The organism is Azonexus hydrophilus, from assembly GCF_038368255.1.
In the GTDB taxonomy this organism is placed as follows: Bacteria; Pseudomonadota; Gammaproteobacteria; order Burkholderiales; family Rhodocyclaceae; genus Azonexus; species Azonexus hydrophilus.
The window spans coordinates 227,834-283,985 of record NZ_CP151406.1; the positions used below are offsets into that span (position 1 = coordinate 227,834).

Annotated in this window: 55 protein-coding genes, 2 tRNA genes and 1 riboswitch (2 of these 58 cut by a window edge); of the genes, 32 read left to right on the forward strand and 25 right to left on the reverse strand. The window is 65.4% G+C overall.

Annotation, left to right across the window (positions count from 1 at the left end; translation table 11 throughout):
- The 9 genes in view from AADV58_RS01070 to AADV58_RS01110 are tightly spaced (at most 56 nt apart) and all read left to right on the forward strand, a layout consistent with a single transcriptional unit that may run on beyond the window.
- Positions 1-268: the final stretch of an enoyl-CoA hydratase/isomerase family protein gene (locus AADV58_RS01070; protein ID WP_341743830.1), read on the forward strand. 518 nt of this gene lie to the left of the window's left edge; 268 of the gene's 786 nt are visible here — the last part of the coding sequence; the start codon falls outside the window, past its left edge; the stop codon is at positions 266-268.
- 3 nt (positions 269-271) lie between these two features.
- The gene (locus AADV58_RS01075) at positions 272-397 is read left to right on the forward strand and encodes a hypothetical protein (protein WP_341743831.1); all 126 of its coding nucleotides are present in this window, start codon (positions 272-274) and stop codon (positions 395-397) included.
- A complete protein-coding gene (locus AADV58_RS01080; RefSeq protein ID WP_341743832.1) occupies positions 390-2,390 on the forward strand; it encodes an acetyl/propionyl/methylcrotonyl-CoA carboxylase subunit alpha in 2,001 nt (666 codons plus the stop codon). Before AADV58_RS01075 ends, AADV58_RS01080 begins: the two co-directional genes overlap by 8 nt.
- Positions 2,387-3,292: a hydroxymethylglutaryl-CoA lyase gene (locus AADV58_RS01085; RefSeq protein WP_424243836.1), complete on the forward strand. Its 906-nt coding sequence runs from the start codon at positions 2,387-2,389 to the stop codon at positions 3,290-3,292. The genes AADV58_RS01080 and AADV58_RS01085 overlap by 4 nt, the downstream gene beginning before the upstream one ends.
- Positions 3,289-4,275 (forward strand): hypothetical protein, encoded by a 987-nt coding sequence (locus AADV58_RS01090; protein WP_341743833.1) that lies wholly within the window; start codon positions 3,289-3,291, stop codon positions 4,273-4,275. The genes AADV58_RS01085 and AADV58_RS01090 overlap by 4 nt, the downstream gene beginning before the upstream one ends.
- Entirely contained in the window at positions 4,275-4,466 is a 192-nt protein-coding gene (locus AADV58_RS01095) for a DUF1289 domain-containing protein (RefSeq protein WP_424243824.1), read from the forward strand. Before AADV58_RS01090 ends, AADV58_RS01095 begins: the two co-directional genes overlap by 1 nt.
- On the forward strand, positions 4,463-4,645 hold the full coding sequence (locus tag AADV58_RS01100; protein ID WP_341743835.1) for a DUF1289 domain-containing protein: 183 nt from the start codon (positions 4,463-4,465) through the stop codon (positions 4,643-4,645). Before AADV58_RS01095 ends, AADV58_RS01100 begins: the two co-directional genes overlap by 4 nt.
- Complete coding sequence (locus tag AADV58_RS01105) at positions 4,642-5,556, forward strand: MBL fold metallo-hydrolase (protein ID WP_341743836.1); 915 nt, start codon at positions 4,642-4,644, stop codon at positions 5,554-5,556. The genes AADV58_RS01100 and AADV58_RS01105 overlap by 4 nt, the downstream gene beginning before the upstream one ends.
- Before the next feature lie 56 nt (positions 5,557-5,612).
- Positions 5,613-7,226, forward strand: coding sequence for a methyl-accepting chemotaxis protein (locus AADV58_RS01110; RefSeq protein ID WP_341743837.1), 1,614 nt, complete (start codon positions 5,613-5,615; stop codon positions 7,224-7,226).
- Positions 7,227-7,229: 3 nt separating this feature from the next.
- Here the strand turns inward: AADV58_RS01110 and AADV58_RS01115 are convergent, their stop codons facing one another.
- Complete coding sequence (locus tag AADV58_RS01115; RefSeq protein WP_341743838.1) at positions 7,230-8,405, reverse strand: M20 aminoacylase family protein; 1,176 nt, start codon at positions 8,403-8,405, stop codon at positions 7,230-7,232.
- A gap of 70 nt (positions 8,406-8,475) precedes the next feature.
- Between AADV58_RS01115 and rapZ the strand changes: the two genes are divergently transcribed.
- Genes rapZ through AADV58_RS01140 form a run of 5 tightly spaced genes read left to right on the forward strand, consistent with a single transcriptional unit; the run spans position 8,476 to position 11,445 of the window.
- Positions 8,476-9,318, forward strand: a complete 843-nt coding sequence (gene rapZ / locus AADV58_RS01120; protein WP_341743839.1) for an RNase adapter RapZ — start codon at positions 8,476-8,478, stop codon at positions 9,316-9,318.
- A complete protein-coding gene (locus AADV58_RS01125) occupies positions 9,318-9,692 on the forward strand; it encodes a NusG domain II-containing protein (RefSeq protein ID WP_341743840.1) in 375 nt (124 codons plus the stop codon). The genes rapZ and AADV58_RS01125 overlap by 1 nt, the downstream gene beginning before the upstream one ends.
- The gene (locus AADV58_RS01130) at positions 9,673-10,206 is read left to right on the forward strand and encodes a Gx transporter family protein (protein WP_341743841.1); all 534 of its coding nucleotides are present in this window, start codon (positions 9,673-9,675) and stop codon (positions 10,204-10,206) included. The genes AADV58_RS01125 and AADV58_RS01130 overlap by 20 nt, the downstream gene beginning before the upstream one ends.
- Positions 10,203-10,814, forward strand: coding sequence for a flavin prenyltransferase UbiX (locus AADV58_RS01135; protein ID WP_028994000.1), 612 nt, complete (start codon positions 10,203-10,205; stop codon positions 10,812-10,814). The genes AADV58_RS01130 and AADV58_RS01135 overlap by 4 nt, the downstream gene beginning before the upstream one ends.
- A gap of 19 nt (positions 10,815-10,833) precedes the next feature.
- Positions 10,834-11,445, forward strand: coding sequence for an LON peptidase substrate-binding domain-containing protein (locus AADV58_RS01140; RefSeq protein WP_341743842.1), 612 nt, complete (start codon positions 10,834-10,836; stop codon positions 11,443-11,445).
- A 10-nt stretch (positions 11,446-11,455) separates the two neighbouring features.
- Here the strand turns inward: AADV58_RS01140 and AADV58_RS01145 are convergent, their stop codons facing one another.
- Positions 11,456-11,764 (reverse strand): P-II family nitrogen regulator, encoded by a 309-nt coding sequence (locus tag AADV58_RS01145; RefSeq protein ID WP_028993998.1) that lies wholly within the window; start codon positions 11,762-11,764, stop codon positions 11,456-11,458.
- Positions 11,761-12,705, reverse strand: coding sequence for a sodium-dependent bicarbonate transport family permease (locus AADV58_RS01150; RefSeq protein WP_028993997.1), 945 nt, complete (start codon positions 12,703-12,705; stop codon positions 11,761-11,763). The genes AADV58_RS01145 and AADV58_RS01150 overlap by 4 nt, the downstream gene beginning before the upstream one ends.
- A 104-nt stretch (positions 12,706-12,809) precedes the next feature.
- On the opposite strand from AADV58_RS01150, the gene AADV58_RS01155 reads away from it, so the two are divergent.
- Positions 12,810-13,760: a LysR family transcriptional regulator gene (locus tag AADV58_RS01155; protein WP_028993996.1), complete on the forward strand. Its 951-nt coding sequence runs from the start codon at positions 12,810-12,812 to the stop codon at positions 13,758-13,760.
- Positions 13,761-13,773: 13 nt separating this feature from the next.
- On the opposite strand, the gene AADV58_RS01160 is transcribed toward AADV58_RS01155, so the two are convergent.
- Positions 13,774-13,847 (reverse strand) — tRNA-Gly (locus tag AADV58_RS01160).
- 243 nt (positions 13,848-14,090) lie between these two features.
- Between AADV58_RS01160 and AADV58_RS01165 the strand changes: the two genes are divergently transcribed.
- On the forward strand, positions 14,091-14,552 hold the full coding sequence (locus AADV58_RS01165; RefSeq protein ID WP_341743843.1) for a hypothetical protein: 462 nt from the start codon (positions 14,091-14,093) through the stop codon (positions 14,550-14,552).
- Positions 14,553-14,561: 9 nt separating this feature from the next.
- Here AADV58_RS01165 and AADV58_RS01170 read toward each other — a convergent pair whose 3' ends face one another.
- Complete coding sequence (locus AADV58_RS01170; protein WP_341743844.1) at positions 14,562-15,053, reverse strand: flavin reductase family protein; 492 nt, start codon at positions 15,051-15,053, stop codon at positions 14,562-14,564.
- A 63-nt stretch (positions 15,054-15,116) separates the two neighbouring features.
- Between AADV58_RS01170 and mutY the strand changes: the two genes are divergently transcribed.
- Entirely contained in the window at positions 15,117-16,154 is a 1,038-nt protein-coding gene (mutY, locus tag AADV58_RS01175) for an A/G-specific adenine glycosylase (protein WP_341743845.1), read from the forward strand.
- Here mutY and AADV58_RS01180 read toward each other — a convergent pair.
- Both AADV58_RS01180 and AADV58_RS01185 read right to left on the reverse strand, forming a co-directional pair.
- Positions 16,126-17,319 (reverse strand): HD-GYP domain-containing protein, encoded by a 1,194-nt coding sequence (locus AADV58_RS01180; protein WP_341743846.1) that lies wholly within the window; start codon positions 17,317-17,319, stop codon positions 16,126-16,128. The genes mutY and AADV58_RS01180 overlap by 29 nt on opposite strands.
- Positions 17,320-17,361: 42 nt before the next feature.
- Positions 17,362-18,570, reverse strand: coding sequence for an HD-GYP domain-containing protein (locus tag AADV58_RS01185; protein WP_341743847.1), 1,209 nt, complete (start codon positions 18,568-18,570; stop codon positions 17,362-17,364).
- A gap of 40 nt (positions 18,571-18,610) precedes the next feature.
- Here AADV58_RS01185 and AADV58_RS01190 point away from each other — a divergent pair, with 40 nt between their 5' ends.
- The 6 genes from AADV58_RS01190 to AADV58_RS01215 are packed head-to-tail and all read left to right on the forward strand — an operon-like array spanning position 18,611 to position 25,533.
- The gene (locus AADV58_RS01190; protein WP_341743848.1) at positions 18,611-20,536 is read left to right on the forward strand and encodes an ATP-binding cassette domain-containing protein; all 1,926 of its coding nucleotides are present in this window, start codon (positions 18,611-18,613) and stop codon (positions 20,534-20,536) included.
- A 55-nt stretch (positions 20,537-20,591) separates the two neighbouring features.
- A complete protein-coding gene (locus AADV58_RS01195; RefSeq protein ID WP_341743849.1) occupies positions 20,592-21,455 on the forward strand; it encodes a phosphate/phosphite/phosphonate ABC transporter substrate-binding protein in 864 nt (287 codons plus the stop codon).
- On the forward strand, positions 21,452-23,467 hold the full coding sequence (locus AADV58_RS01200) for a putative bifunctional diguanylate cyclase/phosphodiesterase (protein ID WP_341743850.1): 2,016 nt from the start codon (positions 21,452-21,454) through the stop codon (positions 23,465-23,467). Before AADV58_RS01195 ends, AADV58_RS01200 begins: the two co-directional genes overlap by 4 nt.
- A 43-nt stretch (positions 23,468-23,510) precedes the next feature.
- Positions 23,511-24,122 (forward strand): bifunctional phosphoserine phosphatase/homoserine phosphotransferase ThrH, encoded by a 612-nt coding sequence (gene thrH / locus AADV58_RS01205; protein WP_028993987.1) that lies wholly within the window; start codon positions 23,511-23,513, stop codon positions 24,120-24,122.
- A gap of 5 nt (positions 24,123-24,127) precedes the next feature.
- Positions 24,128-24,991 (forward strand): formyltetrahydrofolate deformylase, encoded by an 864-nt coding sequence (purU, locus tag AADV58_RS01210; protein WP_028993986.1) that lies wholly within the window; start codon positions 24,128-24,130, stop codon positions 24,989-24,991.
- Complete coding sequence (locus tag AADV58_RS01215; RefSeq protein ID WP_028993985.1) at positions 24,991-25,533, forward strand: hydrolase; 543 nt, start codon at positions 24,991-24,993, stop codon at positions 25,531-25,533. Before purU ends, AADV58_RS01215 begins: the two co-directional genes overlap by 1 nt.
- Positions 25,534-25,639: 106 nt before the next feature.
- On the opposite strand, the gene AADV58_RS01220 is transcribed toward AADV58_RS01215, so the two are convergent.
- The 3 genes from AADV58_RS01220 to AADV58_RS01230 all read right to left on the reverse strand — a co-directional run bounded on the left by AADV58_RS01220 (position 25,640) and on the right by AADV58_RS01230 (position 28,245).
- Positions 25,640-27,031 (reverse strand): ammonium transporter, encoded by a 1,392-nt coding sequence (locus AADV58_RS01220; protein ID WP_028993984.1) that lies wholly within the window; start codon positions 27,029-27,031, stop codon positions 25,640-25,642.
- Positions 27,032-27,042: 11 nt separating this feature from the next.
- Positions 27,043-27,381: a P-II family nitrogen regulator gene (gene glnK, locus AADV58_RS01225; protein ID WP_028993983.1), complete on the reverse strand. Its 339-nt coding sequence runs from the start codon at positions 27,379-27,381 to the stop codon at positions 27,043-27,045.
- Positions 27,382-27,453: 72 nt separating this feature from the next.
- A complete protein-coding gene (locus AADV58_RS01230; protein WP_028993982.1) occupies positions 27,454-28,245 on the reverse strand; it encodes a TorF family putative porin in 792 nt (263 codons plus the stop codon).
- 247 nt (positions 28,246-28,492) lie between these two features.
- Between AADV58_RS01230 and AADV58_RS01235 the strand changes: the two genes are divergently transcribed.
- From AADV58_RS01235 to AADV58_RS01245, 3 genes are read left to right on the forward strand one after another with little or no spacing between them, the layout of a single operon-like run.
- Positions 28,493-28,738 carry an accessory factor UbiK family protein gene (locus tag AADV58_RS01235; protein WP_028993981.1) on the forward strand — a complete coding sequence of 82 codons (246 nt, stop codon included), beginning with the start codon at positions 28,493-28,495 and terminating at the stop codon, positions 28,736-28,738.
- A gap of 6 nt (positions 28,739-28,744) precedes the next feature.
- Positions 28,745-30,232 carry a YifB family Mg chelatase-like AAA ATPase gene (locus tag AADV58_RS01240; protein WP_028993980.1) on the forward strand — a complete coding sequence of 496 codons (1,488 nt, stop codon included), beginning with the start codon at positions 28,745-28,747 and terminating at the stop codon, positions 30,230-30,232.
- 4 nt (positions 30,233-30,236) lie between these two features.
- Positions 30,237-31,436 carry a multidrug effflux MFS transporter gene (locus AADV58_RS01245; RefSeq protein ID WP_341743851.1) on the forward strand — a complete coding sequence of 400 codons (1,200 nt, stop codon included), beginning with the start codon at positions 30,237-30,239 and terminating at the stop codon, positions 31,434-31,436.
- On the opposite strand, the gene AADV58_RS01250 is transcribed toward AADV58_RS01245, so the two are convergent.
- Positions 31,416-31,808: a rhodanese-like domain-containing protein gene (locus AADV58_RS01250; protein ID WP_341743852.1), complete on the reverse strand. Its 393-nt coding sequence runs from the start codon at positions 31,806-31,808 to the stop codon at positions 31,416-31,418. The genes AADV58_RS01245 and AADV58_RS01250 overlap by 21 nt on opposite strands.
- A gap of 83 nt (positions 31,809-31,891) precedes the next feature.
- Between AADV58_RS01250 and AADV58_RS01255 the strand changes: the two genes are divergently transcribed.
- On the forward strand, positions 31,892-32,374 hold the full coding sequence (locus tag AADV58_RS01255) for a hypothetical protein (protein WP_341743853.1): 483 nt from the start codon (positions 31,892-31,894) through the stop codon (positions 32,372-32,374).
- Here AADV58_RS01255 and mobA read toward each other — a convergent pair.
- From mobA to mnmH, 13 genes are all read right to left on the reverse strand, one after another.
- Entirely contained in the window at positions 32,371-32,958 is a 588-nt protein-coding gene (mobA, locus tag AADV58_RS01260) for a molybdenum cofactor guanylyltransferase MobA (RefSeq protein ID WP_341744522.1), read from the reverse strand. The two genes, AADV58_RS01255 and mobA, sit on opposite strands and share 4 nt — an antisense overlap.
- Positions 32,958-33,323: a DsrE family protein gene (locus tag AADV58_RS01265; RefSeq protein WP_341743854.1), complete on the reverse strand. Its 366-nt coding sequence runs from the start codon at positions 33,321-33,323 to the stop codon at positions 32,958-32,960. The genes mobA and AADV58_RS01265 overlap by 1 nt, the downstream gene beginning before the upstream one ends.
- Positions 33,316-33,750 (reverse strand): glycine cleavage system protein H, encoded by a 435-nt coding sequence (locus tag AADV58_RS01270; protein ID WP_341743855.1) that lies wholly within the window; start codon positions 33,748-33,750, stop codon positions 33,316-33,318. The genes AADV58_RS01265 and AADV58_RS01270 overlap by 8 nt, the downstream gene beginning before the upstream one ends.
- Positions 33,751-33,888: 138 nt before the next feature.
- Positions 33,889-33,984 (reverse strand) — tRNA-Sec (locus AADV58_RS01275).
- A 5-nt stretch (positions 33,985-33,989) separates the two neighbouring features.
- A complete protein-coding gene (gene selB / locus AADV58_RS01280; RefSeq protein WP_341743856.1) occupies positions 33,990-35,867 on the reverse strand; it encodes a selenocysteine-specific translation elongation factor in 1,878 nt (625 codons plus the stop codon).
- The gene (locus AADV58_RS01285) at positions 35,864-36,361 is read right to left on the reverse strand and encodes an MOSC domain-containing protein (protein ID WP_341743857.1); all 498 of its coding nucleotides are present in this window, start codon (positions 36,359-36,361) and stop codon (positions 35,864-35,866) included. Before AADV58_RS01285 ends, selB begins: the two co-directional genes overlap by 4 nt.
- Before the next feature lie 52 nt (positions 36,362-36,413).
- Positions 36,414-37,748 carry an FAD-dependent oxidoreductase gene (locus tag AADV58_RS01290; protein ID WP_341743858.1) on the reverse strand — a complete coding sequence of 445 codons (1,335 nt, stop codon included), beginning with the start codon at positions 37,746-37,748 and terminating at the stop codon, positions 36,414-36,416.
- 132 nt (positions 37,749-37,880) lie between these two features.
- Positions 37,881-39,278, reverse strand: a complete 1,398-nt coding sequence (gene selA / locus AADV58_RS01295; protein ID WP_341743859.1) for an L-seryl-tRNA(Sec) selenium transferase — start codon at positions 39,276-39,278, stop codon at positions 37,881-37,883.
- A gap of 44 nt (positions 39,279-39,322) precedes the next feature.
- On the reverse strand, positions 39,323-40,228 hold the full coding sequence (gene fdhE / locus AADV58_RS01300) for a formate dehydrogenase accessory protein FdhE (RefSeq protein ID WP_341743860.1): 906 nt from the start codon (positions 40,226-40,228) through the stop codon (positions 39,323-39,325).
- 92 nt (positions 40,229-40,320) lie between these two features.
- The gene (locus AADV58_RS01305; RefSeq protein WP_028993968.1) at positions 40,321-40,941 is read right to left on the reverse strand and encodes a formate dehydrogenase subunit gamma; all 621 of its coding nucleotides are present in this window, start codon (positions 40,939-40,941) and stop codon (positions 40,321-40,323) included.
- Positions 40,938-41,846 carry a formate dehydrogenase subunit beta gene (gene fdxH, locus AADV58_RS01310; RefSeq protein WP_298396343.1) on the reverse strand — a complete coding sequence of 303 codons (909 nt, stop codon included), beginning with the start codon at positions 41,844-41,846 and terminating at the stop codon, positions 40,938-40,940. The genes AADV58_RS01305 and fdxH overlap by 4 nt, the downstream gene beginning before the upstream one ends.
- Positions 41,847-41,858: 12 nt before the next feature.
- Positions 41,859-44,924, reverse strand: coding sequence for a formate dehydrogenase-N subunit alpha (gene fdnG / locus AADV58_RS01315; protein WP_341743861.1), 3,066 nt, complete (start codon positions 44,922-44,924; stop codon positions 41,859-41,861).
- A 175-nt stretch (positions 44,925-45,099) separates the two neighbouring features.
- The gene (mnmH, locus tag AADV58_RS01320) at positions 45,100-46,179 is read right to left on the reverse strand and encodes a tRNA 2-selenouridine(34) synthase MnmH (RefSeq protein ID WP_341743862.1); all 1,080 of its coding nucleotides are present in this window, start codon (positions 46,177-46,179) and stop codon (positions 45,100-45,102) included.
- 63 nt (positions 46,180-46,242) lie between these two features.
- Here mnmH and selD point away from each other — a divergent pair, with 63 nt between their 5' ends.
- Positions 46,243-47,301 carry a selenide, water dikinase SelD gene (selD, locus tag AADV58_RS01325; RefSeq protein ID WP_341743863.1) on the forward strand — a complete coding sequence of 353 codons (1,059 nt, stop codon included), beginning with the start codon at positions 46,243-46,245 and terminating at the stop codon, positions 47,299-47,301.
- 9 nt (positions 47,302-47,310) lie between these two features.
- Here selD and AADV58_RS01330 read toward each other — a convergent pair whose 3' ends face one another.
- Positions 47,311-48,657, reverse strand: coding sequence for a DEAD/DEAH box helicase (locus AADV58_RS01330; protein WP_028993963.1), 1,347 nt, complete (start codon positions 48,655-48,657; stop codon positions 47,311-47,313).
- A gap of 130 nt (positions 48,658-48,787) precedes the next feature.
- Between AADV58_RS01330 and AADV58_RS01335 the strand changes: the two genes are divergently transcribed.
- The 4 genes from AADV58_RS01335 to AADV58_RS01350 form a co-directional block, all read left to right on the forward strand.
- Positions 48,788-50,170, forward strand: a complete 1,383-nt coding sequence (locus AADV58_RS01335) for a sigma-54 dependent transcriptional regulator (RefSeq protein WP_341743864.1) — start codon at positions 48,788-48,790, stop codon at positions 50,168-50,170.
- Positions 50,167-52,176 carry a cache domain-containing protein gene (locus AADV58_RS01340; protein WP_341743865.1) on the forward strand — a complete coding sequence of 670 codons (2,010 nt, stop codon included), beginning with the start codon at positions 50,167-50,169 and terminating at the stop codon, positions 52,174-52,176. The genes AADV58_RS01335 and AADV58_RS01340 overlap by 4 nt, the downstream gene beginning before the upstream one ends.
- Before the next feature lie 58 nt (positions 52,177-52,234).
- A riboswitch (S-adenosyl-L-homocysteine riboswitch) is annotated at positions 52,235-52,308 on the forward strand.
- Positions 52,309-52,380: 72 nt separating this feature from the next.
- Positions 52,381-56,040, forward strand: a complete 3,660-nt coding sequence (gene metH, locus AADV58_RS01345; RefSeq protein WP_341744523.1) for a methionine synthase — start codon at positions 52,381-52,383, stop codon at positions 56,038-56,040.
- Positions 56,041-56,053: 13 nt separating this feature from the next.
- On the forward strand, positions 56,054-56,152 hold the 5' end (the start) of the coding sequence (locus tag AADV58_RS01350; protein ID WP_341743866.1) for a DUF3079 domain-containing protein. Its footprint extends 117 nt past the window's final position; 99 of the gene's 216 nt are visible here — the first part of the coding sequence; its start codon is at positions 56,054-56,056; its stop codon lies off the right edge, out of view.

Consider the following 56,152-nt stretch of genomic DNA (forward strand, 5'->3'; position numbering starts at 1 on the left):
CCGCGAGATCGGGCTGGTGCATGAAGTCGCCGAGCCGGAAACGCTCGACGCCAAGGTCGCCGAGATCGTCGCCGCACTGCTCGCCGGCGGCCCCAACGCGCAGGCCGCCGCCAAGGACCTGATCCGCGCCGTCGATCACCAACCGGTCAACCACACCCTGGTCGAGGAAACCGCCCACCGCATCGCCCATCTGCGGGCGACGCCGGAGGCGCGCGAGGGTATTTCCGCCTTTTTGGATAAACGTCAGCCCAACTGGATGGGGGAATAAGCGATGTTCACCAAGATTTTGATCGCCAACCGCGGTGACCAGCCGCGCAGCGGCGCAGCGACGAAGTCAAACTGCCTGCGTGCGCAGCACGCTCAGGCGATTTCTCCGCGGGAGACCACGCATGTTTAACAAGATACTCATCGCCAACCGCGGAGAAATCGCCTGCCGCGTCATCAAAACCGCCCGCCGCATGGGCATCCGTACCGTCGCCGTCTATTCCGAGGCTGACGCCAACGCCCGCCACGTGCGCCTGGCCGACGAGGCCGTGCTGCTCGGGCCGGCGGCGGCGCGCGAGTCCTATCTGGTCGCCGACAAGATCATCGAGGCCTGCCAGCGCACCGGCGCCCAGGCGGTGCATCCGGGCTACGGCTTCCTGTCCGAGAATGAGGACTTCGCCGAGGCGCTGACCGCCGCCGGCCTGGTCTTCATCGGCCCGCCGGCGTCGGCGATCCGCGCCATGGGCTCGAAATCGGAAGCCAAGAAGCTGATGGGCACGGCCAAGGTGCCGCTGACGCCGGGCTACCACGGCGACGACCAGCGGCCGACGCTACTGCACGCCGAGGCCGAGAAGATCGGCTACCCGGTGCTGATCAAGGCGGCGGCCGGCGGCGGCGGCAAGGGCATGCGCCTGGTCGAGAAATCCGAGGACTTCCCCGACGCGCTGGCGTCGTGCAAGCGCGAGGCGCTGTCGAGCTTCGGCGACGACCATGTGCTGATCGAGAAATACATCACCAAGCCGCGCCACGTCGAAATCCAGGTCTTCGCCGACACGCTGGGCAACTGCGTCTATCTGTTCGAACGCGACTGCTCGGTGCAGCGCCGCCACCAGAAGGTGCTCGAAGAAGCCCCGGCGCCAGGCATGACCGAGGCGCGCCGCCGCGAGATGGGCGAGGCGGCGGTCGCCGCGGCCAAGGCCGTCGGCTACGTCGGCGCCGGCACGGTTGAATTCATCGCCAACCAGGACGGCAGCTTCTTCTTCATGGAGATGAACACCCGTCTGCAGGTCGAGCACCCGGTCACCGAAATGATCACCGGCCAGGACCTGGTCGAATGGCAATTGCGCGTCGCCGCCGGCCAGCCGCTGCCGCTCCGTCAGGAACAGCTGGAAATCCGCGGCCACGCGCTGGAAGCGCGCATCTATGCCGAGGACGCGAACAAGGGCTTCCTGCCTGCCACCGGCAAGCTGGTGCGCCTGGTGCCGCCGGCCGAGTCGATCAATGTACGCGTCGATACCGGCGTCGAGGAAGGCGACGAAATCACGCCCTTCTACGATCCGATGATCGCCAAGCTGATCGTCTGGGACGAAACCCGCGACGGCGCCCTGGCGCGCATGCGGAAGGCGCTGGCCGACTACCGCGTCGCCGGCCTGACCACCAACATCGACTTCCTCTCCCGCCTGGTCGCCTGCCCGGCCTTCGCCAAGGCCGATCTGGACACCGGCCTGATCGAACGGCAGAAGGACTTCCTCTTCCCCGCCGTCCAACCGGTGCCGCGCGACGCGCTGCTGGTCGCCACGGTCGGCGAACTGCTCTGGGAACAGCACGCCGCCAAGCAGGCCGCGCAGCACAGCGGCGACCCGTTCTCGCCCTGGCACGCGCGCGACGGCTGGCGCATGAACCTGTCGGCCGCACGCACGATCAGCTTCATGGACGGCGAGACGCTGGTCGAAGCCCGCGTCCGTTACCTCGGCGAGCGGTGGGAAATCTCGCTCGGCGGCGAAACGACCGTGGCCAGCGGCAGGAAGCTGGAAGGCGACCGCTTTGCCGTCGAACTCGACGACCGCCGGCTGATCGCCAGCGTCGTCGCCGTCGACGACAAGCGCACGGTGTTTTTGCAAGGGAGCACGTACTCACTCCTGCGCGACGACCCGCTGCACCGCGTCGATGCCGGCGACAGCCACGGCGGCGGCCTGACCGCGCCGATGCCCGGCAAGGTCGTCGCCCTGCTCGCCCAGCCCGGCCAGAAAGTGGAAAAGGGCACGCCGCTGCTGATCCTCGAAGCGATGAAGATGGAACACACCATCACCGCCCCCGCCGCCGGCACCCTCAAGGCCTTCTGCTACGCCGCCGGCGAACAGGTGGCCGACGGCGCGGCGCTGGTCGAGTTCGAAGGAGACGCCTGATGCTGCCTGGCAAGGTCAAGATCGTCGAAGTCGGCCCGCGCGACGGACTGCAGAACGAAAAACAGCTTGTCCCGAGCGAGATCAAGATCGAACTGATCGAACGCCTGGCCGAGGCCGGGCTACCGGTGATCGAGGCCACCTCGTTCGTGTCGCCCAAATGGGTACCGCAGATGGGCGACAACGCCGTCGTGCTGGCCGGCATCAAGCGCCGGCCGGGTGTGACCTACGCCGCGCTGACGCCGAACCTGCAGGGTTTCGACGGCGCCGTCGCGGCGCGCGCCGATGAAGTGGCGATTTTCGGCGCCGCCTCGGAAGCCTTCTCGCAGAAGAACATCAACTGTTCGATTGCGGAGAGCCTGAAGCGCTTCGAGCCAGTGGTTTCCGCCGCCTCGGCGCTGGAAATCCCGGTGCGCGGCTATGTGTCGTGCGTCGTCGGCTGCCCGTATTCAGGCGAGGTGGCGCCAGAGAAGGCGGCCGAGATTGCCGGCATCCTCTACGGCATGGGCTGCTACGAGGTCTCGCTCGGCGACACGATCGGCGTCGGCAATCCCCGCTCGATTGCCCGGATGATCGAAGCCTGCGCCCGCGTCGTCCCGATCGAAAAGCTCGCCGGGCATTATCACGACACCTACGGCATGGCGATTGCCAACATTTACGCGTCCCTGATGCAGGGCATGGCGGTTTTCGACGCCTCGGTCGCCGGCCTCGGCGGCTGTCCCTACGCGAAAGGCGCCTCCGGCAACGTCGCCACCGAGGATGTGGTCTACCTCCTCAATGGATTAGGCATTGAAACCGGCATCGATCTGGCTAAACTGGCGGCTACCGGCGACTGGATTTCCCGCGCCCTCAACCGACCGAACGGCGCCCGCGCCGGCCGGGCCTTGTGTACTGCCGACGAGTGAGCTTTCTCAGCGCCATCACCGATCTCCTGAAACCGGCCGCACCACCCGACCCCGCGGTGGCGGCCGCGCTCGACCGGGTGATCGGGATGGTGGACCCGCTGGTCCGCGCAGCGCCCCGGTTGGACAAACATCTGCTGGGCGCCGTCGAACACGCGCTGGGCTACTGCCAGGGACTGGTCGCCGCACTGCCCGGTCCGATCCAGATCAACCGCCAGGCTTTCGGCAGCGATGCGCTGGTCCATGCGCTGTTCGCCACCGCCAACGACATCGACGACATGCTCGGGCGCAGCCAGGCGGTCCGCGATTTTCTCGAAAAGCCGGAATGCTGGCGCAGCGACTGCTTCTGCGCGATGCTGGCGGCCCGGCGCCAGCAGAAGAAGCATTTCGGCATGGCCCAGCAGGGCAACATCATCCGCGCCGACGTGCCACAGGAAGTCCTCTTCTTCTCTGGCCAGACCCTGATCGAACCCTGCTGCGACCTGGACATGACGCGTTCACGGTTGCAGGCGCGGGCACTGGAAAGCCTGCTGCAAACCTTCAACGCCCACGTCGAAACCCTGCGCCGCGAGCGCCAGGGCCTGCGCGCCGATCTGTCGGCAGAACACGCCCAACTGGCGGCCTGGCAGCACAGCCATCCGATGGCCGAACACGAGCAGCACACCCGGCACCTGGTCGAACTGGACATGCAGTTGCGCCGGGACGACGAGGCACTGATGCCGGAAAACCTGGTCGAATTGCTCGCCGATTTCCTGCGCCACCCGGAAAGCGCGCTCAGCCTGACCCCGGTCAGCATCCGCATTGACCGCCTGGGCGTCGTGCACGACGCCAACGCCGACGACGATGCGCAAACCATCAGTTTCCCGGAACTTTCCAGCCGCGACCGGCGTCAGCATCTGGCGACCCTGGTCCGCGTCTCGCGCGACGAAGCCAGGGCAGCCGTCGAGAAATCCCGCAATAACCAGCAGCGCTACATCATCATCTAATGAGCACGCCCCCCGCCTCCCCCTGCATCAACGTCTGCCGAATGGATCCGCTCAGCGGACAGTGCATCGGCTGCCAGCGCACGCTGGAGGAAATCGCCGGCTGGTCCGCTTTCGACAACACGACCCGTCTGACGGTCCTCGAACGGGTCGCCGAACGCCGGCAGGCGTCCGCCGCTGCGGGAAAGCCATGAACGAGGCAAACGAAACCCGTTACCAGTGCGTCGGCATCTGCATGACCGACCCGGATTCCGGCTACTGCCTCGGCTGTGGCCGTCCGCCCGAAAGTGTTCCGGACGTCGTGGTCGAACTCCAGCCGCTCGTTATCGATACCCAGCCGAGCAGCTCGACCGATCCGGATACACCAGCGTGACGGTCCGGCTTCCCGATAGCCTGCGCGTTCTCGAACGCGGCTGGCTGTCGGCCAACAACGTCCTGTGCATCGATCACGACCAGGCCACGCTGATCGACAGCGGCTACGTCACCCATGCCGAACAAACCCTGGCCCTGGTCCGGCAGGCGCTGGACGGACGGCAACTGACGCGGCTGGTGAACACCCACTCGCATTCCGACCATATCGGCGGCAACGCCGCGCTGAAAACGGCATTCGATTGCGAAATCGTGGTTCCGGCCGGCATGCAGGCGACCATCGCCGAATGGGACGAAGCCGCCCTGCTGCTGTCGCCGCTCGGCCAGCAGGCTGCTGTCTTTCGCCACGACGCGCTGATCCATGCCGGCGACGAACTCGAACTCGGCGGCCTCAACTGGCGGGCCATCGCCGTTCCCGGGCACGACATGGATGCGCTGGCCTATTACAACCCCGAACGGCGCATCCTGATTTCCGGCGATGCGCTCTGGGAAAACGGCTTCGGCGTGGTCTTCCCGGAATTGCTCGGCACCGCCGACGGACTGGCGGCCACGCGGGCAACCCTGGAAGAACTGTCGCGGCTGGCGGTCGACATCGTCATCCCCGGCCACGGCGCCCCGTTTGCCGATGCAGCCGGCGCCCTGCAACGCGCTTTCGGCCGACTCGACCATTTCAGCGCCAATATCGACAAGCTCGCCTGGCATGCCATCAAGGTGATCACCACCTTCGCCCTGATGGAACGGCAGCCCATGCCGGCCAGGGACTTTGCCGCCTTCGTCGCCAGCCTGCCCATCGTCATCGATCTGAACCAGCGTTACCTGGCCATTGCCGATGACGAACTGTCGGCGAGGCTGCAGCATGAACTGCTGCACGCCGGCGCCATCCGCCGCGTCGACAACATGCTGGCCAGCCGCTGACAAAAAGCAACGGCAGCCGATTACAATGAAACCCTTATAGAACAGGGGGGATTTCAATGAGCTTTCGTAACCGATTGATGCTGGGCATGGCCCTGATCATCGCCGCCTTCGTCGCTGCCATCGTCGTCGCCTACAGTGGCCTGCGTGCCACCTCGAGCAGCTTTGGCGAGTTTCTCGACGGCACCGGGGCACTGCGCCAGGACTACAGTGAAATGTACGCCCAGGGGCTGCAGATGGGGCAGGCGCTGCGCAACATAACGCTCGACCCGGAAAACCCTCGGGCCTACAAGAACCTCGAAAAGGCACGCGAGGATTTCGCCGCTGCCCGCCAATCGGCGCTGGCCAGCGCCAAAGCGGTAGACGGCTTCAGCGCCTCGCTGGCCACGCTGGAAACCCTGGCCGCCGAACAGTCAGAAGCCCAGAAGCTGGTCATGGCCGCGCTCAAGGCCGGCAATGTCGAGGAAGCCAAGAAATTGATCAACGCCAAGGAGACCCCGGCCTGGCGCAAGCTCAAGCAGGCATTGCTCGACGATCTTGAAGTGCTCAAGCAGAAAACCCAGGAAGAACGCAGCCGGGTCACCGCCGCCGCCGACAATCGCCAGCTCATCACTCTGGTACTGACTGGCCTCGCCATCCTGATCGGCGGCATCAGCGTTTTTTCCACGCTCGCCTACGTCCGTCGCGAGCTCGGCGGCGAGCCGGCCTATGCCCGCGAAGTCGCCAGCACTGTGGCCACCGGCGACCTCAGCCAGACCATCCATGTCGATGCCGCGCAGCAGAACAGCCTGCTCGCCGCGCTGGCCCGCATGCAATCGCAACTGCGGCAACTGGTCGGCACCCTGGCCGACCATGCGCGCGACGTCGAACGCAGTGCCGACCAGGTCGGCAAGGCCACCCAGCAGGTTGCCGACGGCAGCCGGCAGCAACTGAACTACGCGCAGGACATGGTCGACAACGTGCACCAGCTCGCCGCCGGGCTGGGCAGCGTCATGCAGGCCGTCGGCGAAGCCGAGCGCATCGTCGGCGAGTCCAGCGAGACTTCCGGCAGCGGTGCCGAGCTGGCCAGCCGTGCGGCGGCCGAAACCGAGGCCATGGCCGGCTCGGTCAAGGCGACGGCGGCCCATATCCAGGATCTGGGTGCGCAGTCGGCGAAGATCAGTTCCATCCTCGGCGTCATTTCCGACATTGCCAGCCAGACCAACCTGCTCGCCCTCAACGCCGCCATCGAAGCGGCTCGCGCTGGCGAACAGGGCCGCGGTTTTGCCGTGGTTGCCGACGAAGTGCGCAAGCTGGCGGAACGGACCGCGCAATCGACGGCCGAGATCTCGGCCATGGTCGAGAGCATTCAGTCCGGTACCCAGCGCGCAGTCCAGGGCATGGAATCCGGCCTGCTGCAGGTCGGCGAGAGCGTCGAGCTGTCGAACCAGTCACGCCAAGCCTTCGACCGGATGAATGCCAGCTCGCAGGAAGTCAATGCGGTGGTTCGCCGGATCGCCCAGGCAGTCACTATTGAGGACGAAAACGAAAGACTGATCGAATCGCACGTCGAGCAGGTACGCAACCTGATCGCACAAAACGATCAGGCACTGAACGATGTCGTCGACAACGCCGCCCGCCTGAACGCCGTATCGCGGGCACTCAACCAATCGATATCCCGCTTCCGACTGTAAGCTTCAGCTTTTCGGCAGGGCGCGCCGGACCAGGTGCGCCCAGTAGGCGACGCCCAGTTTCAACAGTTCATCGTTGAAGTCGTAGTGCGGGTTGTGCAGGGTGCAACCGCCCGTCCCCGGGCCGTTGCCCAGCCACACGTAGCAGCCCGGTTTTTCCTTGAGCATGTAGGCGAAGTCCTCGGCGCCCATCGACGGCAGGGTGTCGCGCAAGACCTTGTCCTCGCCGAACACCTCGGCCGCCACCTGCTGACAGAAGCGGGCCTCGGCCGGACTGTTGACCGTCGGCGGATAGCGATGGTCGAAACGTACACTGATCTGCGCCCCGTTGGCCGAGGCGATGCCGCTGCACAGGCGTTCGATGGCGCGCTCGACAGCCTCCTGGACGTCGGGCTTGAAGGTGCGGATGGTGCCGCGCATCACGACTTCTTCCGGGATGATGTTCCAGGCCTCACCGGCATGGAACTGGGTGACGCTGACCACGGCGGCGTCGCAGGGATGCAGCGTGCGGCTGACCACGGTCTGAAGCGCCTGCACCAGTTGCGAACCGGTGACGATGGCGTCGATGCCCTGGTGCGGCATCGCCGCGTGGCAGCCGTGACCGCGCACATGAATCTCGAATCCGCAGGTTCCGGCCATCACCGGCCCCGGCATCGCCATCATCTCGCCGACCGGGATTCCCGGCCAGTTGTGCAGGCCGAACACCGCCTCGACCGGAAACTGCTCGAACAGACCGTCCTCGATCATGACCGCCGCGCCGCCCTCGGATTCCTCGGCCGGCTGGAAGATGAAAACGACCGTGCCGTCGAAATCGGGATGGCTCGCCAGGTAACGGGCCGCCCCGAGCAGCATCGCGGTATGGCCGTCGTGGCCGCAGGCGTGCATCTTTCCCGGGTGCTTCGAGTGATGCGGGAATTCGTTCATCTCGGCCAGCGGCAAGGCGTCCATGTCGGCGCGCAGGCCGATCATCCGCGACGAATTGCCGGCCTTGAGCACGCCGACCACGCCGGTACGGGCCAGGCCACGATGCACCGCCAGGCCGTAGCGTTCGAGTTCGCGGGCGACGATGTCGGCGGTGCGGTATTCGTCGAAAGCCAGTTCCGGGTGCGCGTGGATGTCGCGGCGCAGGGCCGTCAGTTCGGCGAGAAAGGGCAAATTGGGAAGGGGGATGGTGGGGGTCATGCCGGTCTCCTTTTTTTCCTATTATGCCGCGGCTTGCCGGCTGCCGCCCCGTTGATTATGCTCTGCCTCCATGGAACTCATTCTCATCAGCGGCCTGTCCGGTTCAGGCAAGTCCGTCGCCCTGCACCTGCTTGAGGACGCCGGTTATTACTGCGTGGACAACCTGCCGGTGGTGATGCTCACGGTACTCGTCGGCATGTTGCGCGAGGAGAAGGTCCGCAAGCTCGCGGTGGCCATCGATGCCCGTTCCGGCGGCGGCATTGGCTTGCTCCCGGAGAAGCTGAAGAAACTCACCGAGGACGGCGTTCGCCACAATTTCCTGTTCCTTCACGCCAGCGAGGAAACGCTGCTCAAGCGCTATTCGGAGACCCGCCGCCGCCACCCGCTGGGCGGCGACAACCGTACGCTGGCCGAATCGATCCACCTGGAAAGCGAGATGCTGGCCCCGATTTCTGACCTCGGCCACCGTATTGACACCAGCAACCTCAAGGCCAATGCGCTGCGCGAGTGGGTGCGCCAGTTCATCGAGACCGAACCTGGCCAGGGCCTGACGCTGATGTTCCAGTCCTTCGGCTTCAAGCACGGACTGCCGCTCGACGCCGACCTGGTCTATGACGTGCGCTGCCTGCCCAACCCGCACTACGATCCCGAGTTGCGCCCGCTGACCGGGCGCGACCGTCCGGTCATCGAATTCCTCGAGGCCCAGCCCGAAGTGGCCCGCATGCGCGACGACATCGCCCGCTTCGTCGGCGACTGGCTGCCCAGCTACGTGCGCGACAACCGCAATTACCTGACCGTCGCCATCGGCTGCACCGGCGGTCAGCACCGCTCGGTCTACCTGGCCGAGACCCTGGCCCGGCAATTCGCCAGTCAGGCCCGCGTCCTGGTCCGCCACCGCACTCTGGCCGGCTGATGCGCTGGCTGGCGCTGCTGCTGCCCGGCGACTGGCTGATCATCGGACTGGCCGCCGCGCTGGTCGGACTGAGCATCCCGATGTTCTGGCAAGGCGGCATGGCTGACCGGGCGATCATCCGCCAGGAAGGCCAGGTCTTCGCCGACATCGACCTCAAAGCCAGGAAGCAGATCGAAGTTCCCGGTCCGCTCGGCACCACCTTGATCGCCGTCGAGCCCGGCCGCGCCCGTGTCGTTTCCGACCCCGGCCCGCGCCAGTACTGCGTCAGGCAAGGCTGGCTGATGCGCCCCGGCGAAATCGCCATCTGCGCCCCCAATCGCGTCAGCCTGCAGATCACCGGCCGGACCCGTGTCTATGACTCGATCAGCTATTGAACTGACCGTCACTGCCGAGGACCGGCGCGTCGCCTGGCTGGCCACCGCCGCCGTCGGCCTGTCGCTGGTCGATGCGGCCATTCCCTCGCCGCTGCCCGGCGTCAAGCCGGGGCTGGCCAATATCGTCACCCTGGTCGTGCTGTTGCGCTACGGCTGGGGCACGGCGGTCTGGGTCAGCGTCCTGCGCGTGCTGGCCGGCAGCCTGCTGCTCGGTTACTTCCTCGCCCCCGGCTTCTTCCTGTCGCTGACCGGAACCACGCTCAGCCTGCTCACGCTCGGTCTGGCCCGCCATTTACCGGCCCGCTGGTTCGGCCCGGTCAGCCTGTCGATCCTCGCCGCCTTTGCCCACATCGGTGGCCAGCTACTGCTCGCCCGCGCCTGGCTGATCCCGCACGACGGCGTCTTCCTGCTCACCCCGGTGTTTGCCGGGGCGGCGCTGGTATTCGGCACCATCAACGGCCTGATCGCGGCTAAACTGCTGGCTGATACGCCTGCCATGGATTCCCCACGATGAGCCAAACCGTCTGCCTCGCCCTGACCGGCGCCTCGGGCATGCCCTACGGCCTGCGCCTGCTCGAATGCCTGCTCGCCGCCGGCTGTCGCGTGCAGTTGCTGTATTCGCAGGCGGCGCAGATCGTGGCCCGTCAGGAAATGGATTTCGAGCTGCCGTCGCGGCCGGCCGAGGCGCGCACCGCCCTGCTCGCCCGCTTCAACGTTGCCCACCCGGAAAACCTGCAGGTTTACGGCCGCGAGGAATGGTTTGCGCCGGTCGCCTCCGGATCCAACCCGCCCGACGCGATGATCGTCTGTCCGTGCACCATGGGCACGCTAGCCTCGATTGCCCAGGGCCTTTCCGACAACCTGATCGAACGCGCCGCCGACGTCGTCCTCAAGGAAGGCCGCAAGCTGGTGCTGGTTCCACGTGAAACCCCGTTCTCGGCGATCCATCTGGAAAACATGCTGCGCCTGTCGCGCGCCGGTGCCGTCATCCTGCCGCCCAGCCCCGGCTTCTACCAGCACCCGCAGAGCGTGCAGGACATCGTCGATTTCGTCGTCGCCCGCGTCCTCGACCAGATAGGCGTCGGTCACACGCTGATGCGGCGCTGGGGCGAGGCCGACTGAGATGGGCTGGTTCGATTTCATGCGTTCGCCCGACGGCGCCGCCATCGAAACCCTGCGCATCCCGCTGTTCCCGCTCAACACCGTGCTCTTCCCCGGCGGCGTGCAGCCGCTGAAGATCTTCGAGCAACGCTATCTGGACATGGCCGCCGCCTGCCTCAAGGAAAACACGCCCTTCGGCATCTGCCTGATCGACGCCGGCGCCGAAGTCGGCGAAGCTGCCGTGCCGCACACCGTCGGTACCCTGGCCCGCATTGCCAACTGGGAAATGGAGCAGCTCGGCATCCTGATGATCGATGCCCTCGGCGGCCGGCGTTTCCGCATCCTCGACCACGAGGTCGGCGCCGACAAGCTGCTGATCGCCAGCGTCGAATTGATCGCCGAGCCGGAAGTGCCGCTGCCACAGCATCGCGAGCGCCTGCTGCCTTTACTCCAGCGCGTGATCGGCGACCTCGGCCCGGCGCGCATGCCGGAACCGCACCGTTACGACGACGCGGCCTGGGTCGGCTACCGTCTGACCGAAGTCCTGCCGGTGCAGAACCTGGCCAAGCAGAAGCTGCTGGAACTCGAAGACCCGCTGAGCCGGCTGGAAATCCTCGAAAAATTCCTCGATCAGCGCAAGCTGCTAGGCTAAACCTGCTGGGTTAAAACTTCTCCGCCCGCAACACCTGTACGTCCGACAGGAAGACGACCAGCTGGTAGCTGGTGAAATACTGCGCTTCCAGGTGGCGGATGACGGTTTCCGCCACCGCCTCGTCGCACAGCACCTCGACCCGGATGTTGGCGCTGGCCGGCCAGGCCGCGTCGCGCCGACCGTGGGCGCCGCTGCCGCGGGCGTCGGAAATCGTGTAGCCGTGCGCGCCGAACTGCGGCAGCTCCTTTTCCAGGCGCTTTTCCAGGGCGGCCTCGCAGACGATGGTCAGCAGCTTGCGGGTTTGCAACGGGCGGTTCATGCGAAAACTCCATGCAGGGTGGTGGCCAGCCAATGATAGGCCGGAATGCCCACCAGCAGGTTGAACGGGAAGGTGATGCCGAGCGCGGCGCCAATCGACAGGCCGGGATTGGCTTCCGGCACGGCAATGCGCATCGCTGCCGGCGCCGCGATGTAGGAGGCGCTGGCGTAAAGCGTCGCCAGCAAGGTCGTGCCACCGACCGACAGGCCGAGCAGCAGGCCGGTGGCAATGCCGATGCCGGCCGACACCAGCGGCATGACGATGGCGAAGCCGGCCAGGAACCAGCCGGCCCGGCGCAGATCGCCGATCCGGCTGGCAGCCACCAGGCCCATTTCGAGCAGGAAGATCGCCAGCATGCCCTTGAACAGGTCGAAGAACAGCTTGTCGAGCGGCTTCAAGCCCTCGCTACCGGCAACCCAGCCGATCACCAGGCCACCCAGCAGGAGGACGATGCTCTTGCCGGCAAAGACCTCGTGCAGCACCTTGCCCCAATCACCGCCACCCTCGCCCCGGCGGGCCAGCCAGATACCGATCATCAGCGCCGGGAATTCGAGCAGGACCAGGAAAACCGTCAGGTAGCCCTCGGCCTCGACGCCCTGCCCGGCCAGGAAGGTACTGCCGACGGCGAAGGTGACGACGCTCACCGAACCGTAGTGGGCAGCAATCGACGCCGCGTCGGCACGCGCCATCTTGCCGGCACGCAGCAGCACCGGAAAGGCGATCAGCGGAATCAGCGCCCCGGCCAGCACCACGCAGGCGGCGGCGAAAACCAGGTCGCCCAGCGGATAGCGCGCCAGTTCGACGCCCCCTTTCAGGCCGATCGCCAGCAGCAGGAAGATGCTCAGCGATTCGTAGAGGACGGCGGGAATGCGCAGGTCTGAGCGGATCAGGCCGGCCAGTGCACCGAGCAGGAAGAAAAGGATGACGGGTTCGAAGGGCATGGAAACATTCCGGCAGGCGGCTGGGCCGCGACGGCGCGACTATCCCTTTTTCGATCGATTAAATCCAATTAAACTTTATCGTCAAATCATTTGCTTTTACTTATATGAACCGCCGCCACATTACCCAGCGTCAGCTCGAAACCTTTGCCAGCGTCGCCCGTCTCGGCAGCTTTTCGCGAGCGGCCGAGACGCTACACCTGACCCAGCCGGCGGTCTCGATCCAGATCAAGCAATTGAGCGAGACGATCGGCCTGCCGCTGTTCGAGCAGATCGGCCGCGACATCCGCCTGACCGCTGCCGGCGAGGAACTGCAGGCGACGGTGCGAGCGCTCGACGACGAATGGGCGCGCTTCGATTCGGCCATCGGTGCCCTGCAGGGCATGCACAGCGGTCGTCTGCGCGTCGCCCTGGTGACCACCGCCAAGTACTTCCTGCCGCGCATGCTCGGCGCCTTCTGCCGCCGCTACCCGGAAATCGACGTCCAGCTGGAAATCACCAACCGCGCCGGCGTCGTCGCCCGCATGCGCGGCAACGAGGACGACCTCTACATCATGTCCCTGCCGCCGGCTGACATGGACATCGTCGTCCGCCCCTTCCTCGACAATCCGCTGGTCGTCATCGCCCCGCTCGACCACCCCGCCGCCGGCCGGCGCTGCACGGCGGCCGAACTGGCCGGCGCATCCTTCCTGCTGCGCGAACCCGGCTCCGGCTCGCGCGCCGCCGTCGACCGTCACCTGCAGCAACTCGGCCTGACACCGACCGTCCGCCTCACCGTCGCCAGCAACGAAGCCATCCGCGACCTCGTCGCCAGCGGCCTCGGCCTGGCCATCCTGTCGCGGCATTCGCTGGCCGCCGACCCCGCCGAACAAGGGCTGGCCATCCTCGACGTCGAACATTTCCCGATCCGCCAGCCGTGGTCCATCGTCCATCTGAAAGGAAAAGTGCTGTCACTGCCTGCACAGGCCTTCATCCGGGAATTGCTGGAAGCCGCCGGCGAATCCCGCGCCCCCGGGCTTCCGGACACAAAAAAGCCCTCCGCAAGACAGGAGGGCTGATTGGACCGGCGACTGGAGCGGGCGAAGGGAATCGAACCCTCCTCATGAGCTTGGGAAGCTCAGGTAATGCCACTATACGACGCCCGCTCGGGCGGTGAAGGCGAGATTCTAGTCCTGGATCACCGGCAATTCAATGCGGGTCCGAGGATTTCCGTCTGTCGCTCGCGCTGCACCAGCCGATTCGGTTTTGTTCTAAATGGTTGCGATATGTAACGATCTGATCACGAATGGTAGCCGATCGTGCCGGGTAAGACATTTTCCCCGGCAGGCACCGCATAATCAGCCGGACCGGAACCCCCGGCAGGATCCAACCATTCCCAGGAGACAAAAATGCGCCACTACCCACACAACAGCCCCAAGGCCATTGCCCGCATCCTCGCCCTCGGCATGCTGATCGACGGCGTGGCCGAACCGGAAGAGTACAAGCTGATCGAACAGGACGACATCCTACGCGCGCTGGGTATCGACAGCCCGCTGCTCGACACGGTGATCCGCGAGTTCTACGAAGACCTCGAACTCGGTCAGTCGATGACCCGCACGCTCGACCAGCGCCTGACGGCCGGCGACCTGTCCCGGGTGCTGGAAGAGGTCAGCCATCCCTTCCTGCAACAGACCCTGCTGCGCGGAATGATGCGGATCGCCCTGGCCAACGACGAATTGAGCGCCGGCGAGGCACGGCTGATCAGGGAAGCACTGATCCAATGGACCAGCGACAAAGGGGTGGGCGGCCTGCCCATCTCCGGCAATCACCCCCGCCGACGCCAGTCGGACCGGGCAGGACTGCCTAACTGAACTGCCGGATCAGGCCTCGGCCAGTTTGCGGTACCGGCCGGCGTGGAACAACAATGGCGCCAGTTGCGGGGCTTCGCTGAATTTCTCGACGCGGCCGACGAAGATCGTGTGATCGCCGCCCGGCAGCGCGCTCTCGTTGGCGACTTCGAAACTGGCGCAGCAACCGGGAAACACCGGTGCGCCACCGACGCCGGCGTGCCAGGGCAGTCCGACAAAGCGGTCGGCCGGCCAGGTGGCAAAGCGGTTGGAGAGATCCTGCTGTTCGGCTGAGAGGATGTTGATTGCGTGGTGGCTGGCCTTGCGGAAGGCTTCCAGATTGTGCGAGCCGTTGTCGAGACACCACAGCACCAGCGCCGGCTGCAGGGAAACCGCCGAGAAGGAATTGACCGTCAGCCCGATCGGATGGCCGTCCGGATCGATCGCCGTGACAATGGCGATGCCGGTGGCAAAGCGGCCAAGGGCATTGCGCAGGGCGCGGGTATCGGTTTGCGGCTGGGTCATGGCATTCACTACGGAAAAAACGCCGTATTATCCCGGCTCCCGCTTCCCGCGTCGAGACGAAATTTGCCGAAAGAACAAAGCTTTGCCCAACGACTGATCGCCTGGCAACAGGCTGCCGGCCGCCACGACCTGCCCTGGCAGGGTAGCCGCGACCCCTACCGGGTCTGGCTGTCGGAAATCATGCTGCAGCAGACCCAGGTCGCCACGGTGATCCCCTATTACCAGCGTTTCCTGAGCAGCTTTCCCGATGTCGTGGCGCTGGCGGCGGCGCCGATCGAGCGCGTCGTCGAACACTGGGCCGGACTCGGTTACTACGCCCGGGCGCGCAACCTGCACCGTTGCGCCCAGCAGATCGTCGCGCAGCATGGCGGGGCTTTCCCGAGAACTGCGGCCGAACTCGCCGAGCTTCCCGGCATCGGCCGGTCGACCGCTGCCGCCATCGCCGCCTTCAGTTTCGGCGAGCGGGCGGCAATCCTCGACGGCAACGTCAAGCGGGTGCTGTGCCGGGTCTTCGGCATTGCCGGATTTCCGGGCTCGGCTCCGGTTGAACGCAAACTCTGGCAACTCGCCGAAAGCCTGCTCCCGGAAACCGGCATCGAGGCCTACACGCAGGGCCTGATGGACCTCGGCGCGACCTTGTGCACGCGCGGCACACCGCACTGTCCGGCCTGTCCCTTTGCCGATGCCTGCGTCGCCCGCCGCGAAGGGCGCCAGAAAACCTTGCCGGAAGCCCGGCCGCGAGCGCCGATGCCGGAACGCAACGCGACCTTCGTGCTGATCACCGACGGCCAGCGCCTGCTACTCGAACGGCGACCGCCGAGCGGCCTGTGGGGTGGCCTGCTGGTGCCACCGGAAGGCGAACCGGAGCAGGTGCTGGCGGCGCGCGGTCTGTGCGCCCTGGCGCAGCGGAAGCTGCCTGACCTGAAACACGCGTTCACGCATTTCCGGCTGACCCTGCAACCGGTGCTCTGCCGTGTCCAGGCGCCTCCGGCAACCGGCGAGACCGGCAGCGCATGGTTGCCGCTGAGCAAAGCCGCTGCGGCTGGCGTACCGACGCCGATTGCCCGCTTGATCAGGCTGGTTGCCAGCGCTCCGGACTGAGCCCCCAACGCTGGAAGCTTTCGGCGCGGACGATCTGCCCGTAGTGGTTACCGACTTTCCTGGCCAGGTCGACCTGCACCGGCGCGCAATACTGGCGCCGCCCGGCGTGGTAGATGACATTGACCACCGGGTTCAACGGTTGCTCGGCATGCACCTGCTCGACCACCGCCAGATGCCCGCTTTCGAGCAGCACCAGGGTACCGACCGGGTAAATGCCAAGGGTGCGGACCAGGCCGGCGACCAGCGCCGGATCGAACTGGCTGCCGCCCTGCTCGTAAAGCTGGCGCAATGCCACCGTCGGCGATAGCGCGGCACGATACGGGCGGTCGGAGGTCATCGCGTCATAGCTATCGACAATCGCCGCCAGCCGGCCGGCCAGTGAAATCCCTTCGCCGGCCATGCGGTAGGGATAGCCGCTGCCGTTGAAACGCTCGTGGTGCTCAAGAACCACCGCCACCGTCGTTTCCGGCAGGCTGGCGGTCGCTTCGAGCACCGCCAGGCCCTCCTCGACATGGCGTTGTACCTGCACATACTCGGCATGCGATAGCTGCCCCGACTTGTCGACCAAACGCGTATCAATGGCCGCCAGCCCGATGTCCTTGAGCAAGGCCCCGAGCGCCATTTTCTCGATTTCGGGCGCGGCCAGCCCCTGCTGACGACCAAGCGCAATGATCAGCGCCGCCGTTGCCACGGCATGGGCACTGTCGTACTCGCCCATCTGCTTGAGCCGGGACAGGGGAACCAGCGCATCGGGATTGCGCGCCACCGATTCGATCATTCGGGCCACCAGCGGCTCCAGACGCAATGCGTCGACCCGCTGCCCGGCCCGGGCCGCATCGGTCAGCTCGTCGAGCAGAACTGCCCCCTCGTTCAACAGGCGGGCCGAACGCCGTCTTTCCTCGCCCAGGGACACCCGTGGCGCAGGCCTGGGCGGCAACATCGGCACCGGCCGACGGGCTTCCTTCGGCGCAGGAACCGGGACATCCTTGCCGCGCCGGGTATCGATGCTGACTTCGACGATACCGTCCTCGCGCAGGCGGTCGATCTGCGCCTGGTCGCGGATCATCAGGCGGTTGCGCCAGAGGCGGTGTTCCAGCCAGGATTTGTGCAGATCAACGACATACATGCCGGGCTGCAAATCGCCGATGGCTATCTTGCGGATCACCGTGAACCGCGCCTGCTCAATCGCCGGCCATCCAGGCCGGAATCAGCCCGGCAACCAGAGCTGAGGATCGATGTTCCATTTTTCGTAGCTTTCGAAACTGGCGACCCGGTCTACCTGGAACTTGGACAGGTCGATGATTTCCGGCGGAATGTAGTGCTTCTGCCCGGTGTGATAGAAGACCCTGATCACGGGTTCAAGCAGATTGCCTTCGTTCTGCTCCAGAACCACGCCGAGGCGCTTGCTTTCGAGCATGACCAGCGAGCCGCTGGGATAGATGCCGATCGAGCGGATGAAGGCCTGGACCAGCTTGGGATCAAAATGATGGCTGCTCCATTCGAGAAGCTTCTTCAGCGCCTGGGTCGGCGCCATACCCTTGTGGTAGACGCGCTCGGAAGTGATCGCATCATAGACATCGACAATTGACGCCATCTGCCCGTACAGCGACACGCCGGCGCCGACCAGGCCACCGGGATAACCCGACCCGTCGAAGCGCTCGTGGTGCTGGGCGGTCACCTGCAAAGCGATGTCGCTGACGCCGCCCGACTCGCGCAACAGGGCAACACCCTCGTCGACATGGTGTTGCATGTGGTCGAATTCGTCGTCGCTCAGCTTGCCCGGCTTGTTCAGGATGCGATCAGGAATACGCGCCTTGCCAACATCGTGCAGCAAGCCACCGAGCGCCAGTTCGCGGATCACCGCCTTGTCGAGTTTCATGCCCCGGCCGAAGGCGACCAGCAGGGCACAGACGCTGACCGAATGCTGGAAGGTATAGTCGTCGTGATTCTTCAGACGATTCAGCGGCAGCAGCGCATCCTGGTTGCGGAAGATCGAATCGACAATGCCCTCGACCAGCGGCTCGACGCGCTCGACCTGAATCTGCTGGCCAAGGCGCACATCGTCCATCATGTTGCGCACGATCTTGTTGGCTTCGCCCTGCAGACGGCGCGCCCGCGCCGCTTCGTCCTTGACGTCGACCTCGATCGGCCGGTCGGATTTCTTCTCGGCAATTTCCTGCAGCCGCCGGTCGAGTTCGGCACTGACCTCGCTGGCACTGCGCGCCTGCCAGACATCGGCACCCTTGACGGTGTCGATGTACACCTCCCTGATACCGAGCTTGACGATCTTGTCCACGGTCGCCATGTCGCGCACGTGGAAAGCGTTGGTCAGGAAGGGATGATCGAGCCAGCCGCAATTGAGGTCATGGATATGCATGCCCGGCTTGAGCTGGTCGGTGGTAATCAGCTTGATCATGCGAGGATTCTAGCAGCCCGCCGCTATAATTCGCCCCCTGATGATCGCCCTCCGTCAACTCACCTTCGCCCGTGCCGCCCGCCCCCTGGTGGTCGACGCCAACCTGCAGATCCACCCCGGCTGGAAAGTCGGCGTGGTTGGCGCCAATGGCTGCGGCAAATCCAGCCTGTTCGCGCTGCTCGCCGGCGAACTGCACGCCGAAGCTGGCGACTGCGAGATCCCGGCCAGTTGGCAGATCGCCCGCGTCACCCAGGAAACCCCGGCCCTGCCCGACGCCGCGCTCGATTTCGTGCTCGACGGCGACCTCGAACTGCGCCGCGTCGAACGCGAACTGGCCGACGCCGAGGCTCGCGGCGACGGCGAGGCGATCGGCCACCTGCACACCCGCTACGCCGACATCGACGGCTATTCGGCCAAGGCGCGCGCCGCCGAGGTGCTGCACGGACTCGGTTTCACCGACGCCGACTTCGCCCGGCCGGTCGCCGACTTCTCCGGCGGCTGGCGAGTCCGCCTCAATCTCGCCCGCGCCCTGTCCTGCCGCGCCGACCTCCTGCTGCTCGACGAGCCGACCAACCATCTCGACCTCGACGCCGTGCTCTGGCTGGAACAATGGCTGAAGACGACGCCGGCGACGCTGCTGCTGATCTCGCACGACCGCGACTTCCTCGACGCCGTGGTCGGCCAGATCATCGCCATCGACCAGCAGAAGCTGACGCTGACCACGGGCGGCTACTCCGACTACGAACGTGCCAAGGCCGCCCGCCTGGCCGCCCAGCAATCGGCTTTCGCCGCGCAGCAGCGCGAGATCGCCAAGCTGACCCGCTTCGTCGAGCGCTTCAAGGCCAAGGCGACCAAGGCACGCCAGGCGCAGAGCCGGGTCAAGATGCTCGAACGCATGGAAATCGTCGCCGCCGCGCACGTCGACTCGCCCTTCCATTTCAGCTTCCGCGCGCCGGAAAGCCTGCCCGATCCGCTGCTGGTCATCGAGAATGCCAGTGCCGGTTACGTCGACCGCAAGATTCTCGACAACATCACGCTGACGCTGCGCCCGGGCTGCCGCATCGGCCTGCTCGGCCGCAACGGCGCCGGCAAGTCGACGCTGATCAAGCTGCTCGCCGGCGCCTTCGCCCAGCAGGGCGGCGAGGAAAAAGGAAACCGCAGGGAAGCCAAGGCGCTCAACATCGGCTACTTCGCCCAGCACCAGCTCGAACAACTGCGCCCCGACGAATCGCCGCTGCAGCACCTGCAACGCCTTGAACCGCTGACGCCGGAACAGGAACTTCGCGATTACCTGGGCGGTTTCGACTTCCGCGGCGACATGGCGACACGCGCCGTCGAACCCTTCTCCGGCGGCGAGAAATCGCGCCTGGCGCTGGCCCTGCTGATCCGCACCAAGCCCAACCTGCTGCTGCTCGACGAACCGACCAACCACCTCGACCTGGAAATGCGCGAGGCGCTGACCTTCGCCATGCAGGAATTCGAGGGCGGCATGGTCGTCGTCTCGCACGACCGCCACCTGCTGCGCACCTGCGCCGACGAACTGCTGCTCGTCGACAACGGCCGGGCAACGCCTTTCGACGGCGACCTCGACGACTACGCCGCCTGGCTGGCAGCGCAGCGCAACGCCGAGAAGGCAGCGGCACCCGACGTCGCTGCCGAGAAAAGCGAACGCCTGCAGCAACGCGCCGACGCCAAGGCCAACCGGCAGGCCCTGCTCGCCCAGCGGCGCACGCTGAGCAAGGAAATCGAGCAGATCGACCGCAAGCTGGCCAAGTGGCAGGCAGAGAAGGCGGCGCTCGACGCGCAATTCGCCGAGCCCGATTTTTACACCAAGGTAGACCGCGCCAGAAGCGAAGAAATGCATCGCCAGGCCAATACCCTTGGCGAGCAGATCGACGAAGCCGAGCTGCGCTGGCTGGAATTGCACGAAGCACTCGAAGCACTGCCGTCCGCCGATTCCGCATAAACCCTGACGGCCTTACGGTCTATAATCCTGTGCTTATGTGTCTCCGGATTGTCGTATGCGCCACCTGAGCTTGTTCGTCTGCGCCCTGTCGCTGGCCCTTGGCCTTATCCTGCCGCATCCGGCCACAGCCGCCGAAAAGCCGGCCGGCACCCCGCTGACCCTCGGCATCGTTCCCTACATGAGCACCGGCATGCTGCTGCGCACTCATGCGGCGCTGGCCCAGAGCCTGGAAAGCAGCCTGCAGCGCCCGGTCAATCTGCGTACCGCTCCAGATTACAAAAGCTTTTTCCAGCGCCTGCGCGCTGGCGACTACGATATTGCGATCACCCCGCCGCATTACGGCTGGCTGGCGATTCGCGACCATGGTTTCCAGCCGCTGCTGGTTCACCGCGACCCGATTCGCGGCATTCTGGTCAGTGCCGCCGACCAACCAGTCAAGAACATCGCCGACTTGCGCGGCGCCAGCATTGCCGTCACCGACCGCAGCGCACTGATGGCCATCCTGGGCGCGCAGACCCTGGCCGACGAGGGGTTGGTCGAGAACCAGGACTACCAGTTCGTCAGCGCCGTCTCGCACTCCAGCGCAATCCACAATGCGATTACCGGCAAGACCCGCGCCGCCCTGGTCAATGCCACCAGCCTGGTCCTGTCGCCGCCGGAAATTCGCCAACGCACCCAGGTCTGGCGCGACCTGGCCGTTTTCCCGGGTCAGTTCTACATCGCCCACGCCCGCCTGGGCGAGGACTACAAAGCGGTAATCGCCGCGCTGCAAGCTTTCGAACGCTCGCCGGCGGGCCAGGAATTCTTCACCAATACGGCTCAGGGCGGTTTCCGCGCGCTCACCGCCGACGACCGCAAGACGCTGGAACGCGCACTGCCCGAAACCCGCCGGCAGCTGCGCGAAGCGGATCAAAAATGACGCTGCTGCCCCGCTCGTTGCGCGGGCGCCTGATCGTCCTGACGGTGATCGTCGAGGTCGTGATGATTTCGGCCATACTGTGGAACAGCCAGCGCCTTGCCGAAACCCACCTGCTCCAGCAATTCGAGCTGCGCCGGGCTGAAACCAGCCGCCTGATGCGGGCCGCGCTGGCGCCGGCCATGGCCCAGCACGACTACGCCGCCATCAGCGAAATCCTGAACGACGCACGCCAGTTGCAGGGGATGAGCTATCTGGTCATGTTCGACGACGAAGACCGGCGCATCGCCTCGGCGTCGGCCAGCGAACTGCCCGGGCAAAGCGCCGTGGAATTCCTCTCGGGACTACCCGAGGACAGCAGCCGCATGGACTTCCACATCGCCATGGAAATCGAAGGCCGGCACTACGGCGAACTGCTGATCGGACTCGACCTGCACTTCCTGAATACCGCCCGGCGCGACATCCTGACCCAGAACATCCTGCTCGCCCTATTCGGCATCCTGCTGACCACCGGCGTGCTGACCGCCATCGCACTGTGGCTGACCCGCCACCTGAGCGCGCTGTCGAACGCCAGCCGCGCCCTGGCGCAAGGCGAGCGCTTTTCGCCGCTGCCCAGTGGTGACAACGACGATATCGGCCGCGTCGTCACCGCCTTCAACGCCATGGCCACCGCCCTGAATGCCCGCATGGTGGAACTCGAGGCAGCCGAGCTGACCCAGCGCGAACTGGCTGAACGCCTGCTCTACATGGCCGAAAGCGACCCGCTGACCGGGCTGGCCAACCGGGCCCGCTTCTCGGCCGAACTCGAACGTGCACTGGAACACGTGCATCGCGGACCGGAATACCATGGCGCGCTGCTTTACTTCGACATCGACGAATTCAAGACGATCAACGACACCTTTGGCCATCGCGCTGGCGACAACGTCCTGCTGCGCGCCGCCAACACCATCGGCAAGATCGTCCGCGCCGACGAAATGCTCGCCCGCCTGGGTGGCGACGAGTTCGTCATCCTCGCCCCCGGGGCCGACCGGGCCGGCGCCCAGGCGCTGGCCGAACGCATCGTCAATGCCGTACGCAGCATCGCCTTCGATTTCTCCGGCCATCAGCTCGGCCTGACCATCAGCCTCGGCATCGCGCTTTTCCCGGAACACGGTGACAGCAGCGAGAACATCGTTTCCCACGCCGACGCCGCGATGTACCAGGCCAAGTCCAGCGGCAAGAACTGCTGGCGCATCTACCGGCCCGATCTCGACGACTCCGAGCAGATGCTCCACCAACTGGGCTGGAACGACCGCATCCAGCGCGCGCTCGACGAGCGGCGCCTGGTCCTGCATTTCCAGGGCATCCACTCGGTGCGCACCGGCACCGTCGCCCATTACGAAGCCCTGGTCCGGATGATCGATCCAGACAGCCCCGATTCGCTGCTGATGCCGTGCAAGTTCATCCCCGCCGCCGAAAAGAGCGGGCGCATTCTCGACATCGACCGCTGGGTGATCAGCGACGCCATCCGCGTGCTCGCCGAAGAACCCGATCTGCCGGCCCTGGCCATCAACATTTCCGCCCGCTCCTTCGGCGAACCGGGACTGGCCGAATTGATCCGCAGCAAGCTGGCGGCGTTCGAGGTCGAGCCGCAGCGACTCATCGTCGAATTGACCGAGACCGCTGCCCTGGCCAACATCCATGACGCCGAGACCTTCATGGACGACCTGCACCGTCTCGGCTGCACCGTCTGCCTCGACGATTTCGGCGTCGGCTTCTCGTCCTTCGCCTATCTGAAGCAGTTGCCCGCCGATGTGCTCAAGATCGACGGCATGTTCATCCGCAACCTGGCCGACGATCCCAGCGACCAGGTCTTCGTCCGCGCCATCGTCGAAGTCGCGCGCGGTCTGGGCAAGAAAACGGTGGCCGAGTTCGTCGGCAGCGCGCGGACGCTGGAAATCCTGCGCGGCCTCGGTGTCGATTACGCACAGGGCTACTACCTTTCCCACCCGGAAGCCGTAATCCAGACGGGTTAATCGGGTAAAATCGCGTTTTTTCGCCGTCTCAGGGAGTTTCGCCGTGCAAATCGTCTGTCTTGACCTCGAAGGGGTACTCGTCCCCGAAATCTGGATCGAATTCGCCGAGCGCACCGGCATTCCCGAACTCAAGCGCACGACGCGCGACGAACCCGATTACGACAAGCTGATGACCTATCGCCTGAACATCCTGCGCGAGAAGAAGCTCGGTCTGCCGGACATCCAGAAGGTGATCGCCGAAATGGGCCCGATGCAGGGCGCCCGCGCCTTCCTCGACCAACTGCGCGAAGATTACCAGGTCATCATCCTGTCCGACACCTTCTACGAATTCGCCCACCCGCTGATGCGCCAGCTCGGCTGGCCGACGCTGTTCTGCCATTCGCTCGAAGCCGACGCCGACGGCATGCTGGTCAATTACCACCTGCGCATGCCGAACCAGAAGCAGGAGGCGGTCAAGCGTTTCAAGGAACTGAACTTCACCATCGTCGCCGCCGGCGATTCGTACAACGACACGGCGATGCTCGGCGAAGCCCACGGCGGCATCCTCTTCCACCCGCCGGAAAACGTCATCCGCGAATTCCCGCAGTTCCCGGTGGTACGCGACTACGACGCGCTGCGCGCCGAAATCGACAAAGCATTCGCCAAGGCCGCCTGACCATCATGCATCGCGACCGGTTCTACACCCTCTCCGCCTCCTGCCCCGACCGGGTCGGGATCATCGCCCGCGTTTCCGGCTTCATCGCCGAGCACGGCGGCTGGATTCTCGAATCGAGTTTCCACGCGGACGATGTCACCGGTCGCTATTTCATGCGCATCGAGATCAAGGCCGATTCGCTGCCCTTCCTGCTCGCCGAATTCCGCGACCGCTTCCGCCGCGAAATCGGCGAACCGCTGGCGATGGACTGGCGGATCAGCGACAGCGCAGTCAAGAAGCGCGTCGTGGTCATGGTCTCCAAGCAGGAACATTGCTTGTACGACCTGCTGGCGCGCTGGCAGTCGAAAGAGCTGGACATCGAGATTCCCTGCGTCATCTCCAACCACGACACATTCAAGGGTTTCGTCGAGTGGCACGGCATTCCCTTCATCCAGGTGCCGGTGAATCCGGACAACAAGGCCGCCGCCTACGCCGAAATCCAGCGCATCTTCGACGATGTGCGCGGCGACACCATGGTCCTGGCGCGCTACATGCAGATCCTGTCGCCGGAACTGTGCGACGCGCTGACCGGCAAGATCATCAACATCCACCACAGCTTCCTGCCCAGCTTCGTCGGCGCCAAGCCCTACCACCAGGCCTTCCAGCGCGGCGTCAAGCTGATCGGGGCGACCTGCCATTACGTGACCAGCGAGCTCGACGCCGGTCCGATCATCGAGCAGGACGTGATCCGCATCGACCATTCGGACGCGCCGGAAGACATGGTCCGCTACGGAAAAGACATCGAGAAGACAGTTCTCGCCCGCGGCCTGCGCTACCATCTTGAGGACCGTGTACTGGTACACGGCAACAAGACGGTGGTGTTCCGCTAATGCTGATTTCCCGCAAAGACTCGCTCCTCCTCGTCGTCGACATCCAGGAAAAGCTCGCCCCGGCGATCTTCGAAGCCGACGAAATCACCCGCAACAGCGTCAAGCTGCTTGAAGGCGCCCGCCACCTCGGCATCCCGGCCTTCGTTTCCGAGCACTACGTCAAGGGACTCGGCCACAGCGTCGCCGCCATTCGCGACGCAACCAGCGCCGCTACCATTTTCGAGAAAATCCATTTCTCCTGCGCCAGCGAGCCCGGCGTACTCGACATGCTGCGCGCAACCGGCTGCCGCCAAGTCATCCTGACCGGCGCCGAAACCCACGTTTGCGTCCTGCAGACTGCCCTCGGCCTGCTCGCCGCAGGCTTCCAGGTGTTCATGGTTGCCGACGCCGCCTCTTCGCGCACGCCAGCCAACCGCCAGCTCGCTCTGGAACGTCTGCGCGATGCCGGCGGCCATGTGGTCAGCACCGAAATGGTCCTGTTCGAGTGGCTGGAGAAGGGCGGCACCGACGATTTCCGAGCCTTGCTGCCGCTGATCAAGTAAGCCTGATCAATCGCCCAAATAAAAAACCGCCGGTTCGGCGGTTTTTTATTTCCCGTAAAAAATGGGCACCCGAAGGTGCCCAAAGGGAGAGAGACTACGAAACTGCTTAGTGGTGGTAGGCGCTTTCGCCGTGAGCGGTGAGGTCGAGACCTTCGCGCTCTTCTTCTTCCGGCACCCGCAGACCGACCACGATATCGGCGATCTTGTAGGCGATGAAGGCAACCACGGCAGACCAGACGATGGTGATGATCACGCTGTAGGTCTGGATCCAGACCTGGCTGGCGATGCTGAACTCGGCGTCGCCCGTGCCACCCAGCGAGGGGGCGGTGAACACACCGGTCAGGATGGCACCGATGATGCCGCCGACGCCATGCACGCCGAACACGTCGAGCGAATCATCAGCACCAAGCATGCGCTTCAGGCCACTGACACCCCACAGACAGACGAAGCCGGACAGACCACCGATGATGATGGCGCCCATCGGGCCGACCGAACCGCAAGCCGGGGTGATGGCAACCAGACCGGCAACCGCACCGGAAGCAGCACCCAGCATCGAGGCCTTGCCCTTGAACATGGCTTCACCGGCACTCCAGGCCAGCACGGCGGCCGCCGTGGCGATCAGGGTGTTGATGAAGGCCAGCGTCGCACCCGAAGTGGCTTCCAGGTTGGAACCGGCGTTGAAGCCGAACCAGCCCACCCACAGCATCGAGGCACCGACCATGGTCAGCGTCAGCGAGTGCGGAGCCATCGATTCACGACCGTAGCCGATACGCTTGCCAACCATGTAGGCACCGACCAGACCGGCAACACCGGCGTTGATGTGCACCACGGTACCGCCAGCGAAGTCCAGCGCGCCGTCGCCCAGCAGCAGACCACCCGGACCCCAGACCATGTGAGCGATCGGCAGATAGCACAGCGTGAACCAGATGACCGAGAAGATCAGCACGGCGGAGAAGCGCATGCGCTCGGCGAAGGAACCGACGATCAGCGCGCAGGTGATACCGGCGAAGGTGCACTGGAAGGCGATGAAGGCATATTCCGGCAGCTTGACGTTGTCAGTGAAGGTATCGGCCAGCGTATCCGGCGTCACCCCCGACAGGAAGAGCTTGGACAGCGAGCCGATGTACGGCGAGCCTTCAGTGAAAGCCAGGCTGTAACCGTAGAAAACCCACAGGATGGAAATCAGCGAGAAGACGACCATGACCTGCATCAGCACCGACAGCATGTTCTTCGAGCGGACCAGACCGCCGTAGAACAGTGCCAGGCCGGGCAGGGCCATGAACAGGACGAGCAGCGTGGCGGTCATGATCCAGGCAACGTCACCCTTTTCAACAACCGGCGCCGGTGCGGCAGCTTCGGCAACCGCAGCAGCGGCTTCGGCAGCCACTTCAACAACTGCCTCGACGGCAGCCGCAGCAGCGGCCGGCTCTTCGGCCCAGGCCGGTGCCCCGAAGGTCACCGCGCCCAGCAGGGCCAGCATGGAGAGTACGTGTTTCATGTCAGGACTCCTTACAGGGCATCGTCACCGGTTTCACCGGTGCGGATACGGACGACTTGTTCGAGATCGAAGACGAAGATCTTGCCGTCACCGATCTTGCCGGTGCTGGCAGACTTCTCGATGGCTTCGATAACCTGATCGATCTGCTCGGCCTTGACGGCAGCTTCGAGCTTGACCTTGGGCAGGAAATCGACCACATACTCGGCGCCGCGATACAGCTCGGTATGGCCTTTCTGACGACCGAAACCCTTGACCTCGGTCACCGTGATGCCCTGAACGCCAATGGCGGACAGCGCCTCACGCACTTCGTCAAGCTTGAACGGCTTGATGATGGCAGTAACGAATTTCATGAGTGTTCCCCTAAGTGGTAGCGACTTGCGTCTTCCCGGTGTCCGCAGACACCGGGCGAACATCTGAAGTGATTAGAAGGACTTGCTGAAGGACAGGACGACACGAGACTCGCTGACGTCCTTGTCACGAGGCGCGGTACCCCAGCAGTAAGGCTGCGTGTTGACGAACGGGCAACTTCCCTTGGCATTAGAATCGGTGTAGGTCAGGCCGGCAACGCCAAAGCCGAGATCCTTGGTAACGCCGATCTTCCAGTCGGTATAGGAAGCATCACTGTAGTTCTTGATCGTCTGGCGACCCACGTGCGCCACGCCACCCCAGCCATTGCCAAAATCGTGCGTTGCCGTCAGGTCAAGATAGTTGCTACCCCGGCTCTTCTCATTGCTCGTCGGGTTGACCCAGCCGAACAGGTGCGAGGACACTGCGTGCGAATACTTCAGGCTCAGGAACTTCCAGCTGACACCGACATAGACCTCGGTCGAATCCGGGTTCGGGAAGTTGTTAGTGGTGTTGGTATCGCCCGGGTAGTAGTAGTGCAAGGCACCAACGTCATAGCCGAAATCACCGATCGCACCACGATAGCCGCCGTAGACATCCACTTCCAGGCTGCTGTTGTCCTTGAAGCCACCTTCCTTGACCCAGGCAACATTGGATGACCAGATGCCGGCGTAGAAACCGCTGGCATGGCTGTAGTCGAAACCACCCTGGATGGCCGGCTTGTGCTGGGTCTGGCTGATGCCACGGAAGACGTAATCCGAGGCAATGGTGACATTACCGGTAAAGGTATGCGGGCTTGCGGCTTCCTGAGCGATGGCCGGAACGGAAATGGCACCGGCGACAGCCAGGGCGATCAGGGACTTCTTCATGGTTTCTCTCCTGTAAGGAAAAGTTGAAAAGCAAAAACAGTATTTTGTGCAGCACAGCAATGCAGGAGCTGTGCCAGCGAGCTTTTATCCATTAAATTCATATAGATAAACAAATAACCCAAGACTACGCACCGATACAGGGCACCAATCCGGTGCAGTTACACTTCGTCACGCACCAGCGACGAGCGAGACGGCAAATCGCGACAAATTCCACTGTGCTAAACTCGCCGGCCTACGGAGGAAAATCATGCTCGACCCCAAGATCCTGGAAGAATTCGGCAACAAGATGAGTGCGCTGCTGGCCAATTCGCCGGCAAAAGACATCGAAAAGAACGCCAAGGCCGTCATGAGCGGCGTGTTCGGCAAGCTCGACCTGGTCACCCGCGAGGAATTCGACATCCAGGCGCAACTACTGGCCCGCACCCGCGAAAAATTGCAGGCACTGGAAGCACGCGTCGAGGCGCTGGAAAAAGCCCGCGACGGGAAACAGTAAGCAGCGATGGCACTGGCCGTTGCGCTGAGCCGGGGACTGGACGGACTCAACGCGCCGCCGGTCACCGTCGAGGTGCACCTGGCCAACGGCCTGCCCGGACTGACCCTGGTCGGTCTGCCCGATACCGAAGTGCGCGAGGCGCGCGACCGGGTACGCGCCGCCATCGTCAATTCCGGCTTCGAATACCCGGCCCGGCGGATTACCGTGAATCTCGCACCGGCCGACCTGCCCAAGGAGTCCGGACGTTTCGACCTGCCGATCGCACTCGGAATCCTCGCTGCCAGCGGCCAGATTCCGGGTAAAAAACTGGCTGCCCATGAATTTGCCGGCGAGTTGTCACTGTCCGGCGAACTGCGCCCGGTACGCGGCGCCCTGGCCATGGCACTGAACGCTGCCGGCGACGGCAAGACCTTCATCCTGCCCCACGATAGCGCCTGCGAAGCGGTGCTCACCGGCCAGGACAACATTCTGGCCGCCGGCTCGCTGCTCGCCGTCTGCGCCCATCTGGCCGGCGAAAGCCCATTGCAGCCCCCGCCGCTGCCGGAACGCAGCAACCCCATCCACTATCCCGATCTGGCCGAGGTGCGGGGTCAGGTACAGGCGCGGCGGGCGCTGGAAATCGCCGCCGCCGGCAAGCATTCACTGCTGATGCTGGGACCGCCAGGGGCCGGCAAGTCGATGCTCGCCGCCCGCTTGCCGGGCCTGATGCCGCCGCTCGACGACGCCGCCGCGCGCGCTTCGGCGGCCGTCCTGTCGCTGGTCGGCCAGTTCGATCCGACCCGCTACGGCCAGCGCGTCTTCCGCAGCCCGCACCACACCGCCTCGGCGGCAGCGCTGGTCGGCGGCGGCAATCCGCCGCGCCCGGGCGAGATCAGCCTGGCCCACGAGGGCATCCTGTTTCTCGACGAATTGCCCGAATTCGACCGCAAGGTGCTGGAAACCCTGCGCGAACCGCTGGAAACCGGGCGCGTGCACATTTCCCGCGCCGCCCGCCATGCCGATTACCCGGCCGAGTTTCAGTTGATCGCGGCGATGAACCCTTGTCCCTGTGGCTACCACGGCGAAAAACGCTGCTTGTGTACAGCGGAGCAAGTTGCCCGCTACCGCGGCAAACTCTCCGGCCCCTTCGTCGACCGCATCGACCTGGTCATCGAAGTCCCGGCTTTGCCGCCCGAATCGCTGGCCGGACGCCCGGACGGCGAATCCTCGGCCAGTGTGCGTGAGCGCGTCGCACTGGCCTGGGCGCGCCAGCGCGAGCGCCAGGGTAAGGCCAACGCCCGTCTCAACACCCGCGAAATCGATGCCCTGTGCCAGGCCGACACCGCCGGCAGCGCCCTGCTGCAACAGGCCGCCCAGCGCCTCGGCCTGTCGGCGCGCGCCTGGCACCGCGTACTCAAGGTCGCACGCACCATCGCCGACCTCGGCGATTGCGCTATCATCGGCGCACCCCACATTGCCGAAGCCATCCAGTACCGCCGCTTCGCCCGCGACTGATCCCATGCCCCACACCGCCCGCAGCACCCGCGGCATCGCCCTGCTGCTTGCCTGCCTTTCCGCCCTCGGTCCGTTCTCGATCGATACCTATCTGCCGTCGTTCCCGGACATCGCCGCGCAACTCGGGGCAACGCCGCTCGAGGTCCAGCAGACGCTGTCCGCCTACCTGCTCTCCTTCGCCGCGATGACCCTGTGGCATGGCGCAATCGCCGACCGTTTCGGCCGCCGCCGGGTGATCCTCGGCGCGCTGGCGCTGTTCGGCGTTGCCTCGCTCGGCTGCATGCTCGCCACCAGCATCGGGCAATTGTGGTTCTGGCGGGCGATGCAGGGGATCACCGCCGGCGCCGGCATCGTCATCAGCCGGGCCATCGTCCGCGATCTCTACGACGGTGCCGCCGCCCAGCGGCTGATGGCGCAGATCACCATGATGTTTGCGCTCGCCCCGGCGATTGCTCCGGTGATCGGCGGCTGGCTGCAGATTGCCTTCGGCTGGCGGGCGATCTTTGCCTTCCTGGTGCTGGCAACGGCCGCGCTGTGGCTGGCCTGCCTGAAACTGCTGCCGGAAACCCTGCCACCGGAGAAACGCCAGTCGCTGCGTCCGACCTACCTGGCCGGCGCCTATCGCGAAGTCATGAGTTCGCCGCGCTTCCTGTTCGCCTGTTCGGCGCTGGCGCTGAATTTTGGCGGCTTCTTCGTCTATGTGCTGTCGGCGCCGGCCTTCCTGATGCGGCACCTGGGCCTGCCGGAAACCGCTTTCCTCTGGCTGTTCGGCCCGGCGATGGCTGGCCTGATGTGCGGTTCGTGGATTTCCGGGCGCCTGGCCGGCAAGCTGCCGCCGGGCAAGACCATCGCCGTCGCCTACGCGATCATGGCCACCGCCGCGCTGCTCAATCTCGGCCTCAACCTCAGCCTGCCGCCCGGCCTGCCGTGGAGCGTCGCCCCCCTGTTCGTGTACACCATCGGCATGTCGCTGGCGATGCCCAACCTGACGTTGTTCGCACTCGATCCTTTCCCCGACAAACGCGGGCTGGCGGCGTCCTGCCAGACGTTCTTCCAGTCCGGCTTCAATGGTTTGTCGGCAGCACTGATCGCGCCGCTATTGTGGGGATCGACCCTGCACCTGGCGCTGGGCATGGCCGGCCTGCTCATCGCCGGCGGCCTGGCCGCGCTGGCGCACCGTCGCCTACGACTGCTGCCAGGGTAGGCCGCGCAGGCGCCAGCCGCCGAGCGTGCCGCGATGGAAATTGTCGTCGAGCGGCCCTTCGAAACCTTCGGTGACGTTGATCACCTGCTGGAAACCCGCTGCTTCCAGCGCCTCGCCGGCAAAGATCGAGCGCGTGCCGCTGCGGCAGATGAGCAGCACCGGCCGGCTCAGGTCGCCCTTGATCAGGCGGCCGACCTTGCGCGCGAACTCGGGATCGATTTCCCAGTCCGGCGCCTCCTGCCAGGCCACGTGCTCGGCACCGACCGGATGGCCGACATACATGTGCTCGATTTCCGTCCGGCAATCGACGAGTACGGCCTCCGGCGTCTGCTGGAGGAAATCATGGGCGGCTTGGGGGTCGAGATGCTGCATGGCATGAGAAATAGCTGGATGAGCCGCTATTATGCGAGCAAGGCAGCAAAACGCCCAAACCCATCCCCGCCACAGGAGCCCCCATGAAACTGCCCGCCTGGATCGCCGCACTGCTGACGGCCTTGCTGCCCGCCTGCGACATGGTCAATCTGCCGGAAATCAAGCCGGGCATCACCACCCAGGCCGAAGTGCGCAGCCGCATGGGCGAACCCGGCTTCATCCACCGCAACGACGACGGCACGGTGACTTGGGAATACAGCCGGCAACCGGCCGGGGTGCATTGCTACATGATCCGCTTCGACCGCCAGGAAATCGTTGCCGCGCTCGACCAGGTGCTGACGCCGGCGACCTACGCCCGCGTCACGCCGGGTCTGACGCAGGACGAAGTCCGGCGCCTGCTCGGCCAGCCGGCCAGTCGCCAGACTTTCTCCAATCTGGGCGAATCGGTTTGGGAATGGCGAATCGAAGGCGATTTCCCCACCGAGGAAAGCTACTTTTCGGTGCACTTCGACCTCGCCGACGGCACCGTCAGGAAAGCCGGCCAGCGCATCCAGCCCAGGCCTTAAGCCGGCCGGGAAAAACTCGCCAGTTCGGCCACCGTGTTGATGTTCTCGAAAGCCGCCGGCTGATCGTCGAAAGCCACTTCCACCGTCGCCAGCGAAGCGTACCAGCCGGTGAACTTGCGCTCGCCACGCGCCAGGTAATCGCCGAGATGATCACGCAACTCGCGCCGGCACAGGCAGAACACCGGATGCACCTGGTCGCCGGTGCGCGCCACCGCCACCCCGGCCGATGCCTGCTCCGCCGCCCCGGCCAGGCGCGACACCAGATCCGCCGGCAGGAAGGGCGAATCGCAGGGCACGGTCACCACCCACGGGGTCGATGCGGCTGCCAGCGCCGCATGCAGGCCGGCCAGCGGCCCGGCAAAATCGGGCACGGCATCGGCGACCACCGGACAGCCGAAACGGGCATAGACCTCGGCATTGCGGTTGGCGTTGATCAGCAAGGGGCCGACCTGCGGCTGCAGGCGCTCGATGATGTGCGCCACCAGCGGCCGCCCGTCGAGTTCCTGCAGGCCTTTGTCGACGCCGCCCATGCGCCGGCCGAGACCGCCGGCCAGGACGACGCCGGTGATCTCCCCGCGCTCCATCAGTACACCAGCGTCCGCCACGCCGGATCGAGCGTGCGGGCGACAAAGGCAGTGGCGCCGGCGGCGCCGGCATCGGCGCGCAGCGTTTCTTCGGCGCCGACCCAGGCAGCGCGGGCCATGCCGCAGGCGTAGAAGCGGACGCCGGCGACGGCGGCTTCGTCGAGGAAGGCGGCGATGGACTTTTCCCGCGCCGGCGTCGGCCAGGCCGCCTCGGCGACCCCGGCGACCAGCCAGCGCACCGCCGGCCCGGCGAAGTGGATTTCGACCTCGGCATCCAGCGCGCGCGCGGCCAGCGCATGGACCAGCGGCGTCACCGCCTGTTCCGGCTGCGCCGAGCCGATCAGCAGGGCCAGGCGCTCAGTCAAGGCGGGCCTCCGGATCGAGCTTCAGCACCTGCGCCCGGTAGGCGGCGGCATCGACCAGCAGCCCGCGTTCGCCGGCCCAGTCGGTCGGCCGCACCCGGGCCATCCAGCCGTCGCCGTAGGGATCGCGGTTGATCCGCCCAGGCCGCTCCTCGGCCGCCTCGTTGCCTTCAAGCAGGACGAAGGAAAGCGGCGCATGCAGCGCAAGCAGCGTCTTGCGGCACTCGACCGTCCCCATCCCCCGCCCGCGCGCCACCTCGGCACCGTTCGGCTTGCTGGTGAAGGCGATGATCTCGCCGGCCAGGTGAATGCCGAAAGCGGTCGCGCCGACCAACAACTCGCCGCCCGGCAGCTCGCGCACCCACATGTCGTGCTCGGGGTCGTAGAGGAGATCGTCGGGAATGGTGCCGGTGAAAGGAGAGTGAGCCATTTAGCGGATTTCGCGTGAAACTTATAGCGGCGTATTCGGCGCGCGTGGTGCATTCAGGACGCGAAGACAAGCCGAAGACAGTGCTGCTGCACGGCGAGGCGCAGTCGACAAAGTCATGGATGCGCCACGCGCGATCGATGGCGGAAGGAAGCAGGAGTCGAACCTACCCAAGCCTGTCTGACAGGCCCTGCCGGTTTTGAAGACCGGCCGCCCCACCGGGGAACGATTCCTTCCGTTGTTCATGATCCGAATTGCTCCGGTACACCGCGTAGTACGTGCGTATCGCGCACCCGGCGAGTGTATCCGATGCGGTCGAAGAATTCGAGGATGTGGATGGCCACCTTGCGGCCACCACCGATCACGTCGCGCAGCGGCGCGGCGCGGGCGCAGCCGTCGCGCTCGTTGAGCATGGCGACGTGGTGGGCCAGGTCGGCCACCGCGGCGGCGGTGAAATAATGGTCGTGCGCCACCGGCCAGGCTTCGCCGTGCCGGGCGATGCGCTTGAACAGCGCACGCACGGTGTCCTCGGCGATACCGGTGGCTTTGGCGACATCGCGCACGCGCGGCGGGTTGTACGGCTCGGCGGCGAGCAGCGGCAGCAAGGTCTGCCACAGGTCGCGGTCGGCGGCAGCAAGTTCGACGCGATGGCCGGGCAGGTGCAGCCAGGCATTGCTCTGGGCGACCTCGCCGCTGGCCAGCCGTTCGCCGAGCAGCGCGTCGAAGGCGGGCCGGGCCAGCGTCGGCAGCGTCAGCCGGCGCAGGCGGTCGCGCTCGACGCCGGTGAGGTCGGGCGCCCGCTCGTGTTCCGCGGCAAGCGCCGCGAGCAAGCGCTCACCCAGGCCCTGCCAGCCGGCGGCGGCGAAGGCGATGTCGCCGACCGTGCGCAGGCCAAGCCGCTGGCAGATTTCAGCCAGCGTCGGTGCGTCGAGGTTGCGGTTGAGCGCGTACGCCGCCAGGTCGACACCAGCCGGCTGCTGTTGGGCGGCCAGCGCCAGCGCCACCGCCGGATCGGGATCGGCCAGCGCTGCCAGCATCGCCAGGCGCTCCGGGCTGGATTTGCGCCGTGTCGGCGGCGCGCTGTCGAGCACGCAGCCGCCGGCAATGGTGTGGCGGGCAGCGGCGTCGCGCAGGATGAAGCGGTCGCCAGCGAGCGTGCCGATGTCGCGGTCGACGTGGAGTTGCGCCCAGTGTTCGCCACCGGGCGGGATTTCCTCGGCGCCGAGCAGGGCCACCCGCGCCGGCACGTCGATGGCGCCGAGGTGCAGGTGCACCTGCGTCCAGTGCTTCAAGGCCGGCTGCCCGGCGAGCACCCGCAGCTTCGCGTCGAAACGGCGCAACGGCCGGTGCAGCGGCGGCGCCAGCAGCCACTGGCCGCGCTCGACTTCGCCCTTTTCGACGCCGGCCAGCGCCAGCGCGATGCGCTGTCCGGCCTGGCCGGATTCTGCCGGCGCATCCTGAGCGCGCAGGCTGCGCACGCGCACCGGCTTGCCGCTCGGCGACAGCAGTAGCTGATCGCCAACCCGGACGCAGCCGGCAAAGGCCGTACCGGTGACGACAGTACCGGCACCAGTGAGCGTGAAGCAGCGATCGACCGCCAGCCGGAATCCCCCGCCCGCCTCGCGCCGGGCATGCCCGGCGGCGACGGCCTCAAGATGCTCGCGCAATTCGCCAATGCCGGCACCGCTGACGGCGGCAACCGGAAACACCAGCGCCCCGGCAAACGCGGTATCCGCGAGCAGCGCTTCGATTTCACTTTTTGCCGCTTCGACGCGGTCGGCGGCAACCGTATCGATCTTGGTCAGCGCCACCGCCCCCCGGCGGATGCCGAGCAGTTCGACAATTTCCAGGTGCTCGCGGGTCTGCGGCATCGGCCCGTCGTCGGCGGCGATCACCAGCAGCGCGAAGTCGATGCCGGTGGCACCGGCGAGCATGTTGTGCACCAGCTTCTCGTGCCCCGGCACGTCGATGAAGCCGAGCGTGGGCGTGTAGGCGTAGCCGAGATCGACGGTGATGCCTCGTGCCTTCTCTTCCTTCAGGCGGTCGCAGTCGACGCCGGTCAGCGCCTTGACCAGCGTCGTCTTGCCGTGGTCGATGTGACCGGCGGTGCCAACGATCATGCCAGGCCTCCGGACGTGTCGACGATCTCCAGCTTATCGCCGGCGCGGATTGCACCATCGCTCAAGACATCGGCACGCAAGCCGCCACGACCCGTCCAGTAATGAATGACGGCTGGCACATCAAAGGTTTCGTCAGCCAGGCGCTGACCAAGGTTACGGCAGGGCTCACAGCGTTCGATACCGTACAGCAAGCAATCGCCAATGCGAAAACGACGACCCACCAGGGAATTGAGACGAACGCCACGAGTGACGATGTTACGGCGTGTCAGCGCCAGATCAATCGGTCGACTGCGGCTCAAACAGTAATTTTCGATCTCTTCGGCCTCGACCAGGGTCAAATTCTGCCCCGGCCAATCTCGCCGACCGGCATGTCGGTCGCCAACAATCCCCTGCCCCGCACACAAGGAAAGACGCAGCCGCGCCTGCAGGGGTGCGCCCATCGCATCAGCAAGATACAAGCGCTCAACGACGGCAAGAGAAGGCTTGGTACTCATCTTTCCAATCTAGCAGACAAAGCTGGTTCCACGTGGAACCAGCTGATAGCCATCAACCAAACATGTCCTCGACCTTGCCGGCGAACCACTGGAAGTCCTCGGTCACCAGTTCGGGGCGGCGCAGGTTGTCGTCGTCCTGGTCCTGGACAATCAGGCCCTTGTCGTTGACCCAGTACTTGAAGCGCACGGCAATCGCTTCCTGCGGCTGGGTCTTGACCATCATGAAGCAGAGGTTGTCGGGCAGCGCCGGCTTCAGTTCGCGGCCCTTGACGCGGTCGGTAATGTATTTGGCGACGATCTTGGCGTGGGCGTTGGCGACGTGGCCGGCCTTCGGGTAGTACTTGAACAGCGGCGAGACGACGCCGACGGCGTCGCCGATCACGTAGGTGTCCGGGTCGTCCTTGAGGTTGAGGAAGAAGGGATCGACGCCGGCCCAGCCGGTCAGCTTGCCATCCGCGTCGCGGCCGATGACGCCGGCCTTCCAGGCCATGTCGCCGGCCTGGTGCGGGGCCATCAGGATGGAATGGTCGAACTTGAAGTCGCCGGCCGTGGTCTTGATCCGCTTGTTGAACGGATCGACTTCCTGAATCTGCGCCTTGGGCACGTAGACGATCTGGTCCTTGTACAACTCCTCGAAGGCGTCCTTGTAGCCGCCGCCGATCGGCATGATGCTCGGCTTGGGATCGAGGATGATGATCTTGCCCTTGGTCTTGCGCTGCTTGAACAGGTCGGCGATCAGGCAGGCGCGCTCGTAGGGCGACGGCGGGCAGCGATGCGGCGGCGGCGGCAGCGTCATCACCAGGTCGCCGCCCTTGAAGTTCTGGATGTTCTGCTTCAGCTTGAAGTGCTCGGCGGTCGGGATGTAGGCAGCAGGAAACATCGCCTTGGTGTATTCGGCGGCCTTGCGGTCGTTGCCGAACCAGGCTTCATAGTTGTAGCGGATGCCGGCGCCGACGATCAGGTAGTCGTAATCGATCCAGCCCTGGGCGGTGACGACACGCTTCCGGTCGCGCTCGAAGGCGGTGACTTCGGTCTGGATGAAGTGGTAGCCGTACTTCTGGGCAACGTCGAGGTAGCTGAAGGTGAGGAACTGCGCATCGACGACATCGACCAGCCATTTGTTGCTCATCGGGCAGGCGAAGAAGATGGGGTTACGTTCGAGCAGCACGACATCGAGTGTCGGATCGAGCACTTTCAGGTGCTTGGCCGCGGACACCCCGCCCCAGCCGCCACCGCAGATGACCACGCGTTTGCCGGTGGCCTTGGGCAGCAGCGGGTCGGACTGCATCTGGATCAGGAAAGGTAGCGGGCTGGTCGGCGCGGCGATGGCACCGGTCGTCCCGAGCGCCGCCCCAGCGGCGAGGAATTGTCTTCGATTGAAGCTCATGTTGTCGTCTCCATTGCGTTGAACCACCCGGACACGGAGATGCCCGGATTTACAGGGTGGCGCCGCCAGGCGCCGGGGGTCGGGAATGGCGGGCGGTACGCGGACCGCCGCTCGTGGCCATTTCCGGAAAAACTACAGTTTCACTGCCGCCAACTGCGCGACGAAGCGCGCTTCATCCTTGGCTTCCAGGCAGCGCAGGTCGAGCCGGAAGGCATCGTCGCGGATGTAGCCGATCACCGGTTGCGGCAGCCCGCGGAAAGCGGCTTCGACCGCGGCCAGCGCCTTGCCCGGCTTCTTCGCGGTCGAGCGCAGGACCAACGAGGTCGACGCCAGTCGCTCGACCGGCAAGGCACCGCTACCGATCTGGCTGGCACAGTCCTCAAGCGCAACCACGAAGCCGGCACCGACGGCAGCCTGCACCGACGGCAGCAAGCGCTCGCCAAGGGCGGCGATCTCGCTCGTCGGCCGGGTCAGCAGGCGCAGCGTCGGCAAACGCTGGCACAGACGATCCGGGTCGCGGTACAGGCGCAACGTCGCCTCCAGCGCCGCCAGCGTTGTCTTGCCGACGCGCAGCGCACGCTTCAACGGGTTCTTCTTGATCTTCGCGATCAGGTCCTTCCTGCCGACGATCAGCCCGGCCTGCGGCCCGCCGAGCAGCTTGTCGCCGGAGAAGGTGACAATGTCGGCGCCGGCGGCCAGCGCCTGCTGCGGCGTCGGCTCGGCCGGTAGACCCAGCGCCGCGAAATCGGTCAGCGTACCGCTACCCAGGTCGACGACGAAAGGCAGGCCGGCGGCGTGGGCGATATCGGCCACCGCCTGCTCGTCGACCGTCTTGGTGAAGCCGGTGACCACGTAGTTGCTGGTATGCACCTTCATCAGCAGCGCCGTCTTCGGGCCGATGGCATCAAAGTAATCCTTCTCGTGCGTGCGGTTGGTGGTGCCGATCTCGACCAGCTTCACCTGCGCCCGGCGCATCACGTCGGGAACACGGAAGGCACCGCCGATCTCGACCAGCTCGCCGCGCGAGACCACCGCCTCCTTGCCCTGGGCCAGCGCATTCAGCGTCAGTAGCACGGCAGCGGCGTTGTTGTTGACGATGGTTGCGGCGATGTCGGGCGAGCCACCGGCGACCAGTTCGGCGAGCAGGCCGGACACCAGATCGTCGCGGTCGCCACGGCCGCCTGAAGCGAGGTCGTATTCCAGCGCACAGGGCGAACGCGCGGCTTCGACCATCAGCGCGATGGCTTCTTCGGACAATAGCGCGCGGCCGAGGTTGGTATGCAGCACGGTGCCGGTCAGGTTGAACACCGGCCGCAGATTGGCGCGGGCGGCATCGGCGGCACGACGGCGAATAGCGGCAAGCAGCGTCGCCTCGTCGGGCAACGGCAGGCCGTGCTTCGCGCCCTCGCGGGCGGCGGCCAGCTCGGCACGGACGCAGGCGGTCACCGGCTGGCGGCCGTGCGTTTCGATCAGCTCGGGAAGTTGTTTGAGGACGCGGTCAACCGCGGGCAGACGTGGATTTTCGTTCATGGCTTTCACCCGGACCGGGCAGAAAGGTTGAGGGAAAGGCTGGATCAGCCGCTATAGGCACCAATCAACAGCAGATTCGGGCCGCTGCGCTCGTAGCCGGCTTCGTCGACCAGCATGTCGAGGGCGAGCGTGGCCAGGTCGTCGGCGACCGGGTCCACATTCGGGTCTTTATCCTGATAGACGATCTTCAGGTAGCTCTTGCAAGCGTCGCAGGTTTCGGCACGAACGGCCCCCTTGCTGCCTTCGAGTTCCTGCAGGGCGATTTCCTTGTCGTCCTCGCAGGTGGTGCAGGTGGCGCGCGGCACGTTCCATTCGGTATTGCACAGGCTGCAGTGCAGGTAGCGCAGGTTGTTGATGGCGGCGCCGAGACGGACCACGCTGGCCACCGCCGGGCTGCCGCAGCACGGGCAGACGGCCGGGGCGTCGAGTTTCTGCAGGCTGGCCGGATCGAGGCGCAGGGCCATGCCGGTGTAGGTCACCTGCAGGGCGGCGGCGATGAAGGGCAGTTCGCCGGCCAGGTCGGCGGAAATTTCGCCTTCGAGCAGGGTCGCCGCGAGTTTTTCCAGGCGGCTGTCGTCGGCCGACTGCAGACCGGTCAAGGTAGCGCGAGCCCCCTCGGGCAGGGTCTCGTCGTCGAGGGCAGCGAGCATCTGGCGCAAGGCATCGCGCCAGACCGCCGGACGTTCGCTCAGGTTGAGCGGGGGCATGCCGTGGTTGCGGGCCAGTTCGCGGGCCTGCGCATCCGGCAGCGGAAATTCGGGGATGGCCTTGAGCGCATCGTGCTGGGCCTGGCTCAGGCGGGCCAGGAAGCGCAGCCACTCAGCCAGGCTGTGATCGCAGGCCAGGTGTTCGAAACGACGGGCGCGGCCGGCAAACACATCGGCCGCCGGCAACAGGTAGGGCGCCGCCTCTTCGCTGGGCGGATGAAAATCTATCGGTTGGCTCTGCATGGGGTCCATCTTGAAAAAAGCGGGGATGCAGGAATATTCCTGCAGAGCCCCGATAACGCAAGGTAAATCGTTTTAGAAACAGGGAACCGGGATTATTTCCCCGTTACCTGACGGTACCAACCACGGTGATGCTGCTTGGCCCAGGCGCGGGTGACCGTGCCGTACCACATGGCGCGGATGGTGCCCTTGACCCAGATGGCGGCATAGACGTGCACCATGATCAGGCCGATCATCACGGCACCGGCGGCGGCATGGACGACGGCGCCGAGGCGGACGATGTCCACCGGCAGGTCGAACCAGGCCCGCCAGATGACGATGCCGGACAGGGTCATCAGCAGCATGCTGATGGCCAGTGCCCAAAACATCACCTTCTGGCCGCCGTTGTACTTGCCCTGCTCCGGCATGTTGTGGTCGTCGCCGTCAACCATCTGGTCGACCTTGCTCAGCCACTCCTTGTCCGCCGGTGTCATCTTGTTCAAGTGCTTGAAGCGGAAGAACATGACGACAAAGGCCAGCGCCATGATCACCCCCAGGTAGGGGTGCAGGATGCGCGTCCACACCGGCCCGCCGAACAACTGTGTCAGCGGGAAGAACGCCGGGTGGAAGAAGGCCAGTCCGGAAAGACCGAGGAGGATGAAGCTGATGCCCACCACCCAGTGGTTGGCCCGTTCCGACGCCGTGTAGCGCTTGAGGTCCTTGGGATCGCGGATCATTTTGCTTCCTCCTTGTTAGCCAACGCATCTTCGCGCTCGATCTCGTCCTCGATCTCCTTGGAGACCTCGTTCGGACCCTTGGTCACGTAGTGGAACAGGCTGCCCAGGGCGACACCGGCCAGGGCCAGCGTTGCCAGCGGCTTGGCGAAGCCCTTCCACAGCGAGACCAGCGGGCTGATCGACGGATTGGCCGGCAGGCCGGCGTACAGGTCGGGCTTGTCGGCATGGTGCAGCACGTACATGACGTGCGTACCGCCGACGCCCTGCGGGTCGTACAGCCCCGCCTGGTCGTAGCCGCGTTCCTTGAGGTCGGCGACGCGCTTGGCGGCGTAGTCCTTCATGTCCTCCTTGCTGCCGAACTGGATCGCACCTGTCGGACAGGATTTGACACAGGCCGGTGCCTGGTTGACGGCAACCCGGTCGGAACACAGCGAGCACTTGTAGGCCTTGCTGTCTTCCTTGGAGATGCGCGGGACGTTGAACGGACAGCCGGTCACGCAGTAGCCGCAGCCGATGCAGTTTTCCTGGTGGAAATCGACGATGCCGTTGCTGTACTGGATGATCGCGCCGGGCGCCGGGCAGGCCTTGAGGCAGCCCGGATCGGCACAATGCATGCAGCCGTCCTTGCGGATCAGCCACTCGAGCTTGTTGTTCTGCTCGACCTCGGTATACCGCATCACCGTCCACGACTTGGCCGACAGATCCATCGGGTTGTCGTAGACGCCGTGGCAGTTGCCGACTTCGTCGCGGATGTCGTTCCACTCCGAGCAGGCCACCTGGCACGCCTTGCAGCCGATGCAGGCGGAAACGTCGATGAGTTTGGCGATCTCCACCGTCTGCCGCACTTGCGTGGACGGCGTCGTGGTGGCGGAGCGCTGTTTGATGTCTAGCGATTGCAATGCCATGTCAGCGCTCCTTTACGCCTTCTCGATGTTGACCAGGAACGCCTTGTATTCCGGCGTCTGCGTGTTGGCGTCACCGACGAACGGGGTCAGGGTGTTGGTGATGAAGCCAGGCCTCGTCGCCCCCTTGAACCCGTAGTGGATCGGGATACCCACCGTGTGGACCTTCTTGCCGTCCACATCGAGCGTCTTGATCCGCTTGGTCACCACCGCCACCGCCTTGATGAAGCCGCGGTTGGAGCGGATCTTGACCTTGTCGCCGGCCTTGATGCCCTTCTCCCTGGCCAGTTCCTCACCCAGTTCGACGAACTGCTCGGGCTGCATGATCGCGTTGATCTGCGAGAACTTGGTCCAGTAGTGGAAGTGCTCGACCAGACGATAGGTCGTCGCCACGTACGGGAAGTCCTTGGCCGTGCCGAACGCTTCCATGTCGCCCTTGTACACCCGCGCGGCCGGATTGGACTTGGCCTTGGGGTTGTTCGGGTGCATCGGATTGTTGTCCAGCGGGCTTTCGAACGGCTCGTAGTGCTCCGGCAGCGGGCCTTCCGCCATCAGCTCGCGGCTGAACAGGCGGCCGACACCTTCCGGCGTCATGATGAAGGGCATGACGTTCTCTTCCGGCGCGGCATTCGGACGCATGTCCGGAATGTCGTTGCCGCCCCAGGCCGTGCCCGTCCACTTGAGCACGGTACGCTGGGCATCCCACGGCTTGCCGGCCACGTCGGCGGAAGCGCGGTTGTAGAGGATGCGCCGGTTCACCGGCCAGGCGAAGCCCCAGTTCAGCGTCTGGCCGAGGCCGGACGGATCGCTGTTGTCGCGCCGCGCGGTGTTGTTGCCGGCCTGCGACCAGGAGCCGCAGTAGATCCAGTTGCCGCAGGCGGTCGAACCATCGTCGCGCAGCATGGCAAAGCTCGGCAACTGCTCGCCGGCCTTGACCAGGACCTTGGTCGGGTCCTTGGGATCGACCACGTCGGCCAGCGCCTTGCCGTTGATCTCGCGCAGGAGTTCTTCGGGCGACGGCTTGGCCGGCTGGGTGTAGGCCCAGGTCAGGTTGAGGATGGGATCCGGGAAAGCACCGCCGTCCTTGGCGTACATGGCCTTCAGACGCAGGAACAAGGCCGCGATGATCTCGGTGTCGTCCTTGGCGTCGCCCGGACCGTCCGCCGCCTTCCAGCGCCACTGGATGACGCGGCCGGAGTTGGTGAAGGTGCCCGAGTTTTCGGCGAACAGCGTGGCCGGCAGACGGAACACTTCGGTCGGGATGTCGGCCGGCTTGACGTCGTTGAACTCGCCGTGCGGCTTCCAGAACTCCGAGGTGTCGGTGGCCAGCGGATCGATGACGACCATCCACTTCAGCCTGGCCAGCGCATCGCCGACCTTCTTCTTGTTCGGCACCGACGATAGCGGGTTGAAGCCCTGGCAGATGAAGCCGTTGATCTTGCCCTCGAACATTGCGTGGAAGATGGCCAGCGTGTCGCCCGGCCCGCCCAGTTTGGGCAGCCAGTCGAAGGCGAAGCCGTTTTCCGGGGTGGCGGCGTTGCCGTACCAGGCCTTGCACAGGCTGGTGAACCACTTCGGGAAATTCTGCGGGAAGTTCATCTGGTTCGGCCGCAGCGCCTTCGGCGTGCGCTTCTCCAGATAGCTGGCGCGATCCTTGTCGGCCTCGGTCGGCGCCGACAGGTAGCCCGGCAGGTTCTGCGAGTAGGCGCACATGTCGGTGATGCCCTGGACGTTGGCATGGCCGCGCAAGGCGCCGATGCCACCGCCGGCCATGCCCATGTTGCCGAGCAGCAACTGGATCATCGCCATGCAGCGGATGTTCTGCGAACCCACCGAGTGCTCGGTCCAGCCCAGCGCGTACAGGCTGGTCATGACCTTGTCCTTGACGGCGGTCGAGGCAATGTACTCGCACACCTTGAGGAAAGCGTCCTTCGGCGTACCGCAGACCTGCTGCACCACTTCCGGCGTATAGCGGGCGTAGTGGGCCTTCATCAGCTGGAAGACGCAGCGCGGGTCCTGCAGGGTTTCGTCGACCTTGGCAAAGCCGTCCTCGCCCATCTGGTACTTCCAGGTGGACTTGTCGTAGTTGCGCTTCTCCTCGTTGTAGCCGGAGAAGATGCCGTCTTCGAAGCCGTAGCCTTCGTCGATCAGGAAAGCGGCATTGGTGTAGGCCTTGACGTACTCGTGCTGGAGCTTGTCATGGCTGACCAGGTAATTGATGACGCCGCCGAGGAAGGCGATGTCGGAACCCGGCCGGATCGGCGCGTAGTAGTCGGCCACCGATGCCGTGCGGTTGAAGCGCGGATCGACGACGACAAGCTTTGCCTTACGATTCTTCTTGGCCTCGATCGCCCATTTGAAGCCGCAAGGGTGCGCTTCGGCGGGATTGCCGCCCATGACGAAAATGAGGTCTGCGTTCTTGATGTCCACCCAATGGTTGGTCATCGCACCACGCCCAAAACTCGGAGCCAGACTGGCCACCGTAGGGGAGTGTCAAATGCGTGCCTGGGTATCGAGCGCAGTGACGCCGAGACCGCGCAGGGTCTTGACGGTCAGGTAACCGGCTTCGTTCGAAGAGGCGGAAGAGACCAGCGCACCCATCGTCGGCCAGCGGTTGACGGTCAGGCCGTCGGCGTTCTGGGCGATGAAGTTGGCGTCGCGGTCGGCCTTCATGTGGGCGGCAATGCGATCAAGCGCTTCGTTCCAGGAAATCCGCTTCCATTCGCTGGCACCGGCTTCGCGGACTTCCGGCCACTTCAGGCGGTCCTTGCTCTGGATCATGTCGCGCAGGCCGGCACCCTTCGGGCACAGCGTACCGCGGTTGACCGGATTATCCGGATCGCCTTCGATGTGGATGATCTCGGACTGGGAATTCTTGGACTTGTCCCCGGTCGAGTAGATGAGCACCCCGCAGGACACCGAGCAATACGGGCAGATATTGCGCGTTTCGGTGGCGCGGGCGAGCTTGAAGGTGCGTACTTCCGCCAGGGCTGCGGTCGGGGAGAAGCCCATCACTGCGATGGACGAACCCGTGAGCCCGGCGGAGCAGACCTTGAAGAACTGCCGCCTGTTCATGTTCATTGTGTTTTTTCCTCCTGAATGCGACTCCCTGTCGCAAGGAAAAACCACTGCAACGACCATGCCATTCGGCGCAAGTCACTGAGGCGAAAGACTTCGGGTTTGAGCCCCGGCGCGAAAACCGGGACATTTTGTCCACTCCGCCAGAACGAATGGACAAAATGTCCCAATCCACGAATCAGGGCGCCGAGGCCAGGACCTGCTGCGCCACCCGGGCAATTTCCTCTGTCGTCAGCGCGCCGGCCTCGATCTGTCGGCGCGGGCCGCGCAGATGGCCCAGGGCGCGCCCGTACAGCGGATCGTAGTGGAGTTCGAGCAGGGAAGCGGTCAGACGGGGAAAATCGCCCTGCCCGGCCAGTGCCAGCCAGTCGTCGATACGCTCGTTGCCGAGCAGTGCACGCAGACCGTTCAGACGCACAGCCAGTTCCCCGATATCGTGCAGAAAATGCGGGTAATCCTGCAGCAGGAAAGCGACGCGGTCGTCGCGGGCAACCCGGATTTCGCTGCACGGCGCCTGCTGCATGGCGAGGAACAGGGCTTCCGGCAGGCGCAGGCGACCGATCTTGCGCGACTCCGACTCGACGAACACCGGCCGCGCCGGATCGAAGGCGGCCAGCGCATGCCACAGGCAGGTCTCGAACCATTTCTGCCCCGGCTGTTCCTGACCGGGCTGCCCGCCGAGCACCGAGCCCTTGTGGCAGGCCAGGCCCTCCAGGTCGAGCACCTGGGCGCCCTGCCCGACCATGGCCTGGAGGATGCGCGTCTTGCCCGAGCCGGTCGGCCCGGCGATGACGTGAAAGCGATAAAGACCAGGCAGGCGCTCCAGTTCGGCCAGCACATGATTGCGGAAAGCCTTGTAACCGCCTTCGAGCTGGCAGGCATCCCAGCCGACCGAGCGGAACACCGTGGTCATCGCGCCGGAACGCATGCCGCCACGCCAGCAGACGATCAGCGGTCGCCAGGACTTGTCCCGCTCAAGGAAGCGTTCCTGCAAATGACGGGCGATGTTGGCCGAGATGTAGGCGGCGCCGAGTTTCTTGGCGACGAAGGGCGAGACCTGCTTGTACAGCGTGCCAACCTCGGCCCGCTGTGCGTCGTCGAGAACCGGGCAGGAAATCGCGCCGGGAATGTGGTCGTCGGCGAATTCGGCCGGCGAACGGACGTCGATGATCTCGTCGAAACCGGCCAGCGCGTCGAGGCTGGCGATCCCCTTGCGCGAGGGCGGTCGTTGATTTGCCGGCGGCCTGTCGTCGCGCATTTTCCTTTATCCTTCGCCCTTTCAAGCCAAAGACGGCATTTTAACGAAGTTCAGGATCAGCTCATGGACAAACCTTCCGAAAACCCGCCCCCCCTGCGCCTGACCCAGTTCGCCCATGGCGGCGGCTGCGGCTGCAAGATCTCGCCGGCCGTTCTGAGCAACATCCTCAAGCACGTCGACCGCGGCCTGATTCCGCCCGAACTGATGGTCGGCATCGAATCCTCGGACGACGCCGCCGTCTACCGCCTCAACGACACGCAGGCGCTGGTCGCCACTACCGACTTCTTCACCCCGGTGGTCGACGACCCGCGCGATTTCGGCCGCATCGCCGCCGCCAATGCCCTGTCCGACGTCTATGCCATGGGCGGTAAGCCGATCCTGGCGCTGGCCCTGGTCGGTATGCCGATCGACAAGCTGCCGCCGGAAATCATCGGCCAGATCATCGAAGGCGGCAGCAGCATCTGCCGGGAAGCCGGCATCCCGGTCGCCGGCGGGCACTCGATCGACGTCGTCGAACCGATCTACGGCCTGGTCGCCCTCGGCCTGGTCCATCCCGACAAGCTCAAGAAGAATCGCGACGCACAGGCCGGCGATTGCCTGGTGCTGGGCAAGCCGCTCGGCATCGGCGTGCTGTCGGCGGCGCTCAAGCAAGGCAAGCTGTCGGCCGCCGGCTACGCCGAGATGCTGCGCTGGACGACCAAGCTCAACACCCCCGGCCCCAAGCTCGCGGAACTGGCAGGCGTGCACGCGCTGACCGACGTCACCGGCTTCGGCCTGGCCGGCCATCTGCTGGAAATCTGCCGGGGTGCCGGCCTCGGCGCCGACGTCAATTTCGCCGACCTGCCGGTGATCGCCGAAGCGCTGGACTGGCTCGGCCAGGGCGTCGCCACCGGCGCCTCGACCCGAAACTGGGCCAGTTACGGCGACGAAGTCGAACTGCCGGCCGACTTCGCCCCGTGGCAGCAGAAGCTGGTGACCGACCCGCAAACCTCGGGCGGCCTGCTGGTCAGTTGCGCCCCGAACTGCGTGGACGCGGTGCTCGACATCTTCCGCGCCGACGGTTTCAGCGAAGCCCGGGTGATCGGCCAGATGCGCGCGGGCAGCGGCGTCAGTGTTCGCTGACGCCGGCCATCAACGACCGCGTGCCTTGGCCGGTGGCCTTTTGCCGGCCAGCGGCGGGGTCCGGGCCAGCGGCTGGCCGGTACCGCGGCGTACCGGCTTGTCGCCGACCGTATAGTCGTCGTAACCCACCCAGTTGCCCGGGGTGCCGCCGGAGCGACCGAGCTTGGGTTTTTTCGGCCGTTTCGGCGCGGCAACCACGCCGTTGGTTGCCGGCACCCGGTGATCCGGCTCAAAGCCCGGCTCTTCCTCGCGGCTCAGCACCTGCTTGATCAGCACCTCGATGGCCGCCAGCAACGGTGCCTCGTCGGCACAGACCAGCGAGATCGCCTCGCCGGTGGCGCCGGCCCGGCCGGTGCGGCCGATCCGGTGCACATAATCCTCGGCGACGATGGGCAGGTCGATATTGACCACCTGCGGCAGGTCGTCGATGTCCAGCCCGCGCGCCGCCACGTCGGTGGCGACGAGGATCTGCACCTCACCCGCCTTGAAGCTTTCCAGCGCGCGCAGGCGCGAGGCCTGCGGCCGGTCACCGTGAATCGCATCAGCGGCGATCTTTTTCGCCTGCAGGCGGGCAACCAGATCGTCGGCACTCTTCTTGGTCTTGACGAAGGCCAGCACCTGCCCCCACTTGCGGTCCTTGAGCATGAACAGGAACAGCTCGGTCTTGCGCTTCTTGTCGACCGGCACCACCCACTGCTTGACCGCCTTGACCGTGACGCTGCGCGGACCGGCCTCGACCGTCTGCGGATCGCGCAGGCGGGCGCGCGCCATGTTGCGGATCTGTTCGGAGAAGGTCGCCGAGAACAGCAACGTCTGCCGCTTCTTCGGCAACGCCATGAACAGCGTGTCCAGTTCGGCGGAAAAACCGAGGTCGAGCATGCGGTCGGCTTCGTCGAGCACGAGCACCTGCACATCGCGGAACTTCACGGCATTCTGCCGGAACAGGTCGAGCAGGCGGCCGGGCGTCGCCACCAGCACATCGACGCCGCGGCGCAGGCGCATCATCTGCGGGTTGATGCTGACGCCGCCGTAGGCCGCGTAGGAACTGACCGACAAGCCCTGACCGTATTCGCGGAAACTGGCGTTGACCTGCTCGGCGAGTTCACGCGTCGGCACCAGCACCAGCGCCCGGATCGCGTTGCTGCCGACCTTCTTGCCGTCGGCGGCCAGCTTGTGCAGCAGCGGCAAGGCGAAGGCGGCGGTCTTGCCGGTGCCGGTCTGCGCCGCCGCCATCAGGTCGCGGCCGGCCAGCACCGGCGGAATGGCCTGCTGCTGAACCGGCGTCGGCGTCTGGTAACCGAGGGTTTCAAGCGCCTGTAACAGCGGGGCGGCTAGGCCCAGTTCGGCAAAGGTCATGGCATCGCAATCTGTTGAAAAACCGCGATTTTACTCCCATGCATCCCGATCACCGGCAATTGACCGCATCGCGTAGCAATTGCTAGCCAAGGCCCAGGTTTGCGATGATGCCGGAAAAGCGGAGTCAATCATGGATCAAACAAAACCGGGAAACGTTCAGTCAAGCCCGGATCAGGCAGGTGCGGGGCAGCCGCCCTTTTCCATCCTCGTCGTCGATGACGAGCCGGGCATGCTCAGTTTCCTGCAGCGGGCGCTGGCCCAGCGTTACGGCCAGGTGGATACGGCCGGCAGCGTCGAACAGGCGGTGCCGCAACTGCACCGGCGGCTGTACGACCTGATCATCCTCGACATCTCGCTGCCCGGCCGTTCCGGCATCGAATGGCTGCACGACCTGCGCGACGACGGCTTTGCCGGCGACGTCATCCTGATCACCGCCTACGCCGACCTCGATACGGCCATCGACGCGCTGCGCGCCGGCGCCTCCGACTTCCTGCTCAAGCCTTTTTCGGTGGCCCAGATGCTCAACGGCGTCGCCCGCTGTTTCGAACGCTCGCGGCTGCGCCGGGAAAATTTCGTGCTGCGCCGCGAGATCGAGGAAAGATCGACGGCGGTCGATGGCGTCATCTGCCAGTCCGATGCCATGCAGGGCATCTGCGAGCGGCTCAAGCGAATCGCGCCGACCAACGCCACCGTGCTGATCACCGGCGAATCCGGGACCGGCAAGGAAGTCGCCGCCCGCGCCCTGCACCGCATGAGCGGCCGCCACGCCGGCCCCTTCGTGCCGATCAACTGCGCGGCGATTGCCGCCGAACTGATCGAATCGGAACTGTTCGGCCACGTCAAGGGCGCCTTCACCGGCGCCCAGAGCGCCCGCGAAGGCCTGTTCTACTACGCCCAGGGCGGCACGCTGTTCCTCGACGAAATCGCCGAAATGCCCGCCGCCGCCCAGGCCAAGCTGTTGCGCGTGCTCGAGGAGCGGCGCATCCGGCCGGTCGGCTCGGAACAGGAAATCCCGGTCGACGTGCGCGTCATCGCCGCCACCAACCGCAATCTCAAGGAAGAAGTCGCCCAGCAGCGCTTCCGCCAGGACCTCTACTACCGCCTGCAGGTCGTCGAACTCAATCTGCCCGCCCTGCGCGAGCGCCCCGACGACATCGCCCTGCTCGCCCGCCATTTCATCGCCAGCATGGCGCAGGCGCTGAACGTGCCGCCGCTCGACCTGACGCCGCGTGCCCTCGCCCGCATGGCCGCCTATGACTGGCCGGGCAATGTACGCGAACTGCGCAACTTCATCGAGCGCTCCCTGATCCTCGGCTGGTTCGACCTGGGCACCGACGACGACACTGGTGACGACGGTGACGGCGCCAGCGGCGAGCGCCTGGAAGCCGTCGAGAAACGGCACATCCTGGCCACGCTGCAGGCCTGCCACGGCAACAAGTCGGAAGCCGCGCGCCGCCTGGGCATCTCGCGCAAGACGCTGGACCGCAAGTGCACCGCCTGGGGCTGCGAGTGAGCGACAAACCCCGGCGGCAGTCGATCCGCCAACGGCTGCTGGTGCTGGCCCTTCTGCCGCTGGGCGTCGTGCTGCCGCTGCTGCTGATCATCCTCACCCAATGGGGTAGCGCCTATCTCGACCGCTTGCTGGTGGCCAAGGTCGGCGCCGATCTGGGTATCGCCAACGGCTACTACGAACGCGTCAGTGCCGGCATCGGCACCGCTGTCGAAGGTCTGGCCGGGTCAACTCGCCTAGCCGGCCAGGTGCACGCTGCGACTTCCGATCCGGCCGCCCTGCACCACTGGCTGGACACCGAAAGACGGCGCCTGAAGCTGGATTTCCTGCACCTGCTCGACGCCGACGACTGCGCTCCCGCTTATGCCGGCAAGCCCTGCTTCGCCGGCTGGCCGGTCATCAACCGCGCCCGTTCGGGGCAGGCGCAGACCGATAACGACATCTTTACCCCCGGCTTGCTGGCCGCCATCGAGCCTGCCCTGGCCCGCCGCGCGCATACGCCGCTGCTGCCGACCCAGAACGCCGCGCCCGATCCGCGCGTGGCCGAAGACCGGGGTCTGGTCGTGCATAGTGCCGCCCCGGTCTACGCGCACGATGGCCAGCTGCTCGGCGTGCTGGCCGGCGGCGTGCTGCTCAACGGCAATCTCGAATTCGTCGACCGACTGAACGAAATCGTCTATCCCGATGGCGAACTGATGCTCGGCAGCGTCGGCACGGCAACGCTTTTCCTCGGCGACGTGCGCATTGCCACCAATGTCCGCCTGTTCGAAGGCGGCCGCGCCATCGGTACCCGCGTCTCACAGGCGGTACGTGACGCCGTGCTCGGCGCAGGCGAAACCTGGCTCGACCGCGCCTTCGTCGTCCAGGACTGGTACTACTCCGGCTACCGCCCGCTGATCGACAGTCGCGGCGAGCGCATCGGCATGCTTTACGTCGGTTTCCTCGAAACGCCGTTTGCCGAAGCCCGCAATTCGGCGCTGTCCGGCATCGTCGCGCTGTTCGCGCTGACCATGCTGCTGGTTGCGGTATTCGGCGTGCTCTGGGCGCGCCAGGTCTTTCATCCGATCGAGCGCATGCACGCGACCATGAACGCCATCCAGAACGGCGACGGCACCGCCCGCGTCGGCCCGGTGCCCAATGTCGACGAGGTCGGCGACCTGGCCCGGCACTTCGACCGCCTGCTCGAAAGCCAGCAGGCACAGGCGCTCGCCCTGCAACGCTGGGGCGAAGCCCTGGACGGCAAGGTGGCCCAGCGCACTGCCGAATTGCAGGAAGCGCTGGCAACCCTGCGGTCGACGCAGGGCAAGCTGATCACTCAGGAAAAAATGGCCGCCATCGGCCAGTTGACCGCCGGCGTCGCCCACGAAATCAATAATCCGATTGCCGTCATCCAGGGGAATCTGGAAATGGCCCGCGAAGTGCTCGGCGAGCAAGCCAAACCGGTCGAACCGGAATTCCGGCTGATCCTCGACCAGGTGCACCGCATCCGCCTGATCGTCACCAAGCTGCTGCAATTCGCCCGGCCGCAGGAATACGTCGGCTACCTCGAACCGGTCGGCGCCCAGCAACTGATCCATGATTGCCTGCTGCTGGTCGGCCACCTGTTGCGCAAGGGCAATATCGCCATCGAGCAACAGATCGATTCGGCGCGACTGGTCACCTGCAACAAGAACGAGTTGCAGCAGGTCGTCATCAATTTGTTGGCCAACGCGATCCAGGCCATGCCCGACGGCGGCACGCTGCGCCTTGCGGTCGAGGACTGGGACGAGGCCGACATGCCGATCGGCCTGCGCCTGAGCGTCACCGATTCCGGCCCGGGCATCCCGGAAGCCGACCGCGAACATCTGTTCGAGCCCTTCTACACCGCCCACAAACCCGGCGGCCACGGCCTCGGCCTGTGGGTCAGCAAATCGCTGGTCGAACGCTACGACGGCCGCATCACCGTCGACTCGCCAGACGGCAGCGGCGCCGTGTTCACCGTCTGGCTACGCTGCGAGCCGCTGGGCTGAGCGACTGTTTTTGCAGGGAAAACTTGGCTTTCGTGCCGTCGACGGCTACACTTCACCCCCTGCCGAGGAGCGCTGCGACCCTTTGACCACATCGGGGCCAGGCTCGGCAACGATCAACGGCGCTCGCAAACCCTGTTCCACTCGCCGGTTTGCAGCGCCGTTCGCTTTTGCGGCGTCACCGGTGCTTTGCCGAGGTAAGCCATGATCCAGCCCGACCGTACTGCCGAACTCCACGCCCTGCTCGAACAACGCCTGCTCGTCCTCGACGGCGCCATGGGCACGATGATCCAGCGCCACGGCTTGCAGGAAAAGGATTACCGGGGCGAGCGCTTCGCCGATCATCCGCACGACCTCAAAGGCAACAACGACCTGCTGGTGCTGACTCGCCCCGACATCATCGGCGGCATCCACCGCGAGTACCTGGCCGCCGGCGCCGACCTGATCGAGACCTGCACCTTCAACTCGACCGCCGTCTCGCAGGCCGACTACAACCTGACCGAGATCGTCTACGAACTGAACTTCGAAGGCGCGGCGCTCGCCCGCAAGCTGTGCGACGAATTCACCGCGCAGAATCCGGCCAAGCCGCGCTTCGTCGCCGGCGTCCTCGGCCCGACCTCGCGCACCGCGTCGATCTCGCCCGACGTCAACGACCCCGGCTACCGCAACGTCACTTTCGACGAACTGGTCGCCAACTACGTCGAAGCCACCACCGGCCTGATCGAGGGCGGTGCCGACATCCTGCTCGTCGAAACCGTCTTCGACACGCTCAACGCCAAGGCCGCGCTGTTCGCCATCGAGAAATACTTCGACATCGCCGGCCGCCGCTGGCCGGTGATGATCTCGGGCACGATCACCGACGCCTCCGGGCGCACGCTGTCCGGCCAGACCGCCGAAGCCTTCTGGAACTCGCTGCGCCACGTGCAGCCGCTTTCCTTCGGCCTCAACTGCGCGCTCGGCGCCAGCGAACTGCGCCAGTACGTCGAGGAACTGTCGCGCGTCTGCGACTGCTACGTCTCGGCCCACCCGAACGCCGGCCTGCCGAATGCCTTCGGCGGCTACGACGAAACCCCGGAACAACTGGCCGACGAGATCGCCGGCTGGGCCGAGCGCGGCATCGTGAACATCGTCGGCGGCTGCTGCGGCACCTCGCCTGAGCACATCCGCGCCATCGCCGAACGGGTGTCCACGGTCAACCCACGCAAAACGCCAAAAATCGAACCGGCGCTGCGCCTGTCCGGGCTGGAAGCCTTCAACGTCACCGCCGACTCGCTCTACGTCAACGTCGGCGAGCGCACCAACGTCACCGGCTCGCGCGCCTTCGCCCGGATGATCCTCGAAGGCCGCTTCGACGACGCCCTGGCCGTCGCCCGCCAGCAGGTCGAAAACGGCGCCCAGGTCATCGACATCAACATGGACGAGGCGATGCTCGATTCGCTCGCCGCGATGGACAAGTTCCTCAAGCTGATCGCCTCGGAGCCGGACATTTCGCGCGTGCCGATCATGATCGACTCCTCCAAATGGGAAGTGATCGAGGCCGGCCTCAAGTGCATCCAGGGTAAAGGCATCGTCAATTCGATCTCGATGAAGGAAGGCGAAGCCAAGTTCCTGGAACAGGCGAAACTCGCCCGTCGCTATGGCGCCGCCGTCATCGTCATGGCCTTCGACGAAAAGGGCCAGGCCGACACCTACGCGCGCAAGATCGAGATCTGCGGCAAGGCCTACGAACTGCTCACCGGCATGGGTTTCCCGGCCGAAGACATCATTTTCGACCCGAACATCTTCGCCATCGCCACCGGCATCCCGGAACACGACAACTACGCCGTCGATTTCATCGAGTCGGTGCGCTGGATCAAGGAAAACCTGCCGCACGCCCACATTTCCGGCGGCGTTTCCAACGTCTCCTTCAGCTTCCGCGGCAACGACCCGGTACGCGAGGCCATCCACACCGTCTTCCTCTACCACGCCATTAAAAACGGCATGACCATGGGCATCGTCAATGCCGGCATGCTCGGCGTGTACGACGACCTGGAAGCCGAACTGCGCGCCAAGGTCGAGGACGTGGTTTTGAACAAGAACCCCGGCGCCGGCGAGGCGCTGGTTGATTTCGCGCAGACGGTCAAGGAAGGCAAGGCCAAGGACGCCGGCCCCGATCTGTCGTGGCGCGAGCAGTCGGTCGAGAAGCGCCTGGAACACGCGCTGATCAAGGGCATCACCGATTTCGTCGTGGCCGACACCGAGGAAGTGCGCGCCAAGCTCGAAGGCGAAGGCAAGCCGCCGCTGGCGGTCATCGAGGGCCCGCTGATGAGCGGCATGAACGTCGTCGGCGACCTGTTTGGCGCCGGCAAGATGTTCCTGCCACAGGTGGTCAAATCGGCGCGCGTGATGAAACAGGCGGTCGCCCACCTGCTGCCCTTCATCGAAGCCGAAAAGGCCCGTACCGGCCTCGGCTCCAAGGGCAAGATCCTGATGGCCACCGTAAAAGGCGACGTGCACGACATCGGCAAGAACATCGTCGGCGTGGTGCTGGGCTGCAACGGCTACGACGTCATCGACCTCGGCGTCATGGTGCCTTGCGACAACATCCTCAAGGCGGCGCTCGAACACAAGGTGGACATCATCGGCCTCTCGGGCCTGATCACCCCGTCGCTGGAAGAAATGGCGCACGTCGCCGCTGAGATGAAACGCCTCGGCATGAACCAGCCGCTGCTGATCGGCGGTGCGACGACCAGCCGTGCCCACACCGCGATCAAGATCGCCACCAACACCGACAGCCCGGTGGTTTACGTGCCGGACGCCTCGCGCGCCGTCGGCGTCGCCACCAAGCTGCTGTCGACCGACCAGAAGGCCGGCTACGTCGCCGAAATCGCCGCCGAATACGAAGCCGTGCGCACCGAACACGCCGGCCGCAAGGGCGCCACGCTGGTCAGCCTGGCCGACGCCCGCGCCAATCGTTTCACGTGGAACGAAGCGTACACACCGGTCAAACCGGCGCAACTCGGCCGCCAGACGCTGGACATTCCGCTCGTCGACCTCGTCCCCTACATCGACTGGTCGCCCTTCTTCCAGAGCTGGGACCTGGCCGGCCGCTACCCGGCCATCCTGACCAACGACGTCGTCGGCGAAACCGCCCGCCAACTCTTCCACGACGCGCAGGCAATGCTGGCGAAAATCGTCGCCGAGAAATGGCTGACCGCCAGAGCCGTGTTCGGCCTCTACCCGGCCCGCGGCGAGAACGAGGACATCGTGCTGTACACCGACGAGTCGCGCAGCGTCGAGGCAACTCGCTGGGTCGGCCTGCGCCAGCAGATCAAGCAGCCGGCCGGGCGTTTCAACACCGCACTCGCCGATTTCGTCGGTGAAAACGACTACGCCGGCGCCTTCGCCGTCACCGCCGGCCTCGGCATCGACGACCGCGTCGCCGCCTTCGAAGCGGCCCACGACGACTACTCGGCGATCATGCTCAAGGCCCTGGCCGACCGCTTCGCCGAAGCCGCCGCCGAATGGCTGCACAAGCAAGTGCGCACTGACTACTGGGGCTACGCCAAGGATGAGACGCTCGACAACGACGCGCTGATCGCCGAAGCCTACACCGGCATCCGCCCCGCCCCCGGCTACCCGGCCTGCCCCGACCACACCGCCAAGCGCGAGCTGTTCGCCCTGCTCGACGCGCCGGCAATCGACATGGCGCTGACCGAATCCTGCGCGATGACCCCGGCGGCCGCCGTCTCCGGCTTCTACATCGGCCATCCCGGCGCCAAGTACTTCGCCATCCCCAAGATCGGCCGCGATCAGCTCGAAGACTGGGCCGCGCGCAAGGGCATGGCGGTCGGCGAAGCCGAACGCTGGCTGGCGCCGCTGCTGTAAGCAAGGTGGAGCGATGGCCAAACGCTTCCCGCTCCACCCCAAACACCCCGAGCGCATCTGCTGGGGCTGCGACAAATACTGCCCGGCCAAGGACCTGCAATGCGGCAACGGC

Bases quoted from the DNA above. Each gene is read 5' to 3' on its own strand.
- rapZ (WP_341743839.1), top strand. From the start codon at position 8,476: ATGGAACTCATTCTCATCAGCGGCCTGTCCGGTTCAGGCAAGTCCGTC.
- AADV58_RS01115 (WP_341743838.1), bottom strand. From the start codon at position 8,405: ATGACCCCCACCATCCCCCTTCCCAATTTGCCCTTTCTCGCCGAACTG.
- AADV58_RS01130 (WP_341743841.1), top strand. From the start codon at position 9,673: ATGACTCGATCAGCTATTGAACTGACCGTCACTGCCGAGGACCGGCGC.
- AADV58_RS01240 (WP_028993980.1), top strand. From the start codon at position 28,745: ATGGCACTGGCCGTTGCGCTGAGCCGGGGACTGGACGGACTCAACGCG.
- AADV58_RS01245 (WP_341743851.1), top strand. From the start codon at position 30,237: ATGCCCCACACCGCCCGCAGCACCCGCGGCATCGCCCTGCTGCTTGCC.
- AADV58_RS01200 (WP_341743850.1), top strand. From the start codon at position 21,452: ATGACGCTGCTGCCCCGCTCGTTGCGCGGGCGCCTGATCGTCCTGACG.
- AADV58_RS01110 (WP_341743837.1), top strand. From the start codon at position 5,613: ATGAGCTTTCGTAACCGATTGATGCTGGGCATGGCCCTGATCATCGCC.
- AADV58_RS01285 (WP_341743857.1), bottom strand. From the start codon at position 36,361: ATGAGTACCAAGCCTTCTCTTGCCGTCGTTGAGCGCTTGTATCTTGCT.
- AADV58_RS01330 (WP_028993963.1), bottom strand. From the start codon at position 48,657: ATGACCTTTGCCGAACTGGGCCTAGCCGCCCCGCTGTTACAGGCGCTT.
- AADV58_RS01190 (WP_341743848.1), top strand. From the start codon at position 18,611: ATGATCGCCCTCCGTCAACTCACCTTCGCCCGTGCCGCCCGCCCCCTG.
- glnK (WP_028993983.1), bottom strand. From the start codon at position 27,381: ATGAAATTCGTTACTGCCATCATCAAGCCGTTCAAGCTTGACGAAGTG.
- selD (WP_341743863.1), top strand. From the start codon at position 46,243: ATGGACAAACCTTCCGAAAACCCGCCCCCCCTGCGCCTGACCCAGTTC.
- AADV58_RS01230 (WP_028993982.1), bottom strand. From the start codon at position 28,245: ATGAAGAAGTCCCTGATCGCCCTGGCTGTCGCCGGTGCCATTTCCGTT.
- AADV58_RS01185 (WP_341743847.1), bottom strand. From the start codon at position 18,570: ATGATCAAGCTGATTACCACCGACCAGCTCAAGCCGGGCATGCATATC.
- AADV58_RS01215 (WP_028993985.1), top strand. From the start codon at position 24,991: ATGCTGATTTCCCGCAAAGACTCGCTCCTCCTCGTCGTCGACATCCAG.
- AADV58_RS01235 (WP_028993981.1), top strand. From the start codon at position 28,493: ATGCTCGACCCCAAGATCCTGGAAGAATTCGGCAACAAGATGAGTGCG.
- AADV58_RS01155 (WP_028993996.1), top strand. From the start codon at position 12,810: ATGAACCGCCGCCACATTACCCAGCGTCAGCTCGAAACCTTTGCCAGC.
- AADV58_RS01335 (WP_341743864.1), top strand. From the start codon at position 48,788: ATGGATCAAACAAAACCGGGAAACGTTCAGTCAAGCCCGGATCAGGCA.
- AADV58_RS01150 (WP_028993997.1), bottom strand. From the start codon at position 12,705: ATGCCCTTCGAACCCGTCATCCTTTTCTTCCTGCTCGGTGCACTGGCC.
- AADV58_RS01270 (WP_341743855.1), bottom strand. From the start codon at position 33,750: ATGGCTCACTCTCCTTTCACCGGCACCATTCCCGACGATCTCCTCTAC.
- AADV58_RS01220 (WP_028993984.1), bottom strand. From the start codon at position 27,031: ATGAAACACGTACTCTCCATGCTGGCCCTGCTGGGCGCGGTGACCTTC.
- AADV58_RS01250 (WP_341743852.1), bottom strand. From the start codon at position 31,808: ATGCAGCATCTCGACCCCCAAGCCGCCCATGATTTCCTCCAGCAGACG.
- AADV58_RS01290 (WP_341743858.1), bottom strand. From the start codon at position 37,748: ATGAGCTTCAATCGAAGACAATTCCTCGCCGCTGGGGCGGCGCTCGGG.
- AADV58_RS01165 (WP_341743843.1), top strand. From the start codon at position 14,091: ATGCGCCACTACCCACACAACAGCCCCAAGGCCATTGCCCGCATCCTC.
- mobA (WP_341744522.1), bottom strand. From the start codon at position 32,958: ATGGAGCGCGGGGAGATCACCGGCGTCGTCCTGGCCGGCGGTCTCGGC.
- AADV58_RS01255 (WP_341743853.1), top strand. From the start codon at position 31,892: ATGAAACTGCCCGCCTGGATCGCCGCACTGCTGACGGCCTTGCTGCCC.
- AADV58_RS01100 (WP_341743835.1), top strand. From the start codon at position 4,463: ATGAACGAGGCAAACGAAACCCGTTACCAGTGCGTCGGCATCTGCATG.
- mnmH (WP_341743862.1), bottom strand. From the start codon at position 46,179: ATGCGCGACGACAGGCCGCCGGCAAATCAACGACCGCCCTCGCGCAAG.
- fdxH (WP_298396343.1), bottom strand. From the start codon at position 41,846: ATGGCATTGCAATCGCTAGACATCAAACAGCGCTCCGCCACCACGACG.
- AADV58_RS01135 (WP_028994000.1), top strand. From the start codon at position 10,203: ATGAGCCAAACCGTCTGCCTCGCCCTGACCGGCGCCTCGGGCATGCCC.
- AADV58_RS01140 (WP_341743842.1), top strand. From the start codon at position 10,834: ATGCGTTCGCCCGACGGCGCCGCCATCGAAACCCTGCGCATCCCGCTG.
- purU (WP_028993986.1), top strand. From the start codon at position 24,128: ATGCATCGCGACCGGTTCTACACCCTCTCCGCCTCCTGCCCCGACCGG.
- selA (WP_341743859.1), bottom strand. From the start codon at position 39,278: ATGAACGAAAATCCACGTCTGCCCGCGGTTGACCGCGTCCTCAAACAA.
- AADV58_RS01075 (WP_341743831.1), top strand. From the start codon at position 272: ATGTTCACCAAGATTTTGATCGCCAACCGCGGTGACCAGCCGCGCAGC.
- AADV58_RS01145 (WP_028993998.1), bottom strand. From the start codon at position 11,764: ATGAACCGCCCGTTGCAAACCCGCAAGCTGCTGACCATCGTCTGCGAG.
- AADV58_RS01095 (WP_424243824.1), top strand. From the start codon at position 4,275: ATGAGCACGCCCCCCGCCTCCCCCTGCATCAACGTCTGCCGAATGGAT.
- AADV58_RS01080 (WP_341743832.1), top strand. From the start codon at position 390: ATGTTTAACAAGATACTCATCGCCAACCGCGGAGAAATCGCCTGCCGC.
- AADV58_RS01170 (WP_341743844.1), bottom strand. From the start codon at position 15,053: ATGACCCAGCCGCAAACCGATACCCGCGCCCTGCGCAATGCCCTTGGC.
- selB (WP_341743856.1), bottom strand. From the start codon at position 35,867: ATGATCGTTGGCACCGCCGGTCACATCGACCACGGCAAGACGACGCTG.
- AADV58_RS01305 (WP_028993968.1), bottom strand. From the start codon at position 40,941: ATGATCCGCGATCCCAAGGACCTCAAGCGCTACACGGCGTCGGAACGG.
- AADV58_RS01195 (WP_341743849.1), top strand. From the start codon at position 20,592: ATGCGCCACCTGAGCTTGTTCGTCTGCGCCCTGTCGCTGGCCCTTGGC.
- AADV58_RS01125 (WP_341743840.1), top strand. From the start codon at position 9,318: ATGCGCTGGCTGGCGCTGCTGCTGCCCGGCGACTGGCTGATCATCGGA.
- fdhE (WP_341743860.1), bottom strand. From the start codon at position 40,228: ATGCAGAGCCAACCGATAGATTTTCATCCGCCCAGCGAAGAGGCGGCG.